The organism is Pseudonocardia sp. P1, assembly GCF_000178675.2.
Classification (GTDB): domain Bacteria; phylum Actinomycetota; class Actinomycetes; order Mycobacteriales; family Pseudonocardiaceae; genus Pseudonocardia.
On sequence record NZ_ADUJ02000001.1, the window covers coordinates 3,088,273 to 3,145,507 of the forward strand.

Consider the following 57,235-nt stretch of genomic DNA (forward strand, 5'->3'; position numbering starts at 1 on the left):
GCTGGAGGACCTGATCAGGAGGCTCGTCGCGAAGGGCGTGACGGTGCTGATGTTCACCCTCGGTCCGGCCGGGGAGGTGGTCGGCGTGACGCCGGGCGGTGACCCGGCGCCGCCGGTCGTGCAGGAGCAGGATGCCGGGCCGCGGGAACGGCCGCCGCTGGAGCTCGGGGACGGCGGCGACGTCTGCGTCGACGTGGATGCCGACACGGATACCGAGGTGGATGCCCACACGGATACCGGCACGGACACCGGCACGGACACGGTGGGACCGGGCTCCGGGCCCTCCTGCCCCGCCCCGGAGACCGGGTCCACGCCCGGCCCCGACGACCCGGCACCATCGGGTGATGGCACGACAGCAGGAGGAGACGGCGTGACCGCCGAGGGCACCACCGCCGCAGGGACCCAGGGCTGGGGACGGCCCGTCCGCACCGACGACTTCACCGGCGGCACGTCGGGCTGGAGCATCTACGACGGCCCCGGCCACGACGGGAACGGCCGTCGCACCCCCGACGCGGTGAGCGTGCAGGACGGGGTCCTCACCCTCACCGGCGGTCCCGACGGCAGCACCGCCGGGATGGCGTGGACCGAGGGCAGCCGGCGGTACGGCCGCTGGGAGGGACGGGTGAAGGCGCCGGCGTCGGACCCGTCGTACAACGCGTTGCTCCTGCTCTGGCCGACCGCGGAGAACTGGCCGGAGGGCGGTGAGCTGGACTTCATGGAGATGATGGACCCGGCCCGCCGGACGACGAACGCGTTCTTCCACTACGGCGCCGACAACTCGCAGGTCGAGGGCTCCGTGGAGATCGACGGCACGGAGTGGCACAACTGGGCGCTCGAGTGGACCCCGGAGCGGATCACCGCCTACGTCGACGGCGAGCCGTGGTTCGAGACCACCGACCCGCAGGTGCAGCCGCCGGGCCCGATGCACCTGTGCATCCAGCTCGACTGGTTCCCGAAGGGCGGCTCGGTCCGGGAGTCGACGATGCAGGTGGACTGGGTCCGCGAGTACGACCTGGACGGCGGGGCCGCCGGCTGAACCCGATCCGGTGACGCCTCTCAGCGCAGCCACAGCCACCCCCTTCTAGCGTGACGCCCGTCCCGGCGACCAGAGGAGGACGGACGTGCACCAGGAGGCTCCGGAGCGGGAGCATCGCGCTCCCGACGACCCGGAGGCACCGGGCCGCCGTCGCTGGCCGACGGCGCTCGGTGTCGTCGTGGCCGTCGCCGCTCTGGCCGGGATGATCGGGTTCGCGGCAGGCGCCGACCTGTTCGGCGAGTCGCGGACCGCACCACCGGCGCAGTCCCCGGCGCCGGCGGCACCGGCCCCCGGCGGGATGCACGACCAGGAACGCCCCGGGCAGGTCGGGGCGCTCGACCCGGCGAACCGGTCCGACGCGGAGGCCGCCGTCCGCAACGGCTGGCAGCTGACCGCGAACGACGAGTTCGACGGGACCTCCCTCGACCGCGACAAGTGGAGCCCCTACACCGGCGAGACCACCGGCGGGGTCGGCAGGCACCTGGCGGAGAACATCTCCGTGCGCGACGGCCAGCTCGTCCTGACCAGCCGCGGCCGCACCTCGGCCGGCCTGGCGTGGCGGGGCGGTCAGCAGTACGGCCGCTGGGAGATGCGGGCCAAGACCAACCCGGGAACCGGGTACGGCGACGTCGCGCTGCTGTGGCCGGACGCCGAGGACTGGCCCGAGGGCGGCGAGCTCAACTTCATGGAGATCCCGAAGGGCGACCGCTCCGAGACGCACACGATCGTCCACTACGGCGAGGACAACTCCCAGGTCGGCAAGACCGTCCGCGGTGACTTCACGCAGTGGCACAACTTCGCCGTCGAGTGGCTGCCGGACCGGGTCGTGTTCTACGTGGACGGCCAGGAGGTCTTCCGGACCACCGATCCCGAGCAGATCCCGCCGCGCCCGATGCACCTGGCGATGCAGCAGGACATCGGCCCGTACGGCGACGACTGGATCCCGGCGCTCGACGAGACCTCGCCGGAGACCCTGGACTTCCAGGTGGACTGGGTGCGGATCTACGCGCCCTGACGGACGGATCACCGGTCCCGCTCGGCGGCGGGGCCGGTGTGACTGGGGAAAGAAGGAGGCCCCGGCTCCTGTGGGAGCCGGGGCCTTCTCCTGTCCCGAACTGACGCGCCGCTCCCACCACGAAGCGACACCCAGAAGTTAGCTCAGCCTTGCCTTACTTCGCAAGCCCTGACCGTGACCTTTCTACCCCAGCAGCTCGCGCAGCGGGCCCACCCCGAAGTATCCGACGAACAGGATCGCCACGACCCACATCAGCGGGTGCACCTTCTTCGCCCGTCCGGTCGCGGCGGACAGGGCCACGTAGCTGATGAACCCGGCGCCGATGCCGTTCGCGATCGAGTACGTGAACGGCATGACGGTCACGGTGAGGAAGACCGGGATCGCGATCTGCAGGTCGTCGAGCTTGATCGAGGTGATCTGCCGGAACATCAGCGCACCCACGACCACCAGCGCCGGTGCCGCCGCCTCGACCGGCACGATCGCGTACAGCGGCGTGAAGAACATGGCGAGCAGGAACAGCACGCCGGTCAGCACGTTCGCCAGGCCGGTCCGGGCGCCCTCCGCGATCCCGGCCGCGGACTCCACGAACAGCGTGTTCGACGACGCCGACCCGGCCCCGCCGGCGACCGCGCCCGCCCCCTCGACGACCAGTGCCTTCCCGACGTTCGGGAGCTTGCCCTCGGCGTCGGTCAGCCCGGCCTGCCTGCCGAGGCCGGTCAGCGTGCCCATCGCGTCGAAGAAGTTCGCGAGCACCAGCGTGAAGATCAGCAGGACGACGGTGATGATGTCCAGCCGGGTGAAGGCGCCGAACGAGACCTGGCCGACCAGCGACAGGTCGGGCAGCCCGACGATCCGGTCCGGCAGCGCCGGCACGGCGAGCGACCAGCCGCCGGGGTTGTCCGGCCCGGACGCGCCGACCCCGGCGAACGCCTCGACGACGATCGCGATGATCGTGTTGAGCACGACGCCGATCAGGATCCCGGCCCGGACCCCCCGCGCCACCAGCACACCGACGATCACCAGGCCGACGACGAACACGAACGTCGGCCAGGACGCGATGGAGCCGTCGATCCCGAGGCCCACCGGCACGGTGGTGTTGGCGGCGTCCGGCAGCCGTCGCACGAACCCGGAGTCGACCAGCCCGATCAGTGCGATGAAGGCCCCGATGCCGACGGCGATCGCCGTCTTCAGCTCCGTGGGTACGGCGTTGAACACCGCCGTCCGGAAGCCGGTGACGGCGAGGATCACGATGATGATGCCGTCGATGACGACGAGGCCCATCGCCTCCGGCCAGGTCATCATCGGGGCGATGGTCACCGCGAGGAGGGTGTTGATCCCCAGCCCGGTGGCGATCGCGAACGGATAGTTCGCGAGCACGCCGAACAGGATCGTCATGACCCCCGCGACCAGGGCCGTCACCGCGGCGACCTGGGCGACGGGCAGGATCCCGCCGAGGGCGTCGGTCTTGGCAGAGGGGTCGGTCGGGGTGATGCTGCCGAGGATCAGCGGGTTCAGGACGATGATGTAGGCCATCGCCATGAAGGTGACGAGACCCCCGCGCAGCTCCCGGGGGATCGTGGACCCGCGCTCGGACACACGGAACAGGCGCTCGATCACGGCGACACCCTAGACGCGGCGCAACGGTTCCGGCGCCCGGCCGTGCTACGTCTACGCTACGGACCCGTGACGGCACACGAGAACGGCGATCCTCCGCCCCCACCGCCGTTGCCGCCGCGGTTCTACGAGTCGCCGCCGGTGCTGCTCGGCGGGATGCTGCTCTGGGCGGTCGCGACCGGCGTCGTCGTCCTGTCGTGGCTGGTGGGCGGCCCGTGGGACGCCGGGTCGTTCTGGACGTGCATCGCGGGGCTGGGGGTCGGCCTGTTCGGCGCCGCGATCTTCACCGCGCAGCGAGCGGCCGCGCGCCGCGGGGACCGTTCGGCCCAGCGGGGCATCGAACCCCGCTGAGCCACTCCGCACCGGCCGCTCAGCCGGGGACGACGCCGGGACGGCCGTCCTCCACCGCCCACACCGCCCGCGTCGACAGCGAGCCGCCCGGGCGCTCCACCCGGTCCATCACCCGGAACGAGCTGCGCCACTCGCCGGGGGTGAGGTCGACCCGCACGTAGCCGCGCTGGTCGTTGACGAACCGCAGGGTCGGCGTCGCCTCCTGGATCGCGCGCAGCTGCTCCCCGACGTCCTCGCCGTCGCCCTTGCTGGAGATCGAGGTGCCGACGAACTCCGACGCGACGACCGGTGAACCGGGCTCCTCGAACGAGCGCAGCAGGTCACCGGCGTAGTTCTGGTGCCGGTCCCCGGTGATGACCACGAGGTTCGGCACCCCGGCGTCGGCCGCCGCGCCGAGCACCCGGTTCCGGTCGGCGACGTAGCCGTCCCACGGGTCCGTGTTGACCTCGGTGACCGGGCCGGGCTCGCGGTCCGTGAGCCCCATCGGTGCCTGGTTGCCCAGCACCTGCCAACGGGCCTTCGAGCGGGTGAACCCGTCGAGCAGCCACTCCCGCTGCGGGGCGCCGAGGATGGTGCGGCGCTCGTCGAACCGGTCGGCGCAGTCGGTGGTCCAGGTGTCGCCGCAGGACTGGTCGTCGCGGTACTGGCGGGTGTCGAGCATGGTGAAGTCGGCCAGCGTGCCGTAGGAGAGCCGCCGGTAGAGCCGCATGTCCGGGCCCTTCGGGAGCTGGGCGGCGCGCAGCGGCAGGTGCTCGTAGTAGGTGGCGAACGCGGCCGCCCGGCGGGCCCGGAAGACGGCGCGGTCCTGGTCCGGCTCGTCGTCGTCCTCGGAGACGTCCGCGGCCCAGTTGTTCTCGATCTCGTGGTCGTCGAAGACGGTGATCCACGGGAAGGCCGCGTGCGCGGCCTGCAGCGGCGCCTCGGATTTGTAGAGCGCCCACCGGGTCCGGTAGCTCGCCAGGTCGGTCGGCTCGGCGACGGCCGACGCGGGTGGCGCCTGCCCCCGCTTCGTCTCGTCGATCGTCGCCTCGTACAGGTAGTCGCCGAGGAACACGACGAGATCGAGGTCCTCGCGGACCATGTGCTCGTAGGCGGTGTAGTGGCCGTCGCCCCAGTTCTGGCAGGAGGCGAACGCGAACGCCAGCGACGACGGCGTGTCGCCCGGCCGCGGCGTCGTCCGGGTCCGGCCGACCGGCGAGACCGCGCCGCCGGGGCCCGCCACGCGGAACCGGTAGTGGTACACCCGGTCCGGTGCGAGCCCGCCGACCTCGGGGTGCACGGAGTGCCCGAGCTCGGGCGTGGCGAGGACCTGTCCGCGCCGCACGATCCGAGTCATCCGCTCGTCGTCGGCGACCTCCCACAGCACGGGTACCGGCCGGTCCGGCATGCCGCCCCGGCCGTCGGCGGCGAACGGCTCCGGCGCGAGCTTCGTCCACAGCACGACCGAGTCGGCGGCCGGGTCACCGGAGGCGACGCCGAGGGTGAAGGGGTCCGAGCCGCGGGTGGCCCGGGGAGCCGCGGCCGCGACGCCGGCGTCCCACGCACCGGTGCCGGCGAGCACCGCCGCTGCACCCGCACCCGCCCATCCGAGGAATCGCCTTCGCCCGATCGCAGTAACCATGACTGCGACGCTCGGTGATCGAGCTGGCGGTCACGTGTCCGACGGGTGACCGGTCCCTGATCGCCGCCGGAACGTTGCCCATGCCACGTACCCGACCGGGGCGCCCGGACACCACGGCGGGCCTAGGCTGGGTGACCATGAGTTCCCGTCCCACCGCCGTCGTCACCGGCGCCTCGTCCGGCATCGGTGCCGCCACCGCCCGCGGCCTCGCCGCCGCGGGCTTCCACGTCGTCCTCGGTGCCCGCCGTGTCGAGCGCTGCGAGGAGATCGCGAAGGAGATCGACGGCACGGCGCTGCCGCTCGACGTGACCGACGCCGGATCCGTCGCCGCCTTCGACGCCGCGGTTCCCGAGGCGAAGCTGCTGGTCAACAACGCCGGCGGGGCGAAGGGGCTGGATCCCGTCGCCGAGGCCGACGAGGACGACTGGCGCTGGATGTGGGAGACCAACGTCCTCGGGACGCTCCGGCTGACGAAGGCGTTCCTGCCGAAGCTGGAGGCCTCCGGCGACGGCCACGTCGTCACCGTCACCTCGATCGCGGCGCTCGACTTCTACGACAACGGCGCCGGCTACACCGGCGCCAAGCACGCCCAGGCGATGCTCCACCGCACGCTGCGCGGCGAGCTCCTCGGCAAGCCGATCCGGATCACCGAGATCTGCCCCGGCATGGTCGAGACCGAGTTCTCCGAGGTCCGGTTCGACGGCGACGCGGAGAAGGCGGCGAAGGTCTACCAGGGCCTGACCCCGCTGAGCGCCGACGACGTCGCCGAGACCATCACGTTCGCGGCCACCCGGCCGGCGCACGTCAACATCGACCAGATCGTGCTGAAGCCGCGCGACCAGGCGTCCGGCTCGCGGCGGTTCCGCCGGGAGTGACCGGGGCCTAGAGGGTCTCCTCCGACCGGCGGCGCTGCTCGGCGTCGTCGGCCGGTTCGTCGCCGTGGACCGCGCCCGCGATCCGCTCCTCGGACTCGGTGAGGATCTCCTCGGCACCGGGTGCGGTGCCCTCCTCCTCCGGGAGCGGGTTCGCCCGGGTCGCAGCGCGGTCCGGTGGCACGTCGGGGTTCTCGGGAGCGGTCATGGGGGCGACTACCCGTTCCTAGAGGGCGGACAACCTCTGCCATCGGTCCCAGGACAGCGTCCAGTCCCACACGTCGCCGTCGCGCGGGGACAGCTGCACCGGCGTGCCGGTGACCTCGACCGGGTCACCGAACAGCACCGTGTCGTAGTACGCCTTCGCGTCCGCCGCGGACAGGTTCACGCAGCCGTGCGTGATGTTGGAACTGCCCTGCGCCGACGCCGAGGCCGGGTTGGCGTGGATGAACTCGCCGTTGTTGCTCATCCGCACGGCCCACTTCTCGACGACGTCGTAGCCGTACTGGGCCGAGGTCATCCGCTTGTCGGTGAACTTCTCCGTGACGACGTGCACCCCGGAGCGGGTGTTGCGGTTCGGGTCGGCGGCCAGCCCGTAGCTGGCCGGGTAGTCGGCGACCTGCCTGCCGTCGCGGATCACGACCATGCGGAACGACCTCGCGTCGGCCTTCACGATCTGCGAGCGCCCGATGGTGAACGACGTCGACAGGTCGGCCGCGCCGTAGCTCCCGCCGCCGTAGGCCACGCCCTTGAGCGGCGCGTCGACCGACACCCTCGTCCCGGCGGGCCAGTACTCCTTCGGCCGCCAGTGCACGCGGGAGCCGCCGCCCTCGTCGGGCAGCCAGCCCCAGGCCCCCTCGACTCCGGTCGACGTCGTGACCGTCAGCGCCCGCTCGACGGCGGCACGGTCGTCGACGTGCCGGTCGAACTGGATCTCGATCGGCGCGGCGACACCGACGGTGCGCCCGTCACCGATGTTGAGCGTGCCGCGCGCGGTGTGCGCGGGCTCCAGCGTCGCGACCGTGCCCTGCACCGGGGTGGCGGCCCCGTCCGGGGCCACCGCACGGCCGTGCCAGGTGTAGGTGGTCGCGAAGTCGAGCTTCCCGCTGCTCGTCCAGGTGGTGCGGTCCGGGGCGAGCCCACCCGGCACCTGCTCGCCGTCCGGCCCGGTCAGCGAGACGCCGTCGAGGGTCCCCCCGGCGGCACGCACCGAGACCGGGTCGGCCGGGTTCGCCGACGACGCCGACGCCGCCGGCTGGTACGTGAGCTGCGGCCCGGTCGGCGCGGGCGCGGCGAGCGGAGCCGTTCCCCCCTGGGCCCCCGCGAGTGCCACCGCGCCCGCGACACCCGATGCGGCGATCAACGCCACCACCACGAACAACAGCCGGCGCACGGTCCCCCACCCCAGATCGATTGCGTTCCGCAACCGACCGTACGCCTGCCGCGCCGCCCCACCGGGCGGTCTGCGTCACTCCCCGCGCCGCACCGTCCGCCGCACCACCTGCCTCGCCGAGATGCAGGCCGGCGTCGTCCGGAGATCGACGATTCGCGCTGAGCCGCATCTCGGCGGGAACGGTCCGGGCACGGACGGGCCCGGGGTCAGAGGGTGCAGCCCACCAGCACCGGCTCGGGGCGCAGATCCACACCGAACCGGCCGGTGACGCCGTCGCGGACCTCACGGGCCAGTGCGAGCAGGTCGTCGGTGCTCCCGCCGCCGCGGTGGGTGAGGGCGAGCACGTGCCGGGTGGACAGCGACACCCGTCCGCCGGGGCCGGCGTGCCCGCGGGTGAAGCCGGCGTTCTGGATCAGCCCGGCGGCCGACAGCTTCACCCGGCCCTCCCCCGCCGGCCAGGCGGCGAGGCCCTCGACCTGCGGCGCGTCGGCGACGGGCAGGATCGGGTTCGTGAAGAACGAGCCCGCGGACCAGGTGTCGTGGTCCTCGGCGTCGAGCACCATGCCCTTGCCGCGGCGCAGGGCCAGCACGGCGTCCCGGGCGGCGGACGGATCGACCCGGGTCTCCGGTTCGACGCCGAGGGTCCGGGCGAGCTCGGCGTAGCGGATCGGGGCGGACCGGCCGTCACCGCGCAGGGCGAACCGCACCCGCAGGACGACGGCGTCGTCGTTCCCCTTGAGCACGCTCGTGCGGTAGGCGAGCCCCAGGTCCGACGCCGGCACCCGGTTCCGGACGGTGCGGGTCCGGCGGTCGTAGAGATCGACGTCGACGAGTAGGTCGGCGACCTCGACGCCGTAGGCACCGACGTTCTGCACCGGGGTCGCGCCGGTGCGCCCGGGGATGCCGGACAGGCACTCCAGCCCGCCGAGCCCCTCCGCGACGGTCGCCGCGACGACGTCGTCCCAGTCCTCGCCCGCCTCCACGGTCGCGACGACCGTGTCACCGGCACGCTCGAAGGCCACGCCCCGGCCGGCGAGCAGGACGGCGGTGCCGTCGAACCCGGCGTCGGCGACGACCAGGTTGGAGCCCCCGCCGACGAGCAGCACCCGCTCACCGGCCGCGTCGGCGGCACCGACGGCCGCCACGACGTCGTCGGCCCCCTCGGCGCGGACGATCCGGGCGGCCGGGCCGCCGAGGCGCAGCGTGGTGTGCGCGCTCAGCCGCGGGTCGGTCGTGGTCGTTCCCGGGAAACTCACGGGTGAACGGTAACCTGCGCGCATGCCGCGCTCCCTCGACTACCGCGCCACCTCCGCGCACCCCGCAGAGAAGGTGTACGCGGCCATGGTGGACCGCGACCTGCTCGACGAGCAGCTCCGGCACCTGGGCGGCCCGGGCGCCGCCGTCACCGACTACGAGGCGACCGCCGACGGTGTCCGGTACACGCTGCGGCACGGGATCCCGTCCGAGCACCTGCCCACGGTCGTCACGTCGCTCGTCCCCGGCGGGGACCTGAAGATCGACCGCACCGAGCAGTGGAAGGCCGGCGGCGCCGGGGTCTACGACGGCACCGGCTCGGTCAAGGTCGTCGGTACGCCGGCGACGGCGCGGTCGGTCATGCGGATCGCCGACGTCGACGGCGGCAGCGAGATCCGGATCCGCGCCGAGGTGACGGTGAAGGTGCCGATCGTCGGGTCCCGGATCGAGGAGGCCGTCGCCGGGCAGATCGAGCAGCTGCTGGCCGCCGAGACGGAGTTCACGCTGGCACGGGTCTCGTGAACCGCCGGTACGTCATCACCCTGTCCTGTCCGGACCGGACCGGGATCGTCGCGCGGATCTCCGCGTTCCTCGCCGACCTCGGCGCGTCGATCACCGAGGCCGCATACCACGCCGACGTCGACGCCGGGGTGTTCTGCACCCGTCAGGTCGTGGACGCCGCCTCCGTCCCGTGCGACGTCGACGAGCTCCGCTCGCTGTTCGCGCCGGTGGCCGCCGAGCTCGGCGGCGAGCACCGGATCTCCGACACGGGCGTCCGCAAGCGCGCCGTGCTGCTGGTGACGAAGGACCAGCACTGCCTGCACGACCTGCTCGGACGCGTGTGGGCCGGTGAGCTGCCGGTCGAGATCACCCGGGTGATCGGCAACCACGAGGCGCTGGGCGACATCGTCACCGCGCACGGGGTGCCGTTCCACCACGTGCCGTTCCCGGAGCCCGGCGACCGGTTCCGTGAGCAGGGCAAGGTGACCGCCTTCGAGGAGGTCCGCAAGCTCGTCGACGCGGACTCCCCCGACGCGATCGTCCTGGCCCGGTTCATGCAGATCCTGCCCGCGCACCTGTGCGAGGCCTGGGCCGGACGGGCGATCAACATCCACCACAGCTTCCTGCCCTCGTTCGCGGGGGCGCGGCCGTACCACCAGGCGCACCGGCGCGGGGTGAAGCTGATCGGCGCGACCTGCCACTACGCCACCGCCGACCTCGACGCCGGCCCGATCATCGAGCAGGACGTCATCCGCGTCGACCACGGCGACACCGCCGCCGACATGGTCCGGCGGGGCCGCGACATCGAGCGCCTCGTCCTGGCCCGGGGCCTGCGCTGGCACCTGGAGGACCGGGTGCTGATCCAGGGCAACCGCACGATCGTCTTCCACTGAGCCCCCGCGCGCCGTTCGCCCCGCCCGCTCGTCGAGATGCAGCTCAACATCGTCCGGTGATCGACGATCCGCGCTGAGCCGCATCTCGGCGGGGGTGGTCCGGGGACGGACGGTCCGCGCCGGGGGTCGTGTTCCGGGAGCGCACGTTCGCGATCGGGATCGCGTGACCGCGAACGGGTCCGGTCCTCCGACGGTCCCGGGATCCTCGGGCCATGTCGGTCCCCGGATGGCCCGAGGTGTTCCGTGGGACGGCCGCGGTCGCCGCCGGGCTCGTCACCCCCGGACGGCTCCGGGGCCCGTCGTTCGAGCGGCTCCTGCCCGACACCTACGCCCCCGCCACCGGGGAGTCCCCGGACCTGCGCCTGCGCTCGCTGGCCGCGTCCCTGTGGGCGGGGGACGGCGCCGTCCTCGGCGGGTACTCGGCGGCGGAGCTGCAGGGACGCTCGTGTGCTCCGCTCGGCGAACCCGCCGAGGTCGTGGTGCCCGCGACCTGCTCCGGTCCCCGCTCCCGCCGGGAGGTGCGCGTGCGGCGCGACGTGCTCCACCCGCGCGAGATCATCGAGATCGCCGGTGTCCGCGTCACGACTCCCATGCGCACCGCGTTCGACCTCGCCCGCCGGTTGCCGCCGGTCGAGGGGATCGTCGCGATCGACGCGCTCGCCCGCGGCACGTTCGCCCCGGACCTGCTGCTGACGTACGCCGCCCGGTACGTCGGCCTGCGCGGGGTGCGAGCGGTGATCGACGCCCTGGCCTGGGCCGACGCCCGCAGCGGTTCCCCACCGGAGACCCGGCTCCGGCTGATCCTGGTGCGGAGTGACCTGCCGCGTCCGGTCCCGCAGCACCCGGTCGTCGACGAGCGCAGGCGCGTCCTGTGGCTCGACCTCGCCTATCCGGAGCACCGGCTCGGCGTCGAGTACGACGGCGGCGACCACTTCGCGACCCCGCAGGCCGCCCGTGCCGACGCCCAGCGGCACACCCGGCTCGCCGCCGCCGGATGGCGGGTGCTCCGCTACACCGCGGCCGAGATGCGTCGCGAACCGCAGCGGATCGTCACCGAGGTGCGACGAGCGCTCGGGAACTCCCGCCGAGATGCAGCTCAGCGTCGTCCGGTGATCGACGATCCGCGCTGAGCCGCATCTCGACGAGAGTGCTCCGGGCACGGACGGTCCGGTGCGGCGGAGCGGCGGTGCGGCGCGGCACGGCAGAGCGCCGGGCGGCGCGGCACGGCAGAGCGCCGGGCGGCACGGCACGGCAGAGCGCCGGGCGGCACGGCACGCGGCAGGCACGACGGGCCCGGCACGCACGACCGGGCCCGGCACGCACGACCGGGCCCGACACGCACGACCGGGCCCGGCACGCGCGACGGCGCCCGCCCCGCGGTGTGCGGGACGGGCGCCGGATCGAGCGGTGGTCAGGCCGCGTGCTGCTGCGCGTCCACCGGCTCCAGGGCGATCTCCAGGACCTCGGCGACGTCGGCCACCGGGTGCACCCGCAGCTCGTTCCGGACCGACTCCGGGACGTCGTCCAGGTCGGGCTCGTTGCGCTTCGGGATGATCACGTCGGTCAGCCCGGCCCGGTGTGCGGCGAGCAACTTCTGCTTCACCCCACCGATCGGCAGCACCTTGCCCTGCAGCGTCACCTCGCCGGTCATGCCCACGCTGGAACGCACCGGGCGTCCGGACGCGAGGGAGGCCAGCGCCGTCGTCATCGTGACGCCGGCGGACGGGCCGTCCTTCGGGACCGCGCCGGCCGGGACGTGGACGTGGAGCTTCCCCTGGGCCAGGTCACCGGCCAGTCCGCGCGAGCGCAGGTAGGACAGGGCGATCGAGACCGACTCGGTCATCACCTCGCCCAGCTGCCCGGTGATCTGCAGGCCCGGCTCGCCCTGCATCGAGGTGGCCTCGATGAACAGCACGTCCCCACCGGCCCCGGTCACCGCCAGGCCGGTCGCGACGCCCGGCACGGACGTCCGCTCGGCCGACTCCGGCGTGAACCGCGGACGGCCCAGGTAGGTGACGAGCGCGTCGGCGTCGACGTGCACCGGGCGCACGGTGTCCGAGCCGTCCGAGGCGTCGAGCTGCACCGCGACCTTGCGCAGGACCTTCGCGAGGCCCCGCTCCAGCTGGCGCACCCCGGCCTCCCGGGTGTACTCGGCGGCGATCATCGACAGCGCGACGTCGGTGAACTCGACGTCGCCGTCGTCCAGCCCGGCCTTCTCGACCTGCCGCGGGAGCAGGTGGTCACGGGCGATCGCGACCTTCTCCGGCTCGGTGTAGCCGTCGAGCGTCACGATCTCCATCCGGTCCGCGAGCGGCCCGGGGATCCCGGACGGGTCGTTCGCCGTGGCCAGGAACAGCACGTTCGACAGGTCGAGATCGACCTCGAGGTAGTGGTCGCGGAACGTGTGGTTCTGCGCCGGGTCGAGGACCTCCAGCAGCGCCGCGGTCGGGTCGCCGCGGAAGTCCGAGCCGACCTTGTCGATCTCGTCGAGCAGCACGACCGGGTTCATCGACCCGGCCTCGCGGATCGCGCGGACGATCCGGCCGGGCAGCGCGCCGACGTAGGTGCGCCGGTGGCCGCGGATCTCCGCCTCGTCCCGGACGCCGCCGAGCGCCACCCGGACGAACTTCCGGCCCAGGGACCGCGCGACCGACTCCCCCAGCGACGTCTTGCCGACACCGGGCGGGCCGACCAGCGACAGCACCGCGCCGGAGCCGCGGCCGCCGATCGTTTCGGTCCCCCGCCGGTTGCGCCGGGCCCGGACGGCCAGGAACTCGATCAGCCGCTCCTTGACGTCGTCGAGGCCGGCGTGGTCGGTGTCCAGGATCCGGCGGGCCTCGACGAGGTCCGCCGAGTCCTCGGTGGTGTCGTTCCACGGGATGTCCAGCACGGTGTCGAGCCAGGTCCGGATCCACCCGGACTCCGGGCTCTGGTCCGAGGCCCGCTCCAGCTTCCCGACCTCGGCCAGTGCCGCCTTGCGGACGTGCTCGGGCAGGTCCGCCGCCTCGACCCGGGCTCGGTAGTCGGCCTCGCCGTCGGGGTCGTCCTCGCCGAGCTCCTTGCGGATCGCGGCGAGCTGCTGGCGCAGCAGGAACTCGCGCTGCTGCTGCTCCATGCCCTCGCGGACGTCGTTCGAGATCTTCTCCGAGACCTCCTGCTCGGCGACGTGCGCCTTCGTCCACTCCAGCAGCTTCTCCAGCCGGGCGGTCACGTCGGTCTCGGCGAGCAGCTCGGCCTTGTGCGCGACGTCCAACCAGGACGCCCAGCCGGCCAGGTCGGCGAGCTGCCCCGGATCGGAGGTCTGCTGCACCGAGTCGATGACCTGCCAGGCGCCCCGCTGCTGCAGGATGCCGACCACCAGCGCCTTGTACTCGGTGGCGAGCTCGTGGGTACGTCCGGTCGGCTCGGTGGGGTCGACGGGCTCGGCCTCCACCCACAGGGCGGCACCGGGACCGGAGACCCCGCTGCCGATGCGGGCACGGCGCTCACCGCGCACCACCGCGGCCCGGTCACCGTTCGGCAGCCTGCCGATCTGTTCCAGGACGGCGACCACACCGATCGCGCCGTACCGCCCGTCCAGGCGGGGGACGACCAGGACCCGTCTGCCGTCGTCGTCATCCCCGTCCCCGGCCGCCGTCGCGGCGTCGATGGCGGCACGGGTGTCGGGCGCGTCCAGGCGGACCGGGACCACCATCCCGGGCAGGACCACGGTGTCGTCGAGGGGCAGGACCGGGAGCGTCAGCACGTCACTCATGTCCGCTCCAACAGCGGTGAGCCGGAACTGCTTCCGAAAGTTGAGTGGTGTCCGCTCAGGGCGAACACCGGGCTCAGCGCGCGAGGTCCTCCACGACCGTGGCGTTCGGCAGCGACGCCAGGAGATCGCCGGGGACAGCGAGCTTGCCGCCCCGGATCCCGCTGCCGACGACGACCGCGTCCGCCTCGACGACGCCCGGCGCGATCCACAGCGGCCAGTCGGCAGGGAGCCCGATCGGCGTGATCCCGCCGTAGGCCATCCCGGTCAGCGTGACGGCGTCGTCCATCGGCGCGAACGAGACCTTGCGGACGTCGAGCCGCTTCTTCACGACGCCGTTGACGTCCACCCTCGTCGTGGCGAGGGCGAGGCAGGCTGCGTACCGGACCTCACCCGCGCGCCTGCCCGCGACGACGACGCAGTTCGCCGCGCGGTCGAGCGGGGATCCGTAGGCCGCGCAGAACGCGGCGGTGTCGGCGAGCTCGGGGTCGATCTCGGCGACACCGATCCGGTCGGCGTCGAGATCCTTCAGCGCGCGGGCGACCGGGTCTGCCAGCAGGTCAGGGCGCCCGGTCGCGGGGACGGCGTCCAACGTCCCGAGGACCGGCCAGGTCACCAGCGGGGACCGCCGCCCTGGACCTCCATCACCGCCGGTTTCACGTCGACGATGTAGACGAGCACCGCCACCATCGCGGCCAGCCAGAACATGGCCCCGCCGTACATCGGGCCGCCGGTGATGATCAGCAGGAGCAGCCCGACGCCGGTGATGCCGAGCCAGGCGTTCTTGGTGAGCTTCCCGGCGGCGTTGAAGGCGTCCGCGCGCTGGCGCAGGGCGTGCAGGAACGCGTAGCCACCCAGCGGGAGCGCGAGGATCTTGATCCCGAAGACGATCCACTGATCGAGCGAGTACAGCAGTTCCACGGGCTCAGCGTACGGGCAGAGCGACCTTCGGTCACGCGGACTCCCGGCGATACGGACGGAAGCCGTGAACCACCTCGGGGAGACGACGAACGCCCCCGACGGCTCCGGGCCGTCGGGGGCGTTCGCGAGAAGATCACCGGGCGGTCCGCCCGGCCGGGCTCACTTCTTGGCGGTCGTGCTGGTGGTGCGGCGGGTCGCCGGCTTGCGGGCCGGAGTGCTCTTCGCACCGGTGGAGGTCTTCGGGTCGGTCTTCGCCGCGGTCTTGCGGGCGGTGGAGCGCGTGGTGGACGCGACCTCGTCACCGGCCTCGGTGATGGCCTCGGCGGCGTCCTTCGACACCTCGGTCACGGCCTCGGCGGCCTCACCGGCCGCGGTCTGGGTCCGGCGCGCGACCTTCTCGCCGACCGAGCGGGTCTGGGTGGTGACCGTGTCGAGCGCCTTGGCCGCGGCGTCGTGGGTCTCGTCCACGAAGCCGTCGACGCGGGCGTCGAACTTCTCGGTCAGGTCCTCGACCGTGTCGATCGCGTTCTTGACCTGCGGCTGCTTGCGCAGCTTGCCCCAGGCCTTCTCGCCACGCTGGGCGAAGCCGACGTAGACGCCCTCGACCTCGGAGCGGAACTCCTCGACCTGCTTGCGCAGGCTGTCGGAGGACAGCTTGCCGCGCAGCTCCTTGAGCTCCTCCGGGAACTCCTGGACGCGGGTCTGCACCTCCTCCGCGCGCTGGGTCGCGGTGGTGCGGACGTCGGTGACGGCCTTGGACACGGTCGTGTAGGCGTAGTCGCCGACGCCGATGACGGCCATCAGCGGCGTGCGGGCGACCTCGGCCTGCTCGGCGGTCTGCTCACGCAGCTTCTTCACGTCGGCACTGGTCGGGAGGTTCACGGCCATGGTGATCACTTCCTCGTCTCGATGGAGTGGGGGGTGTCGTCGGGGAGGCCGTTCTCCCTGCGGAACGACTCGTACACGTCGAGCAGCACGCGTTTCTGCCGCTCGCTGAGGGTCGGATCGGTGAGCACCGCGTCGGTCACCTTGCCTGCGGGGCGCTCCTCGAGGATCCCGGCGCGGACGTACAGCGCCTCGGCCGAGATCCGCAGCCCTTTCGCGATCTGCTGCAGGATCTCCGCGGACGGCTTGCGGAGTCCGCGCTCGACCTGACTCAGGTAGGGGTTGCTCACCCCCGCCGAGCGGGCCAGCTGACGCATGGAGACCTGTGCGGCCTCCCGCTGGGACCGGATGTAGGACCCGATGTCCTCCACCGCGTGCCCGACGGCCTGCTGGGCCTGCCCGACGACCTGGCCGACGTGCTCGACGGCGGCCTGGCCTACTCGATCGGTGGGCTCGACGGTCTTCCGGTCACCGCTGCCGGGCTTCGGCTGGGTGGCCATCCGTCTCGCCTCCGGTTCGATCCGTTCCTCACTGACAGATTCGACCGTACGCCCGGGTGCTAACTCTTGCAAGCACAGTGCTAGCGCAGGTGACGTGGCCTGCGCCACGTTCGTGACAGGGGGATGGCGATGGCGTGACGCCGCAGTGAGACGGCCGCGTCAGCCGATGACCAACTCCCCGACGGCGTGGATCACCAGGCCGGCCAGCGCCCCCACGACGGTGCCGTTGATCCGGATCCACTGCAGGTCCCGGCCGACCTGCAGCTCGATCTTGCGGGAGGTCTCCTCGGCGTCCCAGCGGGCCACCGTGTCGGTGATCAGCGTGGTGATCTGGTGCCGGTAGTGCCGCACGACGTAGCACGCGGCGTCGGCCATCCAGCCGTCCAGCTTGGCGGCGAGCTCGCGGTCCCGGCCGAGCCGACGGCCGAAGGCCATGAGCCCGTCACGCACGCGCAGCCGCAGCTCGTTGGACGGGTCGTCGGCGGCGTCGAGCACCATGCCCTTGACGACCGTCCAGGCCCGGCCGATGAAGTGCTGCACCTCCGGGTGCTCGACGACCTGGCGCTTGACCTGCTCGGCGCGGTCCATCGTCGTCGCGTCGTGCTGGAGGTCCTGGGCGAACTCGGCGAGGTAGCGGTCGACCGCGTGGCGCAGCGGGTGCTGCGGATCGGTCTTGACCGCCCAGGCGTAACCGCGGATCTCGGCGAAGAGCTTGTCGGCGACCATGTCGTCGACGAACCGCGGTGTCCACGACGGCGCCCGGTCGTGCACCACCCGCAGCACCATGTCCTGGTTGTCGGCGACCCAGTCGTAGGCGCGGTCGCAGACGAGGTCGACCAGTCTCCGGTGCGCGCCGTCGGCCAGGACCCCCTCCAGGGCCTTGCCCATCGGCGGGCCGACGGGGATCTCGAGCAGCTTCCGGACGGCGACGGTCTCGATGACGTTCTGCACGTCCTCGTCGCGCAGCACCATGACGAGGGCGCGCGCCGCGGTGACGAGCTCGGTGGTGACGCGGTCGGCGTTGGCCTGCTGCCCGATCCAGCGCCCGACCTGCTCGCTGACCCCGACCGACTCCAGCTTCTCGCGGACCACGGCCTCGGACAGGAAGTTCTCGCCGACGAAGTCGCCGAGACTGTCGCCGATCGTGTCCTTCTTGCGCGGGATGATCGCGGTGTGCGGGATCGGCAGCCGCAGGGGGTGCCGGAACAGCGCGGTGACGGCGAACCAGTCGGCGAGCGCGCCCACCATGCCCGCCTCGGCGCTCGCCCGCAGGTAGGACGCCCAGGCCAGCCCCTGGACCACCTCCAGGTACTTGGCGAGGAAGAAGACGATCGTCGCCCCGACGAGGAACCCGGTCGCGACCATCTTCATGCGGCGCAGGTCGCGACGCTTCTGCTCGTCGCCGGGGCCGAAGCCACCGAGCGGGGTCGAGGGGATCGAACCGACGGTCCGGTCCCGCGGCGGGATCGGTGCCGGGCGCTCCGGCGCGCGGGAGGTCTGCACGACTCCATAGTGCCGCGCGACTCCGACAGCGGCCGCCGGGGTGGGCCGGGGAGGACTCCGGGTGATCCCGGACGACGATCCGGCCGGGCCCGGGAATCATCCCTCCGGGCCCGGCCGTCGCCGGCGGTGCGGCTGCTCGGCGGGGTCGCGAGGCGAGCCCGCCCGGCGAGGGAGAAGTGCCCCCTCGGGCGCCGCTACCGGTGCGCGCCGCCGGGCCGGTCCCGGCACCCGCCGCGAGGGACGGGCGACATCGGGACGACTCCGGGCCGGCGGTGCGCCGGACGCGCGGGCCGGGCCGATGTCCGGGCCGGGCCGCGCGGGTCGGGATCAGCGCTGCAGCACGCCGACCTCGTCCTGGCCGATCGCTGCGGTCGACGACGCCGCGGCGCGCTGCCGGACGGCGTCCGCGACCGCGTCGACGACGACCGAGGCCTCGGGCACGCGGTACCCGACGCGGGCCGGCGCGACGCGCCACTGCACCCAGCCGTCGGGGCGCTCGGTCGGCGGTGCGACGACGCCGATGCCGTCGGTGTGCAGCACGACGTCGGTGTGCAGGCTGAGCTCTGCGGGCAGCGCGTGCCGCGGACTCATGGGGAACCACCATGTGCCCTCGGGGGTCGCGGCCACCGGGACGACCTCACCGGCCTCCCGGAGCGTCCGGCACACCACGCGGCCTATCGCCGCCGGGACCTCGACGACGTCGAGCACGTCGCCGGTGACCAGGAGTACGTCGGAGCCGAGGCCCGGAACGAGGGGCCAGCCGTGGTCGGCGTACTCGTGTGCCGCTGCGCGCAGCTCCGCGCCGTAGACGGCTCGGTAGCTGTCCCACCAGGACATCAGGGATCCACTTCCTTCCGTGTGACGGACACCGCCGTGGTGTCCTCTGTGAAGTGCAACACCAGGATGCAGGCTCCGGGCACACCTCCGCGACCGGTTCGCGGCGAGGGCGCGGACCCGCGAGACGAGCGGGAACGACCGACCGCACGGCGTCGCGACCGCCGGTGAGCGGCAGGTGACCGGGCGGAGCGGGCCGACGACCGGTGGCAACCCCCGGGACTCCGGGCGCCACACCGGTCGTCGCACCGCTCGACATGCCTCGTCAGTGAACTGTCTTTACGATCGAGAGGATTATCGGGCGATCAGGAGGAGACCGACATGACGACGATCGGGGGCACCGGCACGGCGACCCGCGCCGACACGGTGCGGACGTGGGCGGTGCTGGGAGCGGCGGTGCTGCAGACGGTGGCGGGCTCGCTGGGTGGCAGCGGGTTCTTCGGGGAGTCGCAGCGGGTCCTGTCGGACCGCTACCCGTCCCTGCTGACGCCGGCGACGATCGCCTTCTCCGTCTGGCCGGTGATCTACCTGGCCCTGCTGCTGTTCGCCGTCCACCAGTCCCTCCCGGGACAGCGGTCGCGGCCGGTGCACCGCGCCACCGGGTGGCTGTTCGTCGCGACGGCCGTGCTCAACGCGGGCTGGATCGTCGTCTTCTCCCAGGAGCTCCTCGGCCTGGCGCAGCTGATGATCGTCGCACTGCTGGTCGTACTCGCCGTCGCACTGCGGCGGCTCACCGCGGTCCCCGCGGACGGAGTGGTCGACCGGCTGCTCGTGCACGGGCCGTGGGCGTTCTACGCGGGCTGGGTCTCGGCGGCCACCGTCGCGGGGCTCTCCGTGACGCTGACCTACTGGGGTGCCGCACTCGGCCCGGTCCCGGCGGCGGCGCTGCTCCTCGTGGCGGCGGCCGCGTTCGGGTACGCGACGCGGCTGACCACGGCGGCGGTGCCGTACGCGGCGACGGTGGTGTGGGCGCTGGTCTGGGTGGCGGCCGCGTCGGTCGCCGTCGTCACGGTCGTCGCGGTGCTCGGCGCGCTCGCGGTCGTCACGGTCGCGGTCCTGCGCACGCGCGAGGGCGTGCGCGCGGCGTTCGGCTGACCGTCCACAGGGGACGGCGGCCGGAGACCCCGGAGACGCGGACGGCGCCGGTGCTCCACGGAGGAGCGCCGGCGCCGTCGGCACACGCGGGGTCGTACCCCGCGGGAAGTCAGATCACGCGGACCGTGTCGGCCTGCGGGCCCTTCTTACCCTGGCTGGACTGGAAGTCGACCCGCTGGTTCTCCTCCAGGGTACGGAACCCGTTGGCCTCGATCGCGGAGTAGTGGACGAAAACGTCCGGTCCCTCGTCGTCGGTGGCGATGAAGCCGAAGCCCTTCTCGGCGTTGAACCACTTGACGGTGCCCTGCGGCATAACTGTGTCCTTCTCAGATGGAGCGGTTCCGGGCCTCACTGCGAGGCACCGGAGGTCGCGCGGGCATCGTCGGATGACACATCCGCATCACCGGCGAAGCCCACCGTCACAACTTCCACACGGACGCTTCACGGCGATCGGGAGAAGAACGACTGCAACCAGCGCGGACGCTACCACTCTCCGCGTCGCGACGGACCCCACCCGACGTTTCCCGATCACACGACTCCCCCGCTCCCCTGACATCCCACCCGCACCACGGCCTTTCACGGACAGTGAGACGAGGCCCCGAAAACGGGCACGGCCGGTCACCATGTCCCCCGACGAGTGAATGCGGGGCCCTTTCCATGCCGACGGGTGAGCACTCGGCGCTCGGAGCCCCCAGGACGGGTGACGGACGGCGTCCGGCCCCGCCGACGACCCCTTCAGTCCCCCGAACGGGGTCCCCCGTTCCGGGCTCGTCACCGCTCGCAACGGTCGCTCTGTGACCGACGGGACGGACGTGACGGGTGTGGCCACTATCGGGTCACTGGTGGAACACGCCTGGTCACCGCAAGCTCTGCGCCGTCAGTCACCGTGCAGCAGCAGCGCCCACTGGAGAGAACGTGCGATCCCGAGTCACCACTTCCGTCGCCCTCACCCTCATGATCGGCACCCTGGGTGTCTGCGGTGCCGGCGTGGCCGGCGCTGCCGAGCCCGTCCGCGTCCCCGCAGCACCGGCCTCGCTCTCGGCCCCCGCCCAGCCGGCCGCCCCGCAGAGCTCGAACGACGGCCCGCTGGACCGGCTGTTCGACACCCTCTTCGGGGGCTCGTCCGTCGACGACCCCGCCGACCCGGCCGACCTCGACACCGTCGACGCCGCAGCACCGGCGGTACCCGGTGCGGTCCCCGCCGTGCCGCAGGCGGGCGTCCCGGCCGACGTCCCCGTGCCGGGAGCACCCGCGGTGCCCGGCGCACCGGCGGTCCCGCAGGCCCCTGCCGCCCCGGCGGTCCCGCCGGCGCCGGCGGTGCCCGGTGCTCCGCAGGTCACGGCGCCGGAGCTGCCGCAGGCTCCCGCGGCACCGGGTGTGGCGCAGGCTCCGGGCGTCCCCGGCAGCCCCGCTGTTCCGGCCGCCCCCGCGGTCCCGGCTGCTCCCGCAGTCCCCGCGGCCCCGGCCGTCCCCGCGACCCCGGCCGTCCCGGGGGCCGCCGCACCGGCAGTGGTGGCGGCCCAGGAGTCCCCGGCCGACGTCGTCCAGCAGGTGGCCGACGAGCCGCCGGCCGCCCCGGCGGTGCCCGGCGCTCCGCAGGCGCCCGCCGTCCCCGCCGTCCCCGGCGCTCCGGCCGCCCCCGCCGTCCCGGCCGACCCGCAGGTCCCCGCGGTGCCGGCCGCGCCGCAGGCCCCCGCCGTCCCGGGCGCTCCCGCGGTCCCGCAGGTCCCGGGCGCACCGGCCGCCCCGCAGGTCCCCGCCGCACCGGCAGTGCCCGCCGCGCCTGCCGTGCCGGCCGCACCTGCCGTCCCGCAGGCTCCGGCGGTCCCGGGCGCGCCGCAGGCCCCGGCCGTCCCGGGTGCCCCGGCGGCACCGGAGGTCCCCGCGGGCGCGGCCCAGGAGGCTCCGGCCACCCCGGGTACCGACACCGCCGCGGCGACGGAGCCGGCCGAGACCTCCCCGTCGAAGCCGAGCCTGTGGGAGCGGCTGTTCGGCAGCCCGCGCTGACCGCGACGGGCTCCACCGCGCCGACGGCGTCCCGCACCCGCGGGGCGCCGTCGCGCCGCGTCCGCCGTCCGTGTCCCGCCGCGCACCGGGGTGGCGTCACCCCAGGTCGGCCGCCCAGCCCTGGGTGAGGGAGCCGAACACGTCGTCGAGGAGATCGGCGAGCTCGGCGCCGTCGTCGGCCAGCCAGTGCTCGTAGGCGGCGAGGCAGACGCCCAGGCAGGCGTGCCCGAGGCTCTGCGGCACCAGGCCGGACGACGGCTCCCCCCGTCGCTCGGCGACGTGGTCGGCGACGACCTGCCGCCAGGCCGCGTAGCGGAGCGTGGAGTGCGCCTGCAGGGCAGGTGTCTCCAGGATCAGCCGCAGCCGCCTGCGGTGCCACGGCTGCTCGTCGGGGTCCACGTGGTTGAACTCGAGCACCGCCCGGCGGATGCCCTCCAGCACGGGCAGGTCCGGTGACTGCGCGGCGAGCACCGCCCGCATCCGGACGAGCTGCTCGTCGAAGGCTCCCCAGGCGACGTCGTTCTTGGACGCGTAGTACCGGAAGAACGTGCGACGGCCGATGCCGGCGGCGTGGGCGACGTCGTCGACGGTCGTGTGGTCGAAGCCCTGCTCGCTGAACATCTCCAGCGCGATGTGCTCGATCTCGTACCGGGACGTCACGGGACGCCGGCCTGCCCGGCGCAGGCCGGACGTGCCACCGGGATGGTCTGTGCCGTTCTCGGCCGTCGCCGACATCGCCGCGTTCCCCGAGTCCTCCGGGCCCCGCTCAGGTAGTTCGGACGCGCCCGGGAGGCCGTGCGGGCGCCGATGCCCCGATCATTCCACGTCACCCGCCCGCGCGGGTCCGCCTCCGCCCTAGGAGGCCCCGCTCACCGGAAAGCTCTCCACATTGTCGGTGGGTCACGGCACACTCGCGCACAGACGGACCGGGATCGCCCCGGGTCACCGGAGACGGGGACGTCGCGAGGGGGAACGGCATGAGCGCACCCACCCGGGCCGGAGGCGGCCTCGACCAGGCCGACGACCGGCCGCTCGACCTGCAGATCGAGGACTACCGGCGCGAACTCACCGGCTACTGCTACCGCATGCTCGGATCCGCGTTCGAGGCGGAGGACGCGGTCCAGGACACGATGGTCCGTGCCTGGAAGGGCCTGGCGAAGTTCGACGGCCGGTCCTCGCTGCGGTCCTGGCTCTACCGGATCGCCACGAACGTCTGCATCGACGCGCTGAACGGCCGCAAGCGCCGCGCCGTGCCGATGGACCTCGGCGCACCCGGCGCACCGGTCGCGGAGTCGCTGCGCGAGCCGTTGCCCGACGCCGACTGGCTCGAACCGATGCCCGACGCCCGGGTCTCGACCCCCGCGGGCGACCCGGCGGAGAAGGCCGTCGCCAAGGAGACCATCCGGCTGGCCTTCATCGCCGCCCTGCAGCACCTGCCGGCCCGCCAGCGCGCGGTGCTGATCCTGCGCGAGGTGCTGTGCTGGAAGGCCGCCGAGGTCGCCGAGCTGCTCGGCACGACGGTGGCCTCGGTGAACAGCGCGCTGCAGCGGGCCAGGGCCACCCTCTCCGAGCAGGGTGTCTCGGAGGCCGCCCCCGGTACGAGCCCGGTCACGGACCCGGCGCAGACCGAGCTGCTGATGCGGTACATGGCCGCGTTCGAGGCGTTCGACATGGAGGCGCTGACCGCGCTGCTGCACGAGGACGTCGAGCAGAACATGCCCCCGCTGGAGCTGTGGTTCCGCGGCCGGGAGGACGTCATCGCGTGGATGGCGACCGGCCCGGGCCAGGGCTGCCGCGGCTCGCGGGTCGCCCCGGTCGAGATCAACGGCACGGTCGGGTTCGCCCAGTGGAAGCCGTCCGGGCCGGACGGCGAGTTCGAGGCGTGGGGCATCCAGGCACTGCGCATCGAGGACGGCCGGGTCACCGGGCTCAGCATCTTCCTGAACAAGGACCTGTTCGCCTACTTCGGGCTGCCGGTGAAGCTGGCCGACAAGCCGGAGCTGTGGGAGCCCAAGGTGGTCTGACCGGTTCCCCGCTCGCCGCGGGCGAACATCGTCAGCCCAGGGCGGAATCGCAGGTCACGGGCGCGGGGGCGACCTAGCGTCGGGGTCGGAACACCGAGAACGGAGGCCCCCGATGCCCGTCCTGCCGACCACGTCCGACCTCGCCGACCGGCTCCTCGGCGAGCGGATCGTGCTGCTGTCCCGCGAGCTCGACGACGACGTCGCCGCCGAGACCTGCGGCCGACTGCTCCTGCTCGCCGCGGAGGACCCGCGCCGGGACGTGACCTTGCAGGTCCTCTCCCCCGGCGGCTCACCGGTCGCCGCTGCGGCGGTGCACGACACCATCCGGGCACTCGGCGTCGACGTGGTCACCGTCGCGAACGGGTCGCTGGCCGGTCCGGCTCCGTTCCTCGTCGCGGCCGGCACCCCGGGGAAGCGGTTCGCGCTGCCGCACGCGTCGTTCCGCATCCCGGACCCGGAGGACACCGGGCAGGCGCCGGTCCGCGGGGCGCACCCCGGTGACGTCCGGGTCCGTGCGGACCATCTGGCCCGGCGGCGCGCCGAGATCGACGCGCTGACCGAGCGGTACTGCGGGGGTTCGCTGCCGGGCGACGCGCGGGAGCGGTGGCTCACCGCGGGTGACGCCGCAGCCGCGGGCCTCGTCGATCACGTCCGTGGAGCGGATAGCTAGTCTCTCCACGTGCGCGTCTCGGAGTTGTCCCGCTCATCGGGCGTCCCGGTGGCGACGATCAAGTACTACCTGCGCGAGGGGCTGCTGCACCGCGGCGAGCCGACCTCGCCGAACCAGGCCCGCTACGACGACACCCATCTGAGCCGGCTGCGCCTGGTCCGGGCCCTGGTGGAGGTCGGCGGCCTGCCGATCGCCGTCGTGAAGGACGTGCTGGTCGCCGTCGACGACCCGGACACCGGTCTGCACCAGATGCTCGGGCGCACCGTGTACGCCGTCACCGGAACCGGCCCCGACGACGACGGCGGCCCCTGGGCCGAGCACGCCGACTCCGACCTCCGGGCGGTCGCCGCGCACGCCGGCTGGACGCTGTCGGAGCAGGCCCCCGCACTGGCCGGGGCACGCAGCGTCCTGGCCCGGATGCACGAGCTCGGCCACGCCCCCGGCACACGGACCCTGCAGCTGTGGGCGGAGGCTGCTGACCTGGCGGCCGCGGGCGACCTGGAGGCCGTCGCCCACAGCGGGAGCCGCGAGGAGGTGGCGGAGACGGCGCTGGTCGGGACGGTCCTGGGCGACGCCCTGCTCGCCGCACTGCGCCGGATCGCGCAGGAGAACCACTCCCGGCGTCAGTACCCGTCCGGCGCCTGACCGGGCAGCGCGACCCGCACGAGCACGGCGCGGTGGTCGCTGCCCGGCAGCTCGCGCACCGCGTACCGGTGGGTGCTGCTGCGGCGCGGCACCAGGACGTGGTCGATCCGGATGCCCGCCCACCGCGGCCACGACGACGGGAACGTCCCCGCCGCGCCGTGCCCGGTCCCCTCGGCGACGTCCCGGCACCCGCCGAGTGCGACGCGCAGCCGCCGGTGGTCGAGCACCGCGTTGAGATCGCCGGCGACGATCGGTGCGGGCCGCGCCCGGGTCCAGCTCCCGATCAGCGCGAGCTCGTCGCGCCAGGACGCCAGCCGGCGCGGGTCGGTCGGCGCGGAGGTGTGCACCGCGTACAGCGTGCGGGGCCCGAGCAGCCCGCCGGTGACCTCGAGGTGCGGCAACCGCATGCCCTCCCCCGGGCGGACCTCGACCTCCCCGGCGCGCGGCGCGGCGAGGACGACCGTGCCCCGGCCCTCGGGCACCCCTGGCGGGACCGACGACCAGCCGCGGTAACCGTCCAGCAGCGGGAGCAGCGCGTCGCGGTAGCCGGCACCGGCCTCGGGAAGCACCGCGAGGTCGGGCCGTTCGGCGGCGATCAGGGCGGCGAGTGCGGTGCGGTCGGCGCGCCCGAGCAGCACGTTCGCGACGAGCACGGTGACGACGGGCCCACCGGCCGCGTACGACGGCGGGCGGCGCGACAGCCGTCGCACCGCGGGGGCCGTGCCCACCAGCCCTGCCGCGACGGCCGCCGTCGCGGGCACCCGTCGTCCGGCCAGGGCGAGCACACCGGCCACACCGAGCGCCGCGGTACCGAGGTGCGGCCGGACGGCCGTGGCGCCGACCCGGGCGGAGCCGCGGTCGATCCGCCACCGGGCGGGGAGCATCTGCATCGTCGTACGCAGGGTGGCGTCGACGGTCCGCTGGACACGCTGGAACACAGCCGATCAACGGCCGGCGACGCGTGCCGGTTCCGCGCGCTCAGGCCCGGCAGGTGAGCGGGCGGCCGCCGTTGTACTCGACCATCTCGGCCAGCGCGGTGATCACGTCGATCGGGGCGCCGCGGACGGTGCCGTCGAGCTCGGCACACGCCCGGTGCAGGTTCCCGACGATCCGTTCGGCGTCCGGCCACTCCGCGAAGCGCCCCAGGTCGGCCTCCAGTGCGGCGTCCAGCGGCGGGATGCCGGCGTCGAGCGCCTCCTCGGCCAGGTCCACGACGAACCGCAGGTAGTCGAGGGTGTCGTGGACGGGGCCGTCGCCGTGGAAGACGGGTCCGTGCCCGGGGACCGTCGTCTCGGCGCCGAGCGGGAGCAGCACGTGCTCGAGGACGTCGATCGCCCCGGTCACCGACCCCATCAGCAGGAACGGCGTGCCACCGTGGAAGACGAGGTCCCCGCAGTAGAGCAGGGAACGGTCCGGCACGTGGACGACGACGTCGTTCGTGGTGTGCGCGGGCGTCCCGACGTGCAGCACCTCGGCCCGCAGGTCCCCCAGGTGCAGCGTGATCCGGTCGGTGAAGGTCAGGAACGGTGGGTCGAGCGGCAGCGAACCCCAGTCGGGGTGGTCCCAGAACGGCAGGTCACGGGGCGGTCCGAAGGCGATCATCTCCTCGCGGGCGCGCTCGTGGGCGACGATCGTCGCGGACGGGAACACCGCGTTGCCCCAGGTGTGGTCGCCGTGGTGGTGGGTGTTGACCAGCGTCCGGACCGGGAGGTCGGTGACGCCGGCGACCGCCGCCGCGAAGGCCCGGGTGCGGCGCTCGGTGGAGCACGAGTCGACGACGACGGCACCCTGCGGCCCGACGAGGAGCCCGGTGTTGTTGATCCACCAGGTCCCGTCCGGCTGGACGTAGGCGAAGAGCCCGTCCGAGACCTCCTCGAGCCGGGGCGGGCCGGGGACGGTGATGTCGTGCGGCTGCGTGCTCATGCCGACGATCCTGGACCGCCCGGACCGATCGGGCACGCACCCGAGTGGCCCACCGCCCGCTTCGCACGGGATCGCGTCGTTCGCACGGGGTCGGATCCCGTGCGAGCGATCCGATCCCGTGCGAACCCGGTCCGGGCACCGCCGCGATGAGTTCACGGCGGGGCGCAGGTCAGTACCGGTGGGGACGATGCCGCGTCACAGGATCGGGAGGACCCGCGATGACGACCACACCGAACACCACACCGAGGACCACACCGCCCGGCCGCCCGCCCGTCGTCGACCGGGCGACCTGGCAGGCCGCACGGGACGAGCTGCTCGTCCGCGAGAAGGCGCACACCCGTGAGGGCGACGCCATCGCCGCGGCCCGCCGCCGGCTGCCGATGGTGGAGTTCGACGGGACGGTCGAGGTCGTCGGGCCCGACGGCCCGGTGCCGTTCCTCGACCTCTTCCAGGGCCGCGACGAGCTCGTCGTCTACAAGCACATGTGGTGGGACGGCGCGCCGGTCCAGGGGCAGTGCGAGGGGTGCACCACCACGGCCTGGCACCTGCAGGGCGCCGACTACCTGAACGCCCGCGGCGTCTCGTACGCGGTCCTGACCACGGGCCGGGCCGACGAGGTGGCCGCCTTCGTCGCGTTCATGGGCTACACCCAGCCCTGGTACTCGGTGCGGGGCCTGGACGAGCCGGTCGGCGGCGCCATGGGCTTCCTGACCAGCTACCTGCGCGACGGCGACCGCACGTTCCTCACCTACTCCACGACGGGCCGGGGCAACGAGCGGGTCAACGGCTCGCTCGGCCTGCTCGACATGACGCCCTACGGCCGCGGCGAGGCGTGGGAGGACACCCCGGACGGCTGGCCCGAGGGGCGCACGGCGTGCTGGTCCTGGCGGACGGATGCGGACGGCCACGACACCTGGGGCCCGACGAGCCGGCCCGTTCCGCAGTGGAGCCGTCCGGGCGCGACACCGGTGGAGACCCTCGGCCGTGGGGATGAACACCACTGACGCGAGTTCGCGGGAGGAGAGGTGGCCAGGGGCGGGGTCGAACCGCCGACCTTCCGCTTTTCAGGCGGACGCTCGTACCAACTGAGCTACCTGGCCCCGGCCCTCGGAAGAACTCCGAGGGAGTGGAGCGACCCAGACGGGACTCGAACCCGCGACCTTCGCCGTGACAGGGCGACGCGCTAACCAACTGCGCCACTGGGCCTTGCGCTGCGGAAGTCATCGTATCCGATGGCTTCCGCCGTACCCCCAACGGGATTCGAACCCGCGCTGCCGCCTTGAAAGGGCGGAGTCCTAGGCCGCTAGACGATGGGGGCTCAGACCAGCTCGGGGCTCGTCCTTCCCTCAACGGCTGTCCGTTGGGAGCGGTGAAACCATACGACACCGTCGTGGAGACCCCTGCAGGCACCCCCCTCGTTCCGGTGTCGTGGCCGGTCAGACAGGGTGCGCCCGCGGGGACGCCCGATCAGCGCGCGACGGGCGGCGGCTGTTCCGGGTTCGAGGAGATCAACCCGAGCATGTCGAGCAACTCACGGAGGTCGCCGGAATCGGACGAGTTCTTCGCCACGACGAGGCGGGCCTTCTGCACCTGGTCGTCGGACACCTTGAACGCGTCGGCCGCGCTCCGGGGCGCCGGGATGGATCCGGTCTCCTCGTCGGTGCCGCGCCTTGCGCCGATCGTCATGGGGCCTCCCGGTAGGCCGTCTGGGGACCCGTTCCCGACGCTCCCCGACCGTGGGACGCGCCGCGGTGCCGGTTCCGCCGGTACCACCACGTGTTGTGGCCGTGACCACGACGTTACCCATCGTGCGTGCCCGCCGCATGCCCCTTCCCGGGTGACGGGACCACGCCCACGCGGTCACCCGGTGCAGCACCCGTCAGCCGGATGCCGGGGTCCGGCACGGGCTCCCGGACAGCGCGCCGACCGGCACCGAGGCCGCCAGCGCCCGGTACCCGGCCGGTGACGGGTGCAGTCCGTCGCCGGAGTCGTACTCCGCGCGGAGGCGGCGCGGGTCGCCCGGGTCGGCGAGCGTGGTCGCGGCGTCGATCACCCCGTCGGCCCAGCGGGGGCCCTCCGTACGGATCCAGGCGTTGACCGCGTCGCGCGCGGCGACGACGTCCGGGGCGTCCCGGCCGCCGCTGGTGGACGGCGGGATCGTGGTGAGGACCACCCGCAGGCCCGACTCCCGCGTGCGCTCGGCGAACTCCCGCAGACCCTCCTGCAGCCCGTCGGCGTCGGCGCCGGCGGCGAGGTCGTTGGTGCCGATCAGGAGCAGCACGTCGCGCACCCCCGGCACCGGGGCGACGTCGGCGTCGTACCGGGTCGACGGCGCGTCGCCGCCGGCCGGCGGGTCGTCCTGGAGCAGCTGGTTCCGGGACAGCCCGGCGTTGAGGACGGTCATCGGGCGCTCGGCGGCCAGCCGCGCGGCGAGCTGGTCGGGGAAGCGGTCGTCGCCGTCGGGGGTGCTGCCGACGCCGTCGACGAGCGAGTCGCCGATCACGAGCAGCGCCCCGTCCGGCCGGGTCCCGTGCACCTCCAGTCCGGAGAGCACCGGCCACGACCGCAGCGTCGTCCCGAAGCCCGCGGGACCGGTCGCACGGGTGTGGTCCCCCGGCCCGGACAGCCACGACGTGCTCATCGCGACCGGGTGCGAGCTGATCGTCGCCGGGACCGCGGTGAGGTACAGCGCCACCGCGACCGGCTCGCCGCCCACCACCGGCACCGGCAGCGGATCACTGAGCACCTCCGCACCGGCGGGGACCTGCGCGTCCGGACGTCCGCCGACGAGCACCGGCACCGGCGGCTCCCCCGCCGCTCGGGCGAGCGTGACGGCCCCGATCGTCAGCGGGCCGTCACCGTGCCGGTTGGACAGCCGCAGCCGGACCGCCTCGCCGGAGGTCTGCGGGCGTACCACCATGCGCAGCGTCCGGCCCGCGAGCTGGTCGCCCGGGACCGCCTGCTGAGCGGCGTGCCAGGCGGCCGTCCACGCGGGGCCACAGCCGGTGGCCCCCGCCGACGCGGCCGGGAGTGCGCCCCCGCAGCCGGCGACCGCGACGGCGGCGAGCGTCGTCGCGAGGACCGCGGCGGCCGCCGGGCGGCGCCACCGCGCGCCGTGTCGCCACCCTCCGTGCGTGGACCGCACGCGCACCGCCTCCACCGGGTCCGGCCCGGCCGTGGATCGGCCGGGTCCCGCACGCGCTGTGTCGATCCGTCACTCGATCACGTTACGGATACGTCCGCTCACTCTGCGACGACCGGCGTGACGAGAACGACGAGCGGCCTGTCCCTACGGCTGGGCCCGCCCGCCGGCTGGGTGCGGAAGGCTGCGAACCGTCGGGGGCACCTCCTAGGGTCGTGCCCGATGCGGAGGCGGCCGGTGCGGGCCGCCCGGACCGAGGGAGGCGCCGGTGGCCGGTTACGAGGAGATCTTCCGATCCAGCGTCGAGGACCGTGAGGGCTTCTGGCTCCGCGCGGCGTCGGTGCTCGACTGGTACGTGGCCCCCACGACCGCGCTCGACGAGTCGGACCCGCCGTTCTACCGCTGGTTCCCCGACGGCGAGCTCAACGTCTGTCACAACGCCCTGGACCGGCACGTCGAGGCCGGCAACGGCGACCGGACCGCGCTGGTCCACGACTCGCCGGTCACCGGCACGAAGCGGTCCTACACCTACTCCGACCTGCGCGACGAGGTCGCCACGTTCGCCGGTGTGCTGCGCGACCAGGGCGTGGGGCGCGGTGACCGGGTCGTGATCTACATGCCGATGGTGCCCGAGGCCGCGGTCGCGATGCTGGCCTGCGCGCGGCTCGGTGCGATCCACTCGGTCGTCTTCGGCGGGTTCGCCGCGAAGGAGCTCGCGGTCCGGATCGACGACGCCGGGCCTAAGGTCGTCGTCTCGGCGTCCTGCGGCATCGAGGGCAGCCGTGTCATCGAGTACAAGCCGCTGCTCGACAAGGCCATCGAGCTCTCCGAGCGCAAGCCCGACGCGACGGTGATCCTGCAGCGCGAGCAGGCCGTGGCGGCGATGGGCCCGATCGACGTCGACTGGGCCGCGGCCGCGGCGACGGCCACCCCGGCGGACCCGGTACCGGTGCGCAGCACCGACCCGCTCTACGTCCTCTACACCTCCGGCACCACCGGCAAGCCGAAGGGCGTGGTGCGCGACTCCGGCGGCTACGCGACGGCCCTGGCCTGGTCGATGCCCAACATCTACGACGTCGGTGCCGGCGAGACGATCTTCACCGCGTCCGACGTGGGCTGGGTCGTCGGCCACTCCTACATCGTCTACGCGCCGCTGCTGGCCGGGGCCACGACCGTGCTCTACGAGGGCAAGCCGGTCGGCACCCCCGACGCCGGGCAGTTCTGGCGGGTCGTGCAGGAGAACAAGGTGAAGTCGGTGTTCACCGCACCGACCGCGTTCCGGGCGATCAAGAAGGAGGACCCCGAGGGTGCCTTCGTCGCGCAGTACGACGTCTCGTCGCTGCAGTACCTGTTCCTGGCCGGCGAGCGCCTCGACCCGGAGACCTACCGGTGGGCCGCCGACCTGCTCGGCATCCCGGTGATCGACCACTGGTGGCAGACCGAGACCGGCTGGCCGATCGCGGCGAACCCGGCCGGGATCGAGCTGCTCGACATCAAGCCCGGCTCCCCGACCCGCCCGATGCCGGGCTGGGACGTCCAGGTCCTCGACGAGACCGGCCGGCCGGCCGAGCCCGGTGTCGACGGCGCGATCGTCGCGAAGCTGCCCCTGCCGCCGGGCGCGTTCCCGACCCTGTGGAACGACGACGAGCGCTACGTGAACTCCTACATGGCCGCGTTCGAGGGCTACTACCTCACCGGCGACGGCGGCCACCTCGACTCCGACGGCTACGTGTTCGTCATGGGCCGCACCGACGACGTCATCAACGTCGCCGGGCACCGCCTGTCCACCGGCGGGATGGAGGAGGTCCTCGCCTCGCACACCGACGTCGCCGAGTGCGCGGTGATCGGCGTCGCCGACACGATGAAGGGCCAGATCCCGCGCGGGTTCGTGGTGCTCAAGTCCGGCGTCGACAGCACCGCCGAGGGCTACGACGAGAAGCTGCGCGCCGAGCTCGTCCAGATGGTGCGCGACCAGATCGGGGCGGTCGCCTCGCTCAAGGACGTCGCCGTCGTCCCGGCCCTGCCCAAGACCCGCTCCGGGAAGATCCTGCGCAAGACCATGCGCGGGATCGCCGACGGCGCCGACGAGCCGGTGCCCTCCACCATCGACGACGCGTCGGTCCTCGACACCCTCCGCCCGGTGCTCCGCAAGGAGTGACGGGCGCCCGCGGGCCCCGGCCGGGTGCTCCGGCCGGGGCGATTGCGCGGTCCTATCGGGTGGTCCACGCGGACCAACCTTGACCCGTCCGGACCCGAGCGGTAACGGCGGACGTCCGGCGGTCGATCGTCCGGTCGACGGCCGCACCCGCTCCCCCGGGTACCCCCTCGCGCGGTCGTCGACCGACGTGGAGGTGCGTCATGGACGGGACCCGCATCCGGCTGGTGGCGATCGTCGGGCCGCTGGCCCTCGCCGTCCTGCTCGGCCTGGCGGCGCTGCTGGGACCGCCCGCGGAACGCGCGGCGACCTCGCGGGACGCCGGGACGGTGGTCCCGGCCACCGCGCGCGCCGGCGCGGTCACCGGCCCGGCGATGCTCGGCCTGCCGCACACCACCCCGCCCACGGGCCCGGTGGAACAGGCACGGACGGCGGCCGCACCGCTCCCGCTCCCGCTCCCCGCGGACACCGCCGGGACGGGCTCGCCCTGACCGACCAAGGCCAGCATAACCGCAGGTCAGGGCGTCCTTAGTCGTGCGTCGACGGCCCGTCGGGGGCACCATGGACGCCATGAAGGTCATCGTGGATTTCGACCGCTGCGAGAGCAACGCGGTGTGCATGGGTGCCGCCCCCGAGGTCTTCGAGGTGCGGGACGACGACTACCTCTACATCCTCGACGAGAACCCGCCGGAGGCCCTCCGGCCGAAGGTCGAGGAGGCGGTGCGGGGCTGCCCGAAGGCCGCGATCTCCATCGAGGACTGAGCGCACGGGCCGGCCGGTCGGGCCGGCTCCGCAGGTTGCCCTGCCCGGACGGGGCCGCGAGGATCCCCCGGGACGTGCACCGCCTGCGAAGGAGCCGACCGTGACCGCCGGAACCACCGACGTCTGGACCACCCCGCTGACCCCGCTGGCGTTCCTCGGCCGGTCGGCCGACGTCTTCCCCGACACGACGGCGATCGTCTACGGGGACCGGCGGCACACGTACGCGGAGTTCGCGGCGGAGGCGACCCGGGTGGCGAACGCGCTGGAGGCCTCCGGCGTGGAGCCCGGGGACCGGGTGGCGTACCTGCTGCCCAACGTCCCCGAGATGCTGGTCGCGCACTTCGCCGTGCCGCTCGCGGGCGCCGTGCTGGTCGCGATCAACACGCGGCTCTCCACCGAGGAGGTCCGCTACATCCTCGACCACTCGGGCGCGAAGGTCCTCGTCGTCGACGCCGTCCTGTACGAGACCGTCCGTCCGGTCGCGGGTGAGCTGGAGACGGTCCGGGAGATCGTGACGGTCACCGACCCGGCCGCCCCCGGCGACGGCGTCGGGTCCGGCCTGTCCTACGCCGACCTGCTGGCCAGGGGCTCGGACACCCCGCGGCCGTGGGCGGTCGACGACGAGCGCGGCACCATCTCGATCAACTACACGTCCGGGACGACCGGGCACCCGAAGGGCGTCGAGTACCACCACCGCGGTGCCTACCTGAACTCGTTCGGCGAGATCGTCCACTCCACGCACACCCCGGACAGCGTCTACCTGTGGACGCTGCCGATGTTCCACTGCAACGGCTGGTGCACCCCGTGGGCGGTGACGGCGATCGGCGGCACCCACGTCTGCCTGCGGGAGGTGCGCGGCGACGTCATCTGGGGGCTGATCTCCGAGCACGGCGTGACCCACCTCAACGGGGCACCCACCGTCGTCACGACGATCATGAACGCGCCCGAGGCGGTGACGCTGGACTACCCACTGGTGATCACCACCGCCGGTGCGCCGCCGTCGCCGACGACGATCCTGCAGATGGAGCGGATGGGGTTCCGGATCGTCCACGTCTACGGCCTCACCGAGACCTACGGCCCGTACTCGGTGAACCAGTACCAGCGTGCCTGGGACGGGCTCGACGGCGAGGAACGCGCCCGGCTGCAGGCCCGGCAGGGCGTCGGGATGGTCTGCGCGGACCGGCTCCGGGTGGTCGACGAGCAGATGGCCGACGTCCCGGCCGACGGCGCCACGATGGGCGAGATCGTCATGCGCGGGAACAACGTCATGAAGGGTTACCACCTCGACGACGAGAAGACCGCCGAGGCGTTCGCGGGCGGTTGGTTCCACTCCGGAGACCTGGGCGTCGTGCACCCGGACGGCTACGTCGAGCTGCGCGACCGCGCGAAGGACGTCGTCATCTCCGGCGGGGAGAACATCTCCACCGTCGAGGTCGAGCAGGCGATCGTCTCGCACGAGGCGGTGCTCGAGGCGGCCGTCGTCGGCGTCCCGGACGAGCGGTGGGGCGAGGTCTGCAAGGCGTTCGCCGTGCTCAGGCCGGGCCGCGCCGCGGAGCCGCAGGAGCTGATCGACCACGTGAAGACGCGGATCGCCCGCTACAAGGCACCGAAGTACGTCGAGGTCGTCGAGGAGCTGCCCAAGACCTCCACGGGCAAGGTCCAGAAGTTCGAGCTGCGCGAGAAGGAGTGGGCCGACCAGGGCGGATCCCGCATCCGGGGATGAGTCACGTTCGCTCCCTGCGGAGCGGGCGAATCGGTTAGCGTTGCTCATCGTGAGCATCGCGACCGAATCGCACACCACGACCGGACCGTCCGCGTTCAGGGTGGCGGGCGGCGCGGTCGCGGTGACGACGGTGTCGGTGCTCCCGGTCTTCCTCACCGGCGCGCTGGCCGTGCAGCTGTCCGCCGACCTCGGGTTCGACCCGTCCGGGCTCGGTCTGGTCGTCGCGCTGTACTTCGGCGTGAGCGCGCTCTGCTCGCTGCCGGTCGGGATGCTCGTCGAGCGGGTCGGTTCCCGTCTGACCAGCCGGATCGCCGTGCTCGGCGCGGCCGTCATGCTGGCCGCGCTCGCGCTCGGCGCCCGGTCGTACGGCTCGCTGGTGGCGCTCCTGCTGTGCGGCGCGTGGTGCAACGTGATGGGCCAGCTGTCGTCGAACCTGACGCTGGCGCGCTCGGTGCCGGCCCGCCGGATGGGGCTGTCGTTCGGGGTGAAGCAGGCCGCGATCCCGACCGCCACGCTGCTGGCCGGCATCGCGGTGCCGGCCATCGCGCTGACCGTCGGGTGGCGCTGGGCGTACGCGCTCGGCGCGGTGCTCGCCCTGGCGGCGCTGCTGCTCTGCCCCCGTGAGGACGCCGGTCCGGCCCCGAAGGCCGCGAAGGGCGACCGCGCGACGGGTGCGCTCGGCGTCATCGGAGCGGCCTCCGGCATGGCGGCGGGCACCGCGACCGCGCTGGGCATCTTCCTCGTCGCCTCCGCCGTCGAGCGCGGCGTGGACCCGGGGCTCTCCGGTCTCGTACTGACCATGGGCAGCGTGATCGGGCTGAGCATCCGGCTGCTGCACGGCTGGCTCGCCGACCGGCGTGAGGAGGCCCGCCGGACGACCGGCCGCGGCGGCGGGCACGTCGCGGTGGTGGCCGCCAGCCTCGCCGCCGGCGCGGTCGGCTTCGGGTTGCTCGCCGTGCCCGGCACGCCCGCCCTGGTGATCGGCACGGTCCTGGCGTTCGGGCTCGGGTGGGCCTGGCCGGGGCTGCTGCAGTTCGCGGTCGTCCGGCTGAACCCGTCGGCCCCGGCCGCGGCGACGGCGGTCGTCCAGGTCGGGGTGTACGCCGGTGGGTTCGCCGGGCCGATCGTGTTCGGCTGGCTGGCCGCGCACGCGTCGTTCACGGTGGCGTGGTCGGTGAACGCCGTGGTGATGCTGGCCTCGGCCGCCCTGATGCTCGTGGGGCGCCGGATGCTGGTCGCACACGCCGCGCGCGTCGCCGCGCAGGACTGAGCCACGCCGAATCCGTTCGGAAACTGTCGGGGCCCTGAGGCAGTCTGACGCCCGTCGGCCCGCCGTCGCGGCGGGCCGGGATTGTCGAGGGGAATCTCCACGATGGCCGACGCGATCCGCGCCACCGGGCTGGTCAAACACTACGGCGCCGTACGAGCGCTCGACGGGGTCGACCTGTCCGTTCCCGAGGGCACCGTCCTGGGGTTGCTCGGCCCGAACGGGGCCGGCAAGACCACCGTGGTCAGGGTGCTGACCACGCTGCTCCAGCCGGACGGGGGCGAGGCGACGGTCGCCGGCGCCGACGTCCGGGCCGATCCCGCCGGGGTGCGGCGCCGGATCGGGCTCTCCGGCCAGTACGCCGCGGTCGACGAGTACCTGACCGGCTTCGAGAACCTGGAGATGGTCGGGCGGCTCTACCACCTGGGCCGTCGCCGGGCCCGGGAGCGTGCGCGGGAGCTGCTCTCCGACTTCGGCCTCACCGACGCCGCGGACCGGCCCGCCCGCACCTACTCCGGCGGTATGCGGCGCCGGCTCGACCTGGCCGGGGCGCTCGTGGCCGACCCGCCGGTGCTGCTGCTCGACGAGCCGACCACCGGCCTGGACCCGCGCAGCCGCAACGACCTGTGGGACGTGATCCGCGGGCTGGTCGCCCGGGGCACGACGCTGCTGCTCACCACCCAGTACCTGGAGGAGGCCGACGCGCTGGCGGACGAGATCGTCGTGATCGACCACGGGAAGGTGATCGCCCGCGGCACCGCGGACCAGCTCAAGGCCCAGGTGGGCGGCGAACGCCTGGAGGTGACGACGAGTGTGGAGGCCGACCTGGAGCCCGCGGCCCGGCTGCTGGCCCCGCTCGGGGTCGGTGAGGCGGTGCTCGACCGGCACCGGCGGTCGCTGACGATGCCCGTCACCGGAGGCGTCGACGTGCTGCGCGACGCGCTCGACCGGCTGCGCGAGGCCGGGACGAAGGTCGACGACGCCGGACTGCGCCGCCCGACCCTCGACGACGTGTTCCTGACCCTGACCGGCCGTCCGTCGGCCGAGGTCGACGAGGACACCGAGCGCGCGGAGGTGACGTCGTGAACGCGGCGGCCACGATGCTGGCGGACGCGTCGGTCGTCGCCAAGCGGAACCTCATCAAGATCAAGCGTGTGCCGGACCTGCTGGTCTTCACGACGCTCTCGCCGATCATGTTCGTGCTGCTGTTCGCCTACGTGTTCGGCGGCGCCATCGACCCGACCGGCGGGGGTGCCGGGTACCGGGAGTTCCTGATGGCCGGGATCTTCGCCCAGACCGTGATCTTCGGGGCGACCAACACCGGCGCGGGGCTCGCGGAGGACGTGAAGAAGGGGATCATCGAGCGGTTCCGCTCGCTGCCGATGACGCCGTCGGCGGTACTGACCGGCCGCACGCTGTCCGACGTCGTGAACAACGTGATCGTGCTGGTGGTGATGTCGCTGACCGGGCTGCTGGTCGGGTGGCGGATCCACACCTCGTTCCTCGAGGCGCTCGCCGGGTTCCTGGTGCTGCTGGTGTTCGCCTACGCGTTCTCCTGGGTGATGGCCTGGGTCGGCCTGCTGGTCCCCAGCCCGGAGGTCGTGAACAACGCGTCGTTCGTGGTGATCTTCCCGCTGACGTTCCTGGCGAACACCTTCGTCCCGCTGGACACGCTGCCCGGGCCGCTGCGGGTGTTCGCCGAGTGGAACCCGGTCTCCGCGGTCACCCAGGCGGCACGGGAGCTGTTCGGCAACACCGACGCGGTCGCCTCGACGATGACGGCCTCGCAGGCCTGGCCCCTGCAGAACCCGGTGCTCTACACGCTGATCTGGTCGGTCGCCGTCGTCGCGGTGTTCGGGCCGCTGGCGGGCAGGCAGTACAAGCGGGCGGCGAGCCGCTGACGCGCGGAGGCCCTCCCGCGCGTCCGCGGGAGGGCCTCGTCGTGCTCCGGGCCGAGCGTCGTGCGTGACCACCGAGCGCGGCCCGGCGCGCGTCGGGGTGCGGGTCAGCCGACCTGGTTCAGCCAGGCGCCGCGCTCGGACGAGAACGACATCGGGTTGTAGAGCATCACGTACTGCCCTGCCGAGCCGGAAGGACGGTCGAAGCAGACGGTGCCACTGGTGGTGCCGCCGGGGGCGAGCTGGCCTGCCGAGAGGATCTGGTCGGAGCCGAGGAGCGAGCTCATCAGCGCCGCTCCGTTCGGGTCCTGCAGCTGCCAGTCGAACCCGCCGTTGAACGAGCCCGTCGAGCTGCCCGTGTTCGTGTAGGTCACGGTCGAGCAGAGCGTCTGCCCGAGCGTCGAGTCGCCCGGCTCCAGCGCTGTCGCAGAGATCTGCATGTCACCGACGGTCAGGGTGTCCCCACCGTTGCCGACGACGTCGTTCGCGGTCGCGCCCGGGAACGCGGCGGACGCCGCGCCGGCGTCGCTGCCCGCGGCCGGGACCGAGGCCGCCGACGGCACTGCCCCGGAGGAGGCCGAGTCGACCGCCGACCCGAAGGCCGCGACCCAGAGGATGCACAGGAGCAGCCCGAGCGCCGAGAGCACCGTCCCCGAGATCGCGACGCCGCGGTTGGTGGCGATCCCCTTGCCCGCTCGCACGATCCCGAGCACACCGAAGATCAGTCCGAGGATCACCATCGGCCAGGCGACGACACCGACGATCGGGATCATCGCGGTCAGCACACCGATGATGCCCAGTACCAGCGCGGTGGTGCCGAACCCGTTGCGCGGCATCGCGACCGGCTGGAGGCCGGTGGCGCCGCGCTGGGCCGGGACGGCCGGAGCGGCCGCGGCACCGGTGGCCCGCTGCGCGGCGGTCGGCCACGGGGCCGCACCGGCGTCGGCGGGGACGGCGGGCAGGCCGGCCGGCGGCGAGGCCGGGGACCGGGTGCCGAACGGCGCGCCGCCGAACGGGATGCCGGGGTGGCCGTCGTAGATCGGCTGCGGCCCGGCCGGGTACGGGCCCGGAGCGCCGTACCGGGGGTCGTGGCCGGTGTGCGGTCCCGCGGGGCCGTAGCCGGGCGCGGGGTGGCCCGGACCGGCCGGGCCGTACCCCTGCGGGGCCCCGTACTGCGGAGCCGGCCCCTGCGGAGCCGTGCCGTACCGGTACTGCGCCTGGCCGTACCCCTGCGGGGTGGCCCCGTACTGCACATCCCCGTGGCGGGCCGGGTCGTACTGGGCCGCCGGGTGCGGGGTGGCGTGGGGGCGGGAGGCGGAGTCACGGTCGGCGTGGCGGCCGGACGGCTGCGGCGGGTCGGACGGGGCCGGGGCGCCGGAGGAGTTCTGCGAGGTGGTCACGTGACCCCTGTCGATCGGTCCCCCGCTGCCGTGTCACGTGACGCGGCGGTCTCATCAGTACTGAGGACCGGAACCCCCGTCCTTCACCCGATCGGGCTGCACGTCCCCGCCGTCCGGCAGTGCCGGTGCACCACCGGACGTCGTCACGGGAGCCGTCGGGGTCACCGCAGCCGGTCGAGCAGGGCGAGCGCGTCGGTCGGGGCGTGCACCTTCATGTCGTTGTCGAAGTAGCAGACGACGTCGAGTCCCCGCGCGGTCCAGTCCCGGATCCGCCGCGCCCAGGAGTCCAGGGCCTCCGCCGTGTAGCCGCCGGAGTAGAGCTCGCCCTGCCCGTGCAGCCGGACGTAGACCAGGTCCGAGGTCACCTCGTCGAACACCGGCCAGGTCCCGGCCGAGTCGGACTGCACCAGCGCGACGCCGTGCTCGCGCAGCAGGTCGAGGAAGGCCGGGTCCCGGAACGACTCGTGCCGCGGTTCGATCGCGTGCCGCAGCGGGCGGTCGGCGTCGGTCGCGGTGAGCGCGCGTCCCTCGACGCGCTCGTCGTGCCCGGTCGCGAACCGCGCCGCCGCGGCCGTGGCGCGAGGCAGCAGCGCGAGGAACCCGGCGACACGGTCGGCGTCGAACCGCATCCGCGGCGGGAGCTGCCACAACACCGGGCCGAGCGCTGCGCCCAGTCCGAGCACCCCGGACGCCAGGAAGTTCGCGACCGGGACCGCGGCGTCGCGGAGCTGCTTCATGTGCGTGACGAACCGCGGACCCTTCACCGAGAACACGAAGCCGTCGGGGACCTCGGCGGCCCACGACCGGTAGCTCTCCGGGCGCTGCAGCGCGTAGAACGACCCGTTGATCTCGATCGAGGTGACCTGCCGGGAGAGGTACTCGAGCTCACGTCGCTGCACCAGCCCGGGCGGGTAGAAGGTGCCGCGCCACGGCGGGTAACGCCAGCCGGACGTCCCGACGACGACCCGGCCGGTCACGCGGGGCCTCCCGTGCGCGGCGCTGCCGGTGGCGCTGTCCGGACCACCGGTCGCGGCCCCGGTCGGCGGTGCCGCGCCGTCGCATCCGCTCGCATGCCCTGATCCTGGGGTCCCGGACCGGTTCCCGCCACCGTGTGCGACGCCCCGGTGGGCCGCCGAGGTGCGACGATGCCGGGATGAGCCACGCCGTCGTCGTCACCGGGGCCGCGGGCGCGCTGGGCCGCGCCGTCGTCGCCGAGTTCCAGCGGGCCGGGCAGCCGGTCGTCGCTCTCGACCGGCTCGGCCCGGCGCTGGACGCGCTCGACGCCCCGCACCGGATCCCGGTCGAGCTGACCGACCGCGGCGACGTCGGGCGGGCCTTCGCCGAGATCGACGGACGCGGTCTCACGGTCGGGACGCTGGTCGCCGTCGCCGGCGGCTACTCGCACGGAGGGCTCGCCGACCTCGACCCGGACACCCTGCACGGCCTGTTCGACACCAACCTCGGCACGCTGGTCTGGGCGGCCCAGGCCGCCGCCCCGCGGATCGCCGCGGCGGGCGGCGGCTCGATCGTCGCGGTGGGCGCCCGGACCGGGACCTCCGGTCCCGCACAGCTCGTGCACGGCGCGAGCAAGGCCGCGGTGCACCGGACCGTCGAGCTGCTCGCCGACGAGCTGCGGGGGCAGCGGATCCGGGTCAACGCGGTGCTCCCGTCGGTCGTGGACACCCCCGCCAACCGCGAGTGGATGGACGCCGACGCCGTGGACCGCGCCGTCGTCCCCGCCGCGATCGCCCGGGTGATCGCGTTCCTCGCCGGGCCGGACGCCGCCCCGGTCAGCGGCGCGCTCGTCCCGGTCTACGGCGACTCCTGACGGCGCCGCGCGACCGGCTGCCAGGATGGGTGCATGCGCACCCGACCGCTCCCCGCACCGTGACCGGGCTCGCCCCGGCGGTGCGCCGGGTCCTGGACTGGCCGGTCGACCACGTCGCCGCCGCCGTCGTCGGTGCCGACGGCGCGGTGCTCGCCGACGCCGGCGACACCGGCCGCGAGTTCGGCCTCGCCTCGGTGACCAAACTGCTGTCGGCGTACGCCGCACTGGTCGCGGTCGAGGAGGGCGCCGTCGACTGGGACGACGCCGCGGGCCCCGAGGGCGCCACCGTCCGGCACCTGATCGCGCACACGTCCGGCCTGGCCTTCGACACCGACGAGGTCAAGGCCGCCCCCGGCGAGCGCCGGATCTACTCCAACACCGGGTTCGCGGTACTGGGCGACGCGATCGCCGGGGCCACCGGCATCGGCTTCGCCGACTACCTCCACCAGGCCGTCTGCGAGCCGCTCGGGATGACGCGGACCCGCCTGGAGGGCGCGCCGGGCGCGGGCGCCGTCTCGACCGCCGCGGACCTGTCGCTGTTCGCGGCCGAGCTGCAGGCCCCGAAGCTCCTCGACCCGCGCACGGTCGCCGAGGCGACGACCGTCGCCTACCCGGGTCTAGACGGCCTGCTGCCCGGCTACGGCCGGCAGCGCCCGAACGACTGGGGCCTGGGCTTCGAGATCCGCGACGGCAAGTCCCCGCACTGGACCGGCGAGCACTCGTCGCCGCGGACGTTCGGCCACTTCGGACAGTCCGGGACCTTCCTGTGGGTGGATCCCGACGTGCGCGCCGCCGCCGTCGTCCTGACCGACCGGGACTTCGGGCCGTGGGCGGCCGAGGCCTGGACCCCGTGGACGGACGGGGTGCTCGCGGAGCTCCCGGAGCCGCACCGGTAGTTGCGCACGTCACACCGTCGGCGCCACGATCGGGGGATGACGACGGTGCTGGTGGTGGACGACGACGAGCGCGTCCGCACCCTGGTCACCTGGCAGCTGGAGGCGGACGGGTTCGCCGTCGCCGCCGCGGCCGACGGTGCCGCCGCGCTGGACCGGATCGGCCGGGAGCGGCCCGATCTCGTCGTCCTGGATCTGTCCCTGCCCGGCGTCGGCGGTCTGGACGTGCTGCGCCGGGTCCGCGGCGACGAGTCCGTGACCGGGGGCGCGGCGATGCCGGTGATCGTGCTGTCCGGACGCAGCGGCGAGACCGACCGGATCGTCGGGCTCGACCTCGGCGCGGACGACTACCTGGTCAAACCGTTCTCCCCCAGCGAGCTCGTGGCCCGGGTCCGCTCGGTGCTCCGCCGATCGGCGCCCCCGCGACCCGACCCCGGCGACGGGCCCGTCCGCGGTCTGCGCGTCGACGACGCCTCCCGCGAGGTCACCGTCGACGGTGCCCCGGTCGAGCTGACCGCCCGCGAGTTCGACCTGCTCGCGTTCCTCGCCCGGCACCCGCGCCAGGTGTTCAGCCGGGTCCAGCTGCTGGAGCAGGTGTGGGAGGGCGCGCCGGACTGGCGGAGCGAGGCGACCGTGACCGAGCACGTCCACCGGCTGCGTCAGAAGCTCCCCGGGGGCACCCGGTTCCTGCGCACCGTCCGCGGTGTCGGCTACCGGCTGGAGCCCGGATGAGCGCGAGGACGCACGCCCGCCCCGGGCTGGACCACGACGACACGCTCGCGCTGCTCAGCCGTCAGACCGAGCTGCTCGAACGGATCGCCGAGGGCACCCCGCTGTCCGACGTGCTGGCCGGGATCACCGCCGTGCTGGAGGATCTCGTCCCCGGGGCCCGCTGCTCGGTCCTGCTGCTCGACCCGGCCCGGTCGACCCTGCACCACGGGGCGGCGCCGTCGCTGCCGCACGCGTACTCGTCCCGGATCGACGGCCTGCCCATCGGCGCCGACGCCGGGTCCTGCGGTGCGGCCGCGTACCTGGACCGGCCGGTCGTCGCCGAGGACATCGGGACCGACCCGCGCTGGCGCGAGTACCGCGCGCTCGCGACCCCGCACGGGCTGCGGTCGTGCTGGTCGTCGCCGATCCGGGGGCGCCAGGGTGTGCTCGGGACGTTCGCCGTCTACCACGACCACCGGCACCGCCCCTCGGCCCGTGAGGAGCGCCTGGTCGACCGGCTGACCCACCTCGCGTCGGTGGCGATCGAGCATGCGGGCCTCTTCGGCGCGCTCGCCGAGAGCGAGGAACGGTTCCGGCGGGCGTTCGCCGACAACGCGACGGGGATGGCGCTGGCGGACCCGCACGGCCGGATCACCGACGCCAACCGGGCCCTGACCGAGCTGCTGGGCCGCGACATCACCGGGGAACGGGTCGACGAGGTCCTGGTCCCCTGCGCGGGTGCCGCCGGTGAGGCCCGGGCCAGTCACGCCGGCGGTGCGGAGCTGGAGCTGGCGGTCACGTCCTCGCCGGTCCACGGGCCGGACGGCGGCGTCGTCCAGCTGTCGGTGGCCGTGCTGGACCTGACGCAGCGCCGCGCGGCACTGCGCGAGCGGCAGGCCCGTCACGAGGCCGAGGTCGCGCGGGCCGCGGCCGAGTCGGCCAGCCGGGCCAAGTCACGGTTCGTCGCGGCCCTCGGGCACGAGCTGCGCACCCCGCTCCAGGCGATCAGCGGGTTCGCCGAGCTGCTCGGCACCCTCGACCTGCCCGCCGACCGGCGGGCCGGCGCGCTGGACCGGATCGCCGGCGCGACGTCGCACATCCTGTCCCTCGTCGACGAGGTGCTCGACGTCGCCCGCGTCGAGGCCGGTGCGCTGCCGGTCCATCCCGAGCGGGTCGACGCGGCCGCCCTCACCGACGAGGTGCTCGACCTCCTCGGGCCGGTGGCGGGCGAGCGGGGCGTGACGCTGCACCACGTACCGGGCGGCGCGGCGGACGTCCTGGCCGACCCGCGCCGGCTGCGCCAGGTGCTGATCAACCTGGTCGGCAACGGCATCCGCTACAACCGCCCCGACGGCTGGGTGACCGTCGGGATCGACGGCGGCGGTGCCGGCGTCCGGCTGGTCGTCCGCGACTCCGGGCGCGGCATCCCCGAGCACGTCACCGGCCGGATCTTCGTCGCGTTCGACCGGCTGGACCTCGCCGAGCACGGCCCCGCCGACCAGGGCATCGGGCTGGGCCTGCCGCTGGCCAGGGGGCTGGTCGAGGCGATGGGCGGCACGCTGACGATCAGCTCGGTGGTCGACGCCGGCACGACGGCCGTCGTCGCACTCCCCCGCGTTGAGCCGCCGTTGAGGTGAGGTTGTCCGGGCGGTGACCGCCGTCGCGCAGCATCGTCCGGGTGCTCCGACCCGGCCCGGGCGGGACGGCAGCTCCCCGGCCGTCCCGCCTCGTGACGACGCCCCGTCCGCCCCTCGGACGGGGCGGCGGGAAATTCTCCGGCCCCCGGGAATGATCCGCCCGGCCCGCCCGTTGGAACGACTGTCCGAGCCGGGCGACACGAGTCCCCGGGCCGCAATGGATAACCGCCGCCGTGGAATACCGTCCGGCTGGAGCCGCGGTGTGCCACTCGCCGCGAGGCGACCGGCGCCCGGTTCGGACACCCTTTCCGACCGCTCCCGAAATCCGATTGCCGGTGCGTGCGAGCCCGATCACCATGGTCGGCGTCCGCGACACAGCGAACCACCAGGCACACTGAACGGACGATGTCCACCGATCCCGCCCCGTCCTCGAGCGACCGACCCGAGAGCGACCGACCCGACCTCGGGGCCGGCACGACCTCCCGTCCGCGGCGATCCCGCCGCGGGCCCCGGCGTCCGGCCGGTGAACGGCAGCACGACATCGATCAGCAGACCACCACACCAGACCAGGCCGCAGCGCAGGCCGCCCCCGGGACGGAGGGCGCCGCGCGCGGCCGCCCGGCCCGCGGGCAGCAGCGCCGACCGCGCCGCCGCGGGCCGCGGGGCCGGAGCGCTGCCGTCACGGCGCCCGGCCCCGACCAGCCCGGCCGTCGCGGCCCCGACCGCGACGGCCCGGACCCGGCCGGGAACGGCGGCCGGAACGAGCCGCCGCTCCCCCCGCTCGACGACATCGAGCTCGCAGCCCTGCGCGAGCGCATCACGGAGCTTGGTCCGGCCGAGGCCGAGCGCTTCGGGAGCCGCCTGGACCGCGCGCGCGACGGCCGTGCCCAGCAGCGCGTCGCAGACGCCGTGCAGAAGGCCGGCAACCGGGTCGCCCGCCGCCGGGCGGCGCTGCCGCGCGTCTCCTACCCCGCGACGCTGCCGGTCTCCGCGCGCCGCGAGGAGATCGCCGACGCGATCCGGGACAACCAGGTCGTCATCGTCGCCGGGGAGACCGGCTCCGGGAAGACCACCCAGCTGCCGAAGATCTGCCTGGAGCTCGGCCGCGGTGTGCACGGGATGATCGGCCACACCCAGCCGCGACGGCTCGCGGCGCGCACGGTCGCGGCGCGGATCGCCGAGGAGCTGGGCGTCGAGCTCGGCGGGGCGGTCGGCTGGAAGGTCCGCTTCACCGACCAGGTCGGCGACTCGACCCTGGTGAAGCTGATGACCGACGGGATCCTGCTGGCCGAGCTGGCCGGCGACAAGGACCTCCACCAGTACGACACGCTGATCATCGACGAGGCCCACGAACGCAGCCTCAACATCGACTTCATCCTCGGGTACCTGACCCGCCTGCTCCCCCGCCGTCCCGACCTCAAGGTGATCATCACCTCGGCGACGATCGACCCGGAGCGGTTCGCCCGGCACTTCGGCGAGGCCGACGATCCGGCGCCGATCGTCGAGGTCTCGGGGCGCACGTTCCCGGTCGAGGTGCGGTACCGGCCGGTCGTCGATCCCGACGACCCGGACGCCGACCCGGATCGTGAGCTGGACGACGCTATCGGCGACGCCGTCGTCGAGCTGCAGCGCGAGGGCCCCGGCGACGTGCTGGTCTTCCTGCCCGGCGAGCGGGAGATCCGCGAGGCGGCCGACGCCCTGGAACGCCGGAACCTGCGGAACACGGAGATCCTGCCCCTCTACGCCCGGCTCTCGACGGCCGAGCAGCAGCGGGTCTGGCAGAGCCACACCGGCAACCGGGTGGTGCTGGCGACCAACGTGGCGGAGACGTCGCTGACGGTGCCGGGTGTCCGGTACGTCGTCGACACCGGCACCGCACGCATCTCGCGCTACTCGCGCCGGCTGAAGGTGCAGCGCCTGCCGATCGAGAAGATCTCCCAGGCGTCGGCGAACCAGCGGTCCGGCCGCTGCGGCCGAACCAGTGACGGCATCGCGATCCGGCTCTACGCCGAGGACGACTTCGACGCCCGCCCCGAGTTCACCGACCCGGAGATCCTGCGGACCAACCTGGCGTCGGTCGTGCTGCAGATGATCGCGCTGGACCTGGGCGAGATCTCGGAGTTCCCGTTCGTCGAGCCGCCGGACCGGCGCGCCGTCGCCGACGGGCTCGACCTGCTCCACGAGCTCGGCGCGCTCCGCCCGGACCGCCGCTCGCTGACGGCCGTCGGGCAGTCCCTGTCCCGGCTCCCCGTGGACCCGCGGCTGGGCCGGATGCTCGTCGAGGCGCACCGCAACGGCTGCCTGCGCGAGGTGCTGGTGATCGCCGCGGCGCTGTCGGTGCAGGATCCCCGGGAGCGCCCCACCGAGCAGCGCCAGGCGGCGGACGAGAAGCACCGGCGCTTCGGCGTCGACGGCTCGGACTTCCTCGCCTTCCTGCGGCTCTGGGACCACCTCGACGAGCGCCGCGACGCCCTGTCCGGGAACCGGTTCCGCCGTGAGCTGCGCGAGGACTTCCTGCACTACCTGCGGGTCCGTGAGTGGTGGGACCTGCACGGCCAGCTGCGGCAGGCCGCACGGTCCGCCGGGATGGACCTGAACGAGCGGGACCCCGAGTGGGCGGCGCACGCCGACCGCATCCACCGGTCCGTCCTCGCGGGGCTGCTGTCCCAGGTCGGCATGCAGGACCCGCTCGCGGAGAAGAAGGGCAAGGGCGACCCGAAGAAGGAGCGGAAGGGCCCGAAGGACTACCTCGGCGCCCGCGGCGCGAAGTTCGCGATCTGGCCCGGGTCGGGGTTGGCGAAGAAGCCGCCGCGCTGGGTGATGGCCGCCGAACTCGTCGAGACGACGAGACTGTGGGCGCGCACGGTCGCCCCCGTCCAGCCGGACTGGATCGAGCCGCTCGCCGAACATCTCGTCAAACGGACGTATTCTGAACCCCGCTGGTCACGGAACCGCGGATCGGCCGTCGCGACCGAGCGGGTGACCCTGCACGGGTTGCCGCTGGTCGCCGACCGGACCGTCGCCTACGGCCGGATCGACCCCGAGGTGAGCCGCGACCTGTTCCTGCGGCACGCGCTCGTCGAGGGCGACTGGGAGACCCGGCACCCGTTCTTCCACGCGAACCGCGAGCTGCTCGACGACGCCGAGGAGCTCGAGCACCGTGCCCGCCGCCGCGACCTCGTCGTCGACGAGGACACCCTGTTCGCGTTCTACGACGCGCGGGTCCCGGCCGACGTCGTCTCCGGCAAGCACTTCGACCGATGGTGGAAGGCGGCGTCACGGGAGTCCCCCGGTCTGCTCGACTACACCGAGGAACTGCTGGCCACCGAGGCCGCGAGCCAGGTGGACCGCGGCCACTACCCCGACCACCTCGACGCCGGCGGGCTCACGCTCCCGCTGTCGTACGCGTTCGAACCCGGCCACCACACCGACGGCGTCACCGTCGACGTCCCGGTCGCGGCGCTGCACCAGGTGGACCCGACGCCCTTCACCTGGCAGGTCCCCGGTCTCCGCGAGGAGCTGGTCACGGCGCTGATCAGGACGCTGCCGCGGAACCTGCGCCGCAACTTCTCCCCCGCGCCCGACCACGCGCGGGCGGCGCTGCGACGCCTGGCGGGCGAGACCGACCGCCCGCTGCTCGACGGGCTGGAGCGCGAGCTCGGCCGGATGCGCAACGTCGAGATCCGGCGCGAGGACTGGGAGCTGGAGCGGCTGCCCGAGCACCTGACGGTCACCTTCCGGGTGCTCGACGAGGCCGGTGCCGAGATCGCCCGCGACACCGACCTCGAACGCCTGCGCCGCGAGCTGGCGCCGAAGGTGCGCGAGGAGCTGGCCGCCGCGGGCAGTGGCATCGAGGAGACCGGGCTGACGTCGTGGACGATCGGCGAGCTCCCCCGTGAGCTGCCGATCCGGCGCGGGGCCCACGTCGTGACCGGGTATCCCGGACTACGCGACCGCGGGCGGTCGGCCGACGTGCACGTCTTCGCCACGGCCCCCGAGCGCGATCCCGCCCACCACCGCGGGGCACGACGGCTGCTCCTGCTCGGCACGCCGAACCCCGGCAAGCAGGTGCAGCGCGGGCTCGACAACCGGGCCCGGCTGGCGCTGTCGCGCAACCCGCACGGCTCGCTGGACGCGCTGCTCGACGACTGCACGACCGCCGCCGCCGACCATCTCGTCGGCCGGGGCGGCGGCGACCCGTTCGACGAGGCACAGTTCACCCGGCTCGCCGAGCTGCTGCGGATGCGGCTGCCCGCGACCACCCTGCAGGTCCTCGACGCCGTACGCGGCGTCCTCGAGGCCTGGCACGCCACCGGCGCGAAGCTCACCGACCTGCGCGGACCCGCGACCCGCGACGGCGCCGCCGACGTCCGCGCGATCACGGACCGGCTGGTGGCCCCGGGGTTCGTGACCGCGGCCGGCGCGACCCGGCTCGGTGACGTGAAGCGGTACCTGCAGGCCTGCGAGGTGCGGCTGGACAAGCTGCACGCCGACCCCGGACGCGACGCCCGCTGGACCGCGGAGATGGCGCCGGTCGAGGCCGAGTACCACGGGCTGCTCGCCGGGCTGCCCGAGCACACCGAGCCGTCACCGGCGCTGCGCGAGATCGGCTGGATGATCGAGGAGCTGCGGGTCTCGCTCTACGCGCACCCGATGCGGACCCGGCACCCGGTGTCGGTGCAGCGGGTCGAGCGGGCGATCGACGAACTGCCCCCGCCGTCCTGAACGCGGCGCACGGAGAATGTCGGGGGGCGCGGGCACACTGCCCGCATGAGCACCGACGCCCCCATCGCCAGGTTCTCCCTCGCCGCGATCGACTGCCCGGACCCGCTGGAGCTCGCACGGTTCTACGCACGGATCACCGGCTGGCCGGTGGCCGGGCAGACACACGACGACTGGGTCGAGCTCGATCCCGGTGGCGCCGGCGCGACGCTGGCGTTCCAGAAGATCTCCGACGGGGCCTACCGTCCGCCGCGGTGGCCCGGTCAGGACGATCCGCAGCGCGTGCACCTCGACTTCGACGTCCCGGATCTCGACGCCGGCGAGGCGGCCGTGCTCGCGATCGGAGCCCGCAAGCACGACGTGCAGCCCGCGCCGGAGAGCTTCCGGGTGTTCCTCGACCCGGTCGGGCACCCGTTCTGCCTGGTGAGGGCCTGACGCCTCGCCGGAGGTGGGTGGAGATGTGACGATTCGGGCTCCACCGACGGCGAGGGAGCCGCCCCGATGACCGCATCGACCACCCCGTACACCGAGCTCGGCGAGGCGCTGGGCACCGACTTCTTCTCGGTGCGCGACCAGTTCACCGACGAGCAGTGGCAGCGGTTCACCGACGTGCGCCGGTTCGTCGACACCGAGGTGCTCGACGAGATCAACGGCTACTGGGAGCGGGCGGAGCTGCCCTGGAACCTGTTCCGCAGGCTCCCCGAGCTCGGCATCGTGGGCGAGGACATCACCGGTCACGGCGCGGCGGCGATGAGCCCGCTCGCGCTGGGCCTTGTCCACATGGAGCTGCACCGTGGCGACGGCTCGCTGGGCACGTTCCTCGGTGTCCACGCGGGACTCGCGATGAAGGCCGTCGACATGTGCGGCTCGGAGGAGCAGAAGCAGCGCTGGCTGCCGTCGATGTCCACGCTGGAGCGGACCGGCGCGTTCGCGCTGACCGAGCCGGACCACGGCTCGGACTCGGTCGCGCTGGAGACCACCGCGACCCGCGACGGCGACCACTGGATCCTGAACGGGACCAAGCGCTGGATCGGCAACGGCAGCGTCGCCGACCTGGTGATCGTCTGGGCGCGGGACACCGGCTCCGGCGACGTGCTCGGGTTCGTCGTCGAGACCCCGGCGGAGGGCTACACGGCGACCGTGATCCCGGGGAAGGTGTCACTGCGCGCCCTGTGGCAGGCCGACATCACGCTGGACGGTGTCCGCGTCCCGGACGACGCCCGGCTCGCGCACGCGCGCACCTTCGCCGACTGCGCGGCGGTGCTGGCCACGACCCGGTCCACCTGCGCCTGGATGGCGCTGGGGCACGCCACGGCCGGCTACGACGCCGCGCTCCGCTACGCGACCGAACGCCACCAGTTCGGCAAGCCCCTGGCGAGCTTCCAGATCGTGCAGCAGCGGCTCGTCCGGATGCTCGCCGACCTCACCGGCATGCAGCTCTACTGCATGCAGACCGCCCGCCTGGCCGAGGCCGGGAAGCTGTCGCCGACGGTCGCCGGGCTGGCGAAGATGCACAACACCCGTACCGCCCGGTCGATCCTCTCCGAGGCCCGCGACCTGCTCGGCGGCAACGGGATCCTGCTCGAACACCACGTCGTGCGGCACTGGGCCGACATCGAGGCCGTCCACACCTTCGAGGGCACCGAGACGATGCAGACCCTGATCGTGGGCCGGGACGTGACGGGGATCAGCGCCTTCACCTGAGCCGCGCCGCGGCGCAGCGCGGCGCCGTCAGCACGGACGGGCGCCCGCCGTAGCACTCACGACGCCACGGCGACCGGGGGTGTCGTCCACCGCAACCGGGAGCGGGTTCTCTGAGTTCGCTTCCCCAGGCAGCGATTCTGCAGAACACACATGCCCCGGCGCGCCGGACCCGCCCCCTCTTCCGACATCACCCACAACGGAATCGCTGCCTGAGGAAGCGGTTCCACAGAACCCGGTCGCCCGTCGCGGCGGCTCGAGCGCGGCAGCTCGAGCCCGCCGCCCGGACACACCGCCCACGCACTCCGGCCATCGCACTCCGACCACCGCACGCCGCCGACGCATGCGTGCTGCCCGGGCCCGCATCCCGCGAGCAGGCCGCTCAGACGGCGAGGTCCCGCGGCCCCGGGCGGTCCCGGCCGAACCGGCGCGCGAGATCGGCCTCGATCCGGCGGTCGGAGCGGGACTCCAGCCACCGCCGTCCGCGCCGGGTCCGGGCCACCACACCGACCTCGACCAGGTTGCGCACCGCCTGGGCCGGGACTGCCCACGGTGCCGTGACCGGGAGGTCCAGGTCCCGCATGCCCTCCGCGCGCAGGAAGCCCCGCAGGAGGCTGAGGAGCCGGCGTCGTTCCCAGGAGCCGCGGAGCCGGTCCAGCGGGCCGCCGGTCCGCTCCGAGCGGAGGCCGTCGACCAGGGCGACGGCGAGCGCCGCACCGTTGGGGGTGACGTCGCCCTGGGCGAGCAGCACGTGGTGGTTGAACACGTTCTGGGCGCGCTCGTCGTCGAACAGCCAGTCCTCGTCGACGCCCATCAGCCAGCCGACGTAGCGCCAGAGGTGCATGATCGCGCGGCTCTCGGTACCGGAGACGTGGCGGCCGAGCAGCCGGCAGCCGAGGATCGCGGTGCTGTTGAAGAGGCCGAGGGTCGCCGCCGAGTCCGACTGGTTGATCGGCAGGCCGTGGGTGGCGACGTCGTAGCGGTCGCCGCGTTCGAAGCGGTCGGCGACGAGCGCGTGCATCGCGCGCACGTGCAGGGTCGCCCGCCAGCCGTCGCCGCCGGGCCGCATGCCGCCGGGTGCGCTCACGGCGAAGGACCACGCCTGCGTCTCCGCCAGCCGTCGCATCGCACCGTCGCCGGTCAGCCCGCCGGTCCGCACCAGCAGCTCGGTCGGACCGCCGTAGCGGTAGCCGCCGATCAGCGACAGGCCCAGCAGCACGTCGTCGCGGCTGCGGCCGAGCCGCCGGTACGCCCGCGCGCCCCGTTCGAGCAGGTCCCGGTCCAGCCACCCCGGTTCCGGGGTGACGGCCGCGAAGAACTCGCGCAGCGCGGCCGGTCCGTCCGCGGGGGCCGCGCCGTCGGCGAGCGCACGGTGGAACGCCCGCATCGTCACCCGCTCCGGGTCCTCCCGGCCGCGCCCCATCGCCCGGGCCAGGGCGGCGCCCGTCTCGTCGCGGGTCAGCATCCGCCGGCCGATCTCGTCGACGAGTGCGACGTCCGGCTCGCGTACTCCGGCGACGAGGGCGAGCGGCCGGGCGATCCGCGCCGCGCGGGCCGGTGAACTGCGGAAACGGCGCGGCCCGATCGGTGCGGGCGCGCTCGCCTCGGGGATCTCTGCCACCATAGGCCGATGCTGACACGAGTCGGAGCTCGCGTTCAACGCGCGTTCGGGAGCCGGGTGTGAGCGGTCGCGCAGGGCGCCGGAGGGAGCCGCGGCAGGAGCGGTCCCGGCGGATGGTGGAGCGGATCGTGGAGGCGGGCCGCGAGGTCCTGGTCGCGCGCGGCTACGACGGCGCCTCCACGAACCGGATCGCCGAGGCCGCGGGGATCTCGCCGGGCTCGCTCTACCAGTACTTCCCCGACAAGGACGCGGTGCTCGCCGAGGTGCTCGACCAGTACCTCGACGGGATGGAGGCTCGCGTCTCGCGCGCGTTCCTGGACGGGCTCAGCGGCAGCACCCCGGGGCCGGGCGGTGCGGCGGACCCGGGCCGCGGCACCGGGCCGGTCGTCCGCGCCACCCTCGACGCCCTGCTCGACGCCTTCTCCGAGCAGCCCGACCTGCTGCGGGTGATCGTCGAGCAGCTCCCGCGCGCACCCGGGTCGTCGGGCAGGCCCGGGCGGCGGGCCGCGTTCGCCGGCCGGATCGACGATCTCGTCGCGACGGTGCTGCTCACCCGCGGCGAGACGGACCCGGACATCGCCCGCGCGTCGGCGTGGACGGTGGTCCGGACGGTCGAGCACCTGACGACCGGGTTCGTCCTGGAGCGTCCCGCGTTCGGTCGCGACCTGCTCGTCGAGGAGCTGACGGCGCTGGTCGCCGGTTATCTCGACGCGCGGTGGAGCGGCGGGCGGGTCGCGTCGGACGGACCGTCCTGACCGGGTTCGGTCGGCAGGCCCGCGGCCGCCCAGGCCCGGAACCCGCCGTCGACGTCGGTCGCCCGGTGGAGACCGAGGTCCTGCAGCGAGGCGGCGGCCAGGCTGGAGCTGTAGCCCTCCGAGCAGAACAGGATCCACGGGACGTCGTGCCCGGTCGCCTCCGGGATCCGGGCGTCCGAGGTGGGGTCGAGCCGCCACTCCAGGTGGTTGCGCTCGATCACGAGCGCCCCCGGGACGGCGCCTTCCTCGACCCGCTGCCAGCCCGGCCGGGTGTCGACGAGGTACGCGCCCTCCTCGGCGAGCGCCGCGGCCCGGGCCGGGTCCGGCCGGTCGAGCCGGGCCCGCGCCGCGGCCAGGAGATCTCCGACGGTCCGGGTCATCCGACGCCCTGTCCCGGCTGGACGAGCTCGGTGCGGCTGCGGCGCAGGCGCTGGTGCCCCGCGGTGGCAGGGACGTCCTCGACCTCGTAGTAGGACATCGCCGACAGCGGCGGCGAGTAGGCGTGCACGCTCACGGCGGCCTCGTCGGCGGTGTTGGCGACGTCGTGCACGTGCCCCAGCGGGAACGCGGCGCCGCGGCCGTGCCGCAGCGTCCGGGTCCGGAGGCCGGCCGGACCGCCCCAGCGGCGCTCGGTCAGCGTGCCGGACACGACGGTCAGCGCGCCGATCGAGCCGGCATGGTCGTGCAGCTCCGCGATCTGCTCGGTGGCCCAGCTGATCAGCCAGACGTCGACCAGGCCGTCGCTGCGCAGCAACCGGTACCAGCGCCGGTCGGGGTCGACGACGACGCCGTGCCGGCCGGCGCGCACGTCGGCCGCGATCTCGCGGGTGAGCTCCTGCAGGTCCTGCAGGTCGTAGGGGGTCGGCGCCGCGACGGGCCGGGCATGGACGGTCGCCGTCCGCGAGGCGGACGGGCGGGCAGGGCGGGACGCACGGACGGGTGCGGACACGGTGGTACTCCAGAGACGTCGGTCGAGCGGGATCGGGTCCTCAGCTCGGGCGACAGCCCTGATCGAAGTGGTCGGCGCGACGGGTACCCCACAGGGGACCGAGGGTCGCTGCCTGACTCATGACGACGATGTCACCACACGGTGACAGCCGGGTTCAACCGCGTGTCCGGCCGCCGGGAACGGCACCCGCCGTGTCCGGACAACATCGCCCTGACCTGCGTGTCCGCCGTCACAACGGTCAGGGCTCAGATGTCGTCCGACATGCCGATCACCGTGTCCAGCCCCGACAGGACCAGCGACCGTCGTGCCTGGCTCCCCGCCGGGGCGACGAGCGTCATCGCGATCCCGTCGGCGCGCATCCGCCGTGCCGCCTCGGAGAGCAGGGCGATCCCGGCGCTGCTGACGAAGGTGCCCGTCGCGAGGTTCAGCGTGACCGGGACCCGGCGGGCGAGGTGCTCCATCAGCGGGGCACGCACGGCGGCGACGCCGTCGAGGTCCAGGTCGCCGACGACGGTGAGCCGGACCCCGTACGCGTCCGGCGCGGCCCGCAACCGCGTCGTGGGCGGCCGGACGCCGTCCCCGTCGCCCTGCGGTGACGGTCCGGCCTGGCCGGTGTGGTCCCGGCCCGGCTCGGGCTCGCCCGCGACGAACTCCACCGGTGGCTCGGAGCCGGGCGTGCCGATCTCGACGGGGTTCGCGGGCAGCCGGAACCGCACGACGGTGCCGTCGTCGCCCGGATCGATCCGCACGTCCTCGCCGAGCTCCCGGATGAGCGCGATGCCGCGCCCGCGGTACCCGGGATCGGCGGGCGGGGGGCGCCACCTCCCGCCGTCGGACACACGGACCGCGATCGCGCCGTCCGTGGTGAGCGCGAGCTCCAGGCCGACACCGGCCCCGGCCTCGTCGCCCGCCTCCCCGTACGCGTGCTCGATCGAGTTCGTGACGGCCTCGCCGACGGTCAGCTGCAGGTCGCTGGCCGCGTCCGGGCCCATCCCGCAGACGGTCGCCCAGCGGCCCACGGCGCGGCGCAGCGGGGCCAGCTGCTTCGGGTCCGCCCGCACGGTGACCCGCAGCGGGGACGGCATCAGCCGGGCGACGACGACGACCGTGTCGTCCGGGACCGACAGGCCCTCGGACATCCGGTTGAGCAGGGTGTCGGCCATGTCGCGCGGTTGCGCACCGGCGAGCTCGCCGAACGCCCCGGAGAGCCGGGCCAGGCCGTCGTCGATGACCTCGTCGCGCCGCTCGAACAGGCCGTCGGAGCAGAGCAGGATGGTCTCGCCCGGCTCCATCCGCGCGGTCGCCTCGGCGAACGGGGGCCGGCCCGAGATGCCCAGCGGCACGCCACGTCCCTCGGAGAGGGTGCGGACCCCGTCCTGCCCGGCGACCAGCGGCGGTGGGTGCCCGGCGCTGGCGTAGCGCAGCTCGCCGGTGCCGGTGTCGATGGTCGCGATCGCGACGGTGCTCGCCGTCGCGCCGCGGACCCGCAGCGCGTACAGGTCGAGCTGCTCCAGCGCGCGGGCCGGCGGCTGGCCGTTGACCAGGTTCGAGGCGACCGCGCTGCGGAGCTGGCCCATCACGGCCGCGGCGGCCGGGCCGCGCCCGACGACGTCGCCCACCACCAGTGCGACGACGTCGCCCTCGAGCTCCAGCACGTCGAACCAGTCGCCGCCGGCCTCGGTCCCCTGGGTGCCCGGCCGGTAGCGGGTCGCCAGCGACAGACGCTCGATGTCGGGGAGGCGCTGCGGCAGCAGGCTGCGCTGCAGCGTCACCGCGACCTCGTGCTCGGCCTGGTGCAGCTGGGCCCGCATGATCGCCTGCGCGCACTGGTTGGCCAGGGTGCGCACGAAGCTCTGCTGCTCGGGGCTGAACGACGGTTCGCTCGGGAACCGCAGCCCGATCACGCCGATCGGCCGGCCCGCGACCATCAGCGGCACCGCGGTGTTCACGGGGTAGCGACGGGTCTCGGAGAGGTCCTGGGCGTTCCAGACCGGCTCCCCGCCGACCACCGCGCGGCTCAGCGGGTGGGTGCGGCCGGGCGTGTGCATCGGTGGCCCGTCCGCGGGCCAGCCGGCCTCGCTGAGCAGCGTCAGCGTGCCGTGCTCGTCGGTGAGGAGCACCGCGACCGCCTCGGCCCCGATCGAGCTGCGCCCGTGCTCGACGACGACGTCGGCCACGGCCTCCAGGTCGGTCGCCTGCGCCAGGCCGGTGGCGACGGCGCCGAGCCGCTCCGCGAGCCGGCGGGCCTCGGTCTCGGCGTCCAGCATGGACGCCCGGTCGAGCGCCTGCGCGGCCAGCTCCGCGACGGCGATCGCGGCCTCGCGGTCCGCGTCGGACAGCCGTCGTTCGGTCAGCATCGACACCGCGAGCACGCCGAGTGCCCGGCCGCCGGCGACCAGCGGCAGGATGCCCAGCGTCTGCGCGTGCTCGGGTGCGACGCCGATCTGCGCCGGGAAGCGCTCCGCCCACTCCTTCGCCGACCCGAACCAGATCGGCCGGCGCTCGGTGAGCACCTCGGCGAACGCCATGGGGGCGTCGACGGCGATCCGGCCGGCCCGCTGCCACAGGTCCTGGTCCCAGCCGTGCCCGGTGAGCGCGTGCAGCCACGGCCCGCGGACCTCCCACACCCCGGCGAAGTCGGCGTCGAGCAGGTCGACGATGTGGTCGGCGGCGATCGCCGCGACCTCGCCCGCGGTGGCGGCCGCGGACATCTTCGCGGTCGCCCGGTGCAGCAGCACGAGCCGCTGCGCCGTGGACCGCTCC

Annotated in this window: 52 protein-coding genes and 3 tRNA genes (2 of these 55 running past the window's edge); 28 read left to right on the forward strand and 27 right to left on the reverse strand. The window is 74.0% G+C overall.

Features of this window, described 5'->3' with window-relative positions; genetic code table 11:
• Nucleotides 1-1,036 carry the 3' portion of a glycoside hydrolase family 16 protein gene (locus tag PP1_RS13935; protein WP_010228383.1) on the forward strand. Its footprint begins 14 nt before the window's first position, so the window shows 1,036 of its 1,050 coding nt (coding positions 15-1,050); its start codon lies beyond the left edge, outside the window; the stop codon is at nt 1,034-1,036.
• An 85-nt stretch (nt 1,037-1,121) separates the two neighbouring features.
• The gene (locus tag PP1_RS13940; RefSeq protein ID WP_010228385.1) at nt 1,122-2,051 is read left to right on the forward strand and encodes a glycoside hydrolase family 16 protein; all 930 of its coding nucleotides are present in this window, start codon (nt 1,122-1,124) and stop codon (nt 2,049-2,051) included.
• Nucleotides 2,052-2,234: 183 nt separating this feature from the next.
• Here PP1_RS13940 and PP1_RS13945 read toward each other — a convergent pair whose 3' ends face one another.
• Nucleotides 2,235-3,668, reverse strand: a complete 1,434-nt coding sequence (locus PP1_RS13945; RefSeq protein WP_010228387.1) for an NCS2 family permease — start codon at nt 3,666-3,668, stop codon at nt 2,235-2,237.
• A 66-nt stretch (nt 3,669-3,734) separates the two neighbouring features.
• Here PP1_RS13945 and PP1_RS13950 point away from each other — a divergent pair, with 66 nt between their 5' ends.
• On the forward strand, nt 3,735-4,016 hold the full coding sequence (locus PP1_RS13950) for a DUF2530 domain-containing protein (RefSeq protein WP_010228389.1): 282 nt from the start codon (nt 3,735-3,737) through the stop codon (nt 4,014-4,016).
• A 19-nt stretch (nt 4,017-4,035) separates the two neighbouring features.
• On the opposite strand, the gene PP1_RS13955 is transcribed toward PP1_RS13950, so the two are convergent.
• On the reverse strand, nt 4,036-5,637 hold the full coding sequence (locus PP1_RS13955; protein WP_029239446.1) for an alkaline phosphatase D family protein: 1,602 nt from the start codon (nt 5,635-5,637) through the stop codon (nt 4,036-4,038).
• Between the two features lie 137 nt (nt 5,638-5,774).
• Here PP1_RS13955 and PP1_RS13960 point away from each other — a divergent pair, with 137 nt between their 5' ends.
• A complete protein-coding gene (locus tag PP1_RS13960; protein WP_033199319.1) occupies nt 5,775-6,512 on the forward strand; it encodes an SDR family NAD(P)-dependent oxidoreductase in 738 nt (245 codons plus the stop codon).
• Between the two features lie 7 nt (nt 6,513-6,519).
• Here the strand turns inward: PP1_RS13960 and PP1_RS13965 are convergent, their stop codons facing one another.
• The 3 genes from PP1_RS13965 to PP1_RS13975 form a co-directional block, all read right to left on the reverse strand.
• Nucleotides 6,520-6,717, reverse strand: a complete 198-nt coding sequence (locus PP1_RS13965) for a hypothetical protein (RefSeq protein ID WP_010228396.1) — start codon at nt 6,715-6,717, stop codon at nt 6,520-6,522.
• Nucleotides 6,718-6,735: 18 nt separating this feature from the next.
• Nucleotides 6,736-7,902, reverse strand: a complete 1,167-nt coding sequence (locus PP1_RS13970; RefSeq protein WP_010228399.1) for a L,D-transpeptidase — start codon at nt 7,900-7,902, stop codon at nt 6,736-6,738.
• Between the two features lie 206 nt (nt 7,903-8,108).
• The gene (locus tag PP1_RS13975) at nt 8,109-9,182 is read right to left on the reverse strand and encodes a UDP-N-acetylmuramate dehydrogenase (protein ID WP_075313939.1); all 1,074 of its coding nucleotides are present in this window, start codon (nt 9,180-9,182) and stop codon (nt 8,109-8,111) included.
• Between PP1_RS13975 and PP1_RS13980 the strand changes: the two genes are divergently transcribed.
• The 3 genes from PP1_RS13980 (at nt 9,181) to PP1_RS13990 (ending at nt 11,680) form a co-directional block, all read left to right on the forward strand.
• Nucleotides 9,181-9,678 (forward strand): DUF2505 domain-containing protein, encoded by a 498-nt coding sequence (locus PP1_RS13980; protein WP_010228403.1) that lies wholly within the window; start codon nt 9,181-9,183, stop codon nt 9,676-9,678. The genes PP1_RS13975 and PP1_RS13980 overlap by 2 nt on opposite strands.
• A complete protein-coding gene (gene purU, locus PP1_RS13985) occupies nt 9,675-10,550 on the forward strand; it encodes a formyltetrahydrofolate deformylase (RefSeq protein WP_010228405.1) in 876 nt (291 codons plus the stop codon). The genes PP1_RS13980 and purU overlap by 4 nt, the downstream gene beginning before the upstream one ends.
• Nucleotides 10,551-10,762: 212 nt before the next feature.
• Nucleotides 10,763-11,680 carry a DUF559 domain-containing protein gene (locus PP1_RS13990; protein ID WP_010228407.1) on the forward strand — a complete coding sequence of 306 codons (918 nt, stop codon included), beginning with the start codon at nt 10,763-10,765 and terminating at the stop codon, nt 11,678-11,680.
• 281 nt (nt 11,681-11,961) lie between these two features.
• Here PP1_RS13990 and lon read toward each other — a convergent pair whose 3' ends face one another.
• From lon to PP1_RS14025, 7 genes are all read right to left on the reverse strand, one after another.
• Entirely contained in the window at nt 11,962-14,304 is a 2,343-nt protein-coding gene (lon, locus tag PP1_RS13995) for an endopeptidase La (RefSeq protein ID WP_010224863.1), read from the reverse strand.
• Between the two features lie 73 nt (nt 14,305-14,377).
• Entirely contained in the window at nt 14,378-14,920 is a 543-nt protein-coding gene (locus tag PP1_RS14000; protein WP_033198741.1) for a YbaK/EbsC family protein, read from the reverse strand.
• Nucleotides 14,914-15,222 carry a DUF2516 family protein gene (locus PP1_RS14005; protein ID WP_010224859.1) on the reverse strand — a complete coding sequence of 103 codons (309 nt, stop codon included), beginning with the start codon at nt 15,220-15,222 and terminating at the stop codon, nt 14,914-14,916. The genes PP1_RS14000 and PP1_RS14005 overlap by 7 nt, the downstream gene beginning before the upstream one ends.
• 159 nt (nt 15,223-15,381) lie before the next feature.
• Nucleotides 15,382-16,110, reverse strand: a complete 729-nt coding sequence (locus PP1_RS14010; RefSeq protein ID WP_033198738.1) for a hypothetical protein — start codon at nt 16,108-16,110, stop codon at nt 15,382-15,384.
• Nucleotides 16,111-16,115: 5 nt separating this feature from the next.
• A complete protein-coding gene (locus PP1_RS14015) occupies nt 16,116-16,607 on the reverse strand; it encodes a helix-turn-helix domain-containing protein (RefSeq protein WP_010224855.1) in 492 nt (163 codons plus the stop codon).
• Between the two features lie 159 nt (nt 16,608-16,766).
• Nucleotides 16,767-18,110, reverse strand: coding sequence for a DUF445 domain-containing protein (locus PP1_RS14020; RefSeq protein ID WP_010224853.1), 1,344 nt, complete (start codon nt 18,108-18,110; stop codon nt 16,767-16,769).
• A gap of 327 nt (nt 18,111-18,437) precedes the next feature.
• The gene (locus PP1_RS14025) at nt 18,438-18,947 is read right to left on the reverse strand and encodes a hypothetical protein (RefSeq protein ID WP_060574117.1); all 510 of its coding nucleotides are present in this window, start codon (nt 18,945-18,947) and stop codon (nt 18,438-18,440) included.
• A gap of 318 nt (nt 18,948-19,265) precedes the next feature.
• Here PP1_RS14025 and PP1_RS14030 point away from each other — a divergent pair, with 318 nt between their 5' ends.
• The gene (locus tag PP1_RS14030) at nt 19,266-20,039 is read left to right on the forward strand and encodes a tryptophan-rich sensory protein (RefSeq protein WP_010243757.1); all 774 of its coding nucleotides are present in this window, start codon (nt 19,266-19,268) and stop codon (nt 20,037-20,039) included.
• Nucleotides 20,040-20,148: 109 nt separating this feature from the next.
• Here the strand turns inward: PP1_RS14030 and PP1_RS14035 are convergent, their stop codons facing one another.
• A complete protein-coding gene (locus PP1_RS14035; protein WP_010243760.1) occupies nt 20,149-20,352 on the reverse strand; it encodes a cold-shock protein in 204 nt (67 codons plus the stop codon).
• Between the two features lie 641 nt (nt 20,353-20,993).
• Between PP1_RS14035 and PP1_RS14040 the strand changes: the two genes are divergently transcribed.
• Entirely contained in the window at nt 20,994-22,046 is a 1,053-nt protein-coding gene (locus PP1_RS14040; RefSeq protein ID WP_083697009.1) for a hypothetical protein, read from the forward strand.
• Nucleotides 22,047-22,142: 96 nt separating this feature from the next.
• Here PP1_RS14040 and mftR read toward each other — a convergent pair whose 3' ends face one another.
• Nucleotides 22,143-22,781 (reverse strand): mycofactocin system transcriptional regulator, encoded by a 639-nt coding sequence (gene mftR, locus PP1_RS14045; protein WP_010229847.1) that lies wholly within the window; start codon nt 22,779-22,781, stop codon nt 22,143-22,145.
• Between the two features lie 242 nt (nt 22,782-23,023).
• Between mftR and PP1_RS14050 the strand changes: the two genes are divergently transcribed.
• From PP1_RS14050 to PP1_RS14060, 3 genes are all read left to right on the forward strand, one after another.
• Complete coding sequence (locus PP1_RS14050; RefSeq protein WP_010229849.1) at nt 23,024-24,070, forward strand: sigma-70 family RNA polymerase sigma factor; 1,047 nt, start codon at nt 23,024-23,026, stop codon at nt 24,068-24,070.
• A gap of 112 nt (nt 24,071-24,182) precedes the next feature.
• Nucleotides 24,183-24,740 (forward strand): ATP-dependent Clp protease proteolytic subunit, encoded by a 558-nt coding sequence (locus tag PP1_RS14055; RefSeq protein ID WP_010229852.1) that lies wholly within the window; start codon nt 24,183-24,185, stop codon nt 24,738-24,740.
• A gap of 9 nt (nt 24,741-24,749) precedes the next feature.
• The gene (locus PP1_RS14060) at nt 24,750-25,385 is read left to right on the forward strand and encodes a MerR family transcriptional regulator (protein WP_029239523.1); all 636 of its coding nucleotides are present in this window, start codon (nt 24,750-24,752) and stop codon (nt 25,383-25,385) included.
• Here PP1_RS14060 and PP1_RS14065 read toward each other — a convergent pair.
• Entirely contained in the window at nt 25,364-26,323 is a 960-nt protein-coding gene (locus tag PP1_RS14065; RefSeq protein ID WP_075313937.1) for an endonuclease/exonuclease/phosphatase family protein, read from the reverse strand. The genes PP1_RS14060 and PP1_RS14065 overlap by 22 nt on opposite strands.
• A gap of 40 nt (nt 26,324-26,363) precedes the next feature.
• The gene (locus tag PP1_RS14070) at nt 26,364-27,308 is read right to left on the reverse strand and encodes an MBL fold metallo-hydrolase (protein WP_010243742.1); all 945 of its coding nucleotides are present in this window, start codon (nt 27,306-27,308) and stop codon (nt 26,364-26,366) included.
• 218 nt (nt 27,309-27,526) lie between these two features.
• Here PP1_RS14070 and PP1_RS14075 point away from each other — a divergent pair, with 218 nt between their 5' ends.
• Nucleotides 27,527-28,312, forward strand: coding sequence for a DUF899 family protein (locus PP1_RS14075; RefSeq protein ID WP_010243743.1), 786 nt, complete (start codon nt 27,527-27,529; stop codon nt 28,310-28,312).
• Nucleotides 28,313-28,334: 22 nt separating this feature from the next.
• Here the strand turns inward: PP1_RS14075 and PP1_RS14080 are convergent.
• The 5 genes from PP1_RS14080 to PP1_RS14100 all read right to left on the reverse strand — a co-directional run bounded on the left by PP1_RS14080 (nt 28,335) and on the right by PP1_RS14100 (nt 30,453).
• A tRNA-Phe gene (locus PP1_RS14080) sits at nt 28,335-28,408 on the reverse strand.
• Nucleotides 28,409-28,440: 32 nt separating this feature from the next.
• A tRNA-Asp gene (locus PP1_RS14085) sits at nt 28,441-28,514 on the reverse strand.
• A 39-nt stretch (nt 28,515-28,553) separates the two neighbouring features.
• Nucleotides 28,554-28,626, reverse strand: a tRNA-Glu gene (locus tag PP1_RS14090).
• Nucleotides 28,627-28,775: 149 nt separating this feature from the next.
• On the reverse strand, nt 28,776-28,994 hold the full coding sequence (locus tag PP1_RS14095) for a hypothetical protein (RefSeq protein ID WP_010243745.1): 219 nt from the start codon (nt 28,992-28,994) through the stop codon (nt 28,776-28,778).
• 193 nt (nt 28,995-29,187) lie between these two features.
• A complete protein-coding gene (locus PP1_RS14100; protein WP_075314933.1) occupies nt 29,188-30,453 on the reverse strand; it encodes a GDSL-type esterase/lipase family protein in 1,266 nt (421 codons plus the stop codon).
• A 265-nt stretch (nt 30,454-30,718) separates the two neighbouring features.
• On the opposite strand from PP1_RS14100, the gene PP1_RS14105 reads away from it, so the two are divergent.
• The 7 genes from PP1_RS14105 to PP1_RS14135 all read left to right on the forward strand — a co-directional run bounded on the left by PP1_RS14105 (nt 30,719) and on the right by PP1_RS14135 (nt 38,258).
• On the forward strand, nt 30,719-32,608 hold the full coding sequence (locus PP1_RS14105; RefSeq protein ID WP_075313936.1) for a propionyl-CoA synthetase: 1,890 nt from the start codon (nt 30,719-30,721) through the stop codon (nt 32,606-32,608).
• Nucleotides 32,609-32,808: 200 nt separating this feature from the next.
• The gene (locus PP1_RS14110) at nt 32,809-33,096 is read left to right on the forward strand and encodes a hypothetical protein (RefSeq protein ID WP_075313935.1); all 288 of its coding nucleotides are present in this window, start codon (nt 32,809-32,811) and stop codon (nt 33,094-33,096) included.
• Nucleotides 33,097-33,175: 79 nt separating this feature from the next.
• Nucleotides 33,176-33,367 (forward strand): ferredoxin, encoded by a 192-nt coding sequence (locus PP1_RS14115; RefSeq protein ID WP_010236740.1) that lies wholly within the window; start codon nt 33,176-33,178, stop codon nt 33,365-33,367.
• 100 nt (nt 33,368-33,467) lie between these two features.
• Complete coding sequence (locus PP1_RS14120) at nt 33,468-35,090, forward strand: acyl--CoA ligase family protein (RefSeq protein WP_010236742.1); 1,623 nt, start codon at nt 33,468-33,470, stop codon at nt 35,088-35,090.
• Nucleotides 35,091-35,139: 49 nt separating this feature from the next.
• The gene (locus tag PP1_RS14125; protein WP_249265927.1) at nt 35,140-36,360 is read left to right on the forward strand and encodes an MFS transporter; all 1,221 of its coding nucleotides are present in this window, start codon (nt 35,140-35,142) and stop codon (nt 36,358-36,360) included.
• A gap of 102 nt (nt 36,361-36,462) precedes the next feature.
• The gene (locus tag PP1_RS14130; RefSeq protein WP_010236748.1) at nt 36,463-37,443 is read left to right on the forward strand and encodes a daunorubicin resistance protein DrrA family ABC transporter ATP-binding protein; all 981 of its coding nucleotides are present in this window, start codon (nt 36,463-36,465) and stop codon (nt 37,441-37,443) included.
• A complete protein-coding gene (locus PP1_RS14135) occupies nt 37,440-38,258 on the forward strand; it encodes an ABC transporter permease (RefSeq protein ID WP_010236750.1) in 819 nt (272 codons plus the stop codon). The genes PP1_RS14130 and PP1_RS14135 overlap by 4 nt, the downstream gene beginning before the upstream one ends.
• 104 nt (nt 38,259-38,362) lie before the next feature.
• Here PP1_RS14135 and PP1_RS14140 read toward each other — a convergent pair whose 3' ends face one another.
• On the reverse strand, nt 38,363-39,655 hold the full coding sequence (locus PP1_RS14140) for a DUF4352 domain-containing protein (RefSeq protein WP_075313934.1): 1,293 nt from the start codon (nt 39,653-39,655) through the stop codon (nt 38,363-38,365).
• A gap of 161 nt (nt 39,656-39,816) precedes the next feature.
• Nucleotides 39,817-40,632 carry a DUF72 domain-containing protein gene (locus tag PP1_RS14145; protein ID WP_010234264.1) on the reverse strand — a complete coding sequence of 272 codons (816 nt, stop codon included), beginning with the start codon at nt 40,630-40,632 and terminating at the stop codon, nt 39,817-39,819.
• Between the two features lie 176 nt (nt 40,633-40,808).
• On the opposite strand from PP1_RS14145, the gene PP1_RS14150 reads away from it, so the two are divergent.
• From PP1_RS14150 to PP1_RS14180, 7 genes are all read left to right on the forward strand, one after another.
• Nucleotides 40,809-41,483, forward strand: a complete 675-nt coding sequence (locus tag PP1_RS14150; protein ID WP_010234266.1) for an SDR family NAD(P)-dependent oxidoreductase — start codon at nt 40,809-40,811, stop codon at nt 41,481-41,483.
• Nucleotides 41,484-41,563: 80 nt separating this feature from the next.
• The gene (locus PP1_RS14155; RefSeq protein ID WP_202796415.1) at nt 41,564-42,379 is read left to right on the forward strand and encodes a serine hydrolase domain-containing protein; all 816 of its coding nucleotides are present in this window, start codon (nt 41,564-41,566) and stop codon (nt 42,377-42,379) included.
• 36 nt (nt 42,380-42,415) lie between these two features.
• Nucleotides 42,416-43,108 carry a response regulator transcription factor gene (locus PP1_RS14160; protein WP_010234270.1) on the forward strand — a complete coding sequence of 231 codons (693 nt, stop codon included), beginning with the start codon at nt 42,416-42,418 and terminating at the stop codon, nt 43,106-43,108.
• A complete protein-coding gene (locus PP1_RS14165; protein ID WP_010234272.1) occupies nt 43,105-44,724 on the forward strand; it encodes a GAF domain-containing sensor histidine kinase in 1,620 nt (539 codons plus the stop codon). Before PP1_RS14160 ends, PP1_RS14165 begins: the two co-directional genes overlap by 4 nt.
• A 405-nt stretch (nt 44,725-45,129) precedes the next feature.
• A complete protein-coding gene (gene hrpA, locus PP1_RS14170) occupies nt 45,130-49,449 on the forward strand; it encodes an ATP-dependent RNA helicase HrpA (RefSeq protein WP_083697007.1) in 4,320 nt (1,439 codons plus the stop codon).
• Between the two features lie 45 nt (nt 49,450-49,494).
• Nucleotides 49,495-49,881, forward strand: coding sequence for a VOC family protein (locus PP1_RS14175; protein WP_010241329.1), 387 nt, complete (start codon nt 49,495-49,497; stop codon nt 49,879-49,881).
• Between the two features lie 66 nt (nt 49,882-49,947).
• A complete protein-coding gene (locus PP1_RS14180; RefSeq protein ID WP_010241330.1) occupies nt 49,948-51,150 on the forward strand; it encodes an acyl-CoA dehydrogenase family protein in 1,203 nt (400 codons plus the stop codon).
• A gap of 379 nt (nt 51,151-51,529) precedes the next feature.
• Here the strand turns inward: PP1_RS14180 and PP1_RS14185 are convergent, their stop codons facing one another.
• Nucleotides 51,530-52,771, reverse strand: a complete 1,242-nt coding sequence (locus tag PP1_RS14185) for an oxygenase MpaB family protein (protein ID WP_010241331.1) — start codon at nt 52,769-52,771, stop codon at nt 51,530-51,532.
• A gap of 56 nt (nt 52,772-52,827) precedes the next feature.
• Here PP1_RS14185 and PP1_RS14190 point away from each other — a divergent pair, with 56 nt between their 5' ends.
• Nucleotides 52,828-53,523, forward strand: coding sequence for a TetR/AcrR family transcriptional regulator (locus PP1_RS14190; RefSeq protein WP_202796459.1), 696 nt, complete (start codon nt 52,828-52,830; stop codon nt 53,521-53,523).
• On the opposite strand, the gene PP1_RS14195 is transcribed toward PP1_RS14190, so the two are convergent.
• The 3 genes from PP1_RS14195 to PP1_RS14205 all read right to left on the reverse strand — a co-directional run.
• Nucleotides 53,469-53,903, reverse strand: a complete 435-nt coding sequence (locus PP1_RS14195; RefSeq protein WP_010241333.1) for a rhodanese-like domain-containing protein — start codon at nt 53,901-53,903, stop codon at nt 53,469-53,471. The genes PP1_RS14190 and PP1_RS14195 overlap by 55 nt on opposite strands.
• Nucleotides 53,900-54,472, reverse strand: a complete 573-nt coding sequence (locus PP1_RS14200; RefSeq protein ID WP_010241334.1) for a cysteine dioxygenase — start codon at nt 54,470-54,472, stop codon at nt 53,900-53,902. The genes PP1_RS14195 and PP1_RS14200 overlap by 4 nt, the downstream gene beginning before the upstream one ends.
• Nucleotides 54,473-54,717: 245 nt before the next feature.
• On the reverse strand, nt 54,718-57,235 hold the 3' end of the coding sequence (locus PP1_RS14205) for a SpoIIE family protein phosphatase (RefSeq protein WP_010241335.1). 3,086 nt of this gene lie beyond the right edge of the window; 2,518 of the gene's 5,604 nt are visible here — the last part of the coding sequence; its start codon lies off the right edge, out of view; it ends in the stop codon at nt 54,718-54,720.

Coding starts and splice junctions, on each gene's coding strand:
- PP1_RS14010 (WP_033198738.1), bottom strand. CDS start 16,110: ATGGCCGTGAACCTCCCGACCAGTGCCGACGTGAAGAAGCTGCGTGAG.
- PP1_RS14115 (WP_010236740.1), top strand. CDS start 33,176: ATGAAGGTCATCGTGGATTTCGACCGCTGCGAGAGCAACGCGGTGTGC.
- PP1_RS13980 (WP_010228403.1), top strand. CDS start 9,181: ATGCCGCGCTCCCTCGACTACCGCGCCACCTCCGCGCACCCCGCAGAG.
- PP1_RS14040 (WP_083697009.1), top strand. CDS start 20,994: ATGATCGGCACCCTGGGTGTCTGCGGTGCCGGCGTGGCCGGCGCTGCC.
- PP1_RS14055 (WP_010229852.1), top strand. CDS start 24,183: ATGCCCGTCCTGCCGACCACGTCCGACCTCGCCGACCGGCTCCTCGGC.
- PP1_RS14035 (WP_010243760.1), bottom strand. CDS start 20,352: ATGCCGCAGGGCACCGTCAAGTGGTTCAACGCCGAGAAGGGCTTCGGC.
- PP1_RS14130 (WP_010236748.1), top strand. CDS start 36,463: ATGGCCGACGCGATCCGCGCCACCGGGCTGGTCAAACACTACGGCGCC.
- PP1_RS14025 (WP_060574117.1), bottom strand. CDS start 18,947: ATGTCCTGGTGGGACAGCTACCGAGCCGTCTACGGCGCGGAGCTGCGC.
- PP1_RS14185 (WP_010241331.1), bottom strand. CDS start 52,771: ATGGTGGCAGAGATCCCCGAGGCGAGCGCGCCCGCACCGATCGGGCCG.
- PP1_RS14030 (WP_010243757.1), top strand. CDS start 19,266: ATGACGACGATCGGGGGCACCGGCACGGCGACCCGCGCCGACACGGTG.
- PP1_RS14160 (WP_010234270.1), top strand. CDS start 42,416: ATGACGACGGTGCTGGTGGTGGACGACGACGAGCGCGTCCGCACCCTG.
- PP1_RS14175 (WP_010241329.1), top strand. CDS start 49,495: ATGAGCACCGACGCCCCCATCGCCAGGTTCTCCCTCGCCGCGATCGAC.
- PP1_RS14050 (WP_010229849.1), top strand. CDS start 23,024: ATGAGCGCACCCACCCGGGCCGGAGGCGGCCTCGACCAGGCCGACGAC.
- PP1_RS14095 (WP_010243745.1), bottom strand. CDS start 28,994: ATGACGATCGGCGCAAGGCGCGGCACCGACGAGGAGACCGGATCCATC.
- PP1_RS14015 (WP_010224855.1), bottom strand. CDS start 16,607: ATGGCCACCCAGCCGAAGCCCGGCAGCGGTGACCGGAAGACCGTCGAG.
- PP1_RS14195 (WP_010241333.1), bottom strand. CDS start 53,903: ATGACCCGGACCGTCGGAGATCTCCTGGCCGCGGCGCGGGCCCGGCTC.
- PP1_RS14180 (WP_010241330.1), top strand. CDS start 49,948: ATGACCGCATCGACCACCCCGTACACCGAGCTCGGCGAGGCGCTGGGC.
- PP1_RS13975 (WP_075313939.1), bottom strand. CDS start 9,182: ATGCGCGCAGGTTACCGTTCACCCGTGAGTTTCCCGGGAACGACCACG.
- lon (WP_010224863.1), bottom strand. CDS start 14,304: ATGAGTGACGTGCTGACGCTCCCGGTCCTGCCCCTCGACGACACCGTG.
- hrpA (WP_083697007.1), top strand. CDS start 45,130: ATGTCCACCGATCCCGCCCCGTCCTCGAGCGACCGACCCGAGAGCGAC.
- PP1_RS14150 (WP_010234266.1), top strand. CDS start 40,809: ATGAGCCACGCCGTCGTCGTCACCGGGGCCGCGGGCGCGCTGGGCCGC.
- PP1_RS13960 (WP_033199319.1), top strand. CDS start 5,775: ATGAGTTCCCGTCCCACCGCCGTCGTCACCGGCGCCTCGTCCGGCATC.
- PP1_RS14070 (WP_010243742.1), bottom strand. CDS start 27,308: ATGAGCACGCAGCCGCACGACATCACCGTCCCCGGCCCGCCCCGGCTC.
- PP1_RS13965 (WP_010228396.1), bottom strand. CDS start 6,717: ATGACCGCTCCCGAGAACCCCGACGTGCCACCGGACCGCGCTGCGACC.
- PP1_RS14075 (WP_010243743.1), top strand. CDS start 27,527: ATGACGACCACACCGAACACCACACCGAGGACCACACCGCCCGGCCGC.
- PP1_RS13955 (WP_029239446.1), bottom strand. CDS start 5,637: ATGGTTACTGCGATCGGGCGAAGGCGATTCCTCGGATGGGCGGGTGCG.
- PP1_RS13990 (WP_010228407.1), top strand. CDS start 10,763: ATGTCGGTCCCCGGATGGCCCGAGGTGTTCCGTGGGACGGCCGCGGTC.
- mftR (WP_010229847.1), bottom strand. CDS start 22,781: ATGTCGGCGACGGCCGAGAACGGCACAGACCATCCCGGTGGCACGTCC.
- PP1_RS14110 (WP_075313935.1), top strand. CDS start 32,809: ATGGACGGGACCCGCATCCGGCTGGTGGCGATCGTCGGGCCGCTGGCC.
- PP1_RS14165 (WP_010234272.1), top strand. CDS start 43,105: ATGAGCGCGAGGACGCACGCCCGCCCCGGGCTGGACCACGACGACACG.